The sequence below is a fragment of the Pseudomonas sp. BN505 genome, from assembly GCF_029873175.1.
Classification (GTDB): domain Bacteria; phylum Pseudomonadota; class Gammaproteobacteria; order Pseudomonadales; family Pseudomonadaceae; genus Aquipseudomonas; species Aquipseudomonas putida.
This window is the reverse complement of the sequence record NZ_SSOI01000067.1, coordinates 622,287-679,957: the sequence shown is the minus strand read 5'-3', so window position 1 is coordinate 679,957 and position 57,671 is coordinate 622,287. Positions and strand designations below refer to the sequence as shown.

Sequence of the window (57,671 nt, the reverse complement as noted above, 5' to 3'; positions counted from 1 at the left end):
TGCACGGGGCCAGACAGGTCGAAGACCAGCCGCGTGTTGTCTGGCGCGCGCCACAGGCGCACGCTCTTGACTTGAGTGACGGCCAGAGCCTCAACGGTCACCGTTGTCAGCAGCAGCCCAACGATGGCGACCAGTGCGCGTATGCGCATACCTACCCCACTTACTGTTTATAGTGTTTGGCCAGTGCCATGCACCAGGCCTCGCCGCGAGCCCCCTGCGGCGAAAGGATCAGCGAGCGTCCGCCCGCTTGGGGGCTTATGGTAATGGTCAGGTCAGGCTTTGGCAAAACGCCCGCACCCTTTTGTGGCCACTCGAACAGGCACAGCGGGTCGCCCTCGAAATAGTCACGAATACCCATGAACTCCAACTCCTCCGGATCGACCAGGCGATACAGGTCGAAATGGAAGGCTCGAACCTCACCGATTTCGTAGGGTTCGACCACGGTGAAGGTCGGGCTTTTCACTGCACCTGTATGGCCCAGGCCACGGATCAGCCCTCGGGAAAGCGTAGTCTTGCCCGCACCCAGGTCGCCCTCGAGAAAGATCACGCCGCGACCGCCGGTCACCTCGGCCAGTACTGCGCCAAACTTGACCGTGGCGTCTTCATCGGCCAGAAACAGGGTTATGCCAGACACGCAGAATGCTCCTCCAGTAACTCACGAATGACCGGCGCCAGATCACTGGCCGCCAGGCCTCTACCTTTTACACCCAGCCGCTCGCCTGCACAGGCATGCAACCACACCCCCAGGCCAGCGGCCTGCCAGGCATCCAGCCCTTGGGCCAACAACGCCGCCAACACACCGGTGAGCACATCGCCAAAGCCGGCGCCCGCCATGGCCGGGTGGCCTCGCTCGCACAGCATCAGTTGCCCGGCCGGGTCGGCCACCAAGGTGCCGGCGCCCTTGAGCACGCAAACGCTGTTGTAACGGCGCGCGAGCTTGCGGGCAGCGCCCTGGCGGTCGGCCTGTACCGCTTCGGTGGAAATACCCAGCAGCCGCGCCGCCTCCCCCGGATGCGGGGTGAGGATGCTGCCACTGGGCAGGGCCAGGGGGGTACGCGCCAGCAAATTCAGGGCATCGGCGTCCCACACCTGCGGCTGTTCGGCGTTGGCCACTGCCGAGAGCAGGCTACGCCCCCACGCCGCCTGCCCCAACCCCGGGCCCACCACCAGCACGGAGGCGCGCTCCAGCACGCCCATCAACTGGTTGGCCGAGCTGACGCCCAGGCACATGGTTTCGGGCAGACGCGCCAGGCTCGCGCTCACATGCTCAGGGCGCGTCGCCACGCTGACCAGCCCGGCGCCGCAGCGCAGGGCGGCTTCAGCACTCAACAGCACAGCGCCGCCTGTGCCCAGGTCGCCACCGACCACCAGCACATGGCCGAAGTCGCCTTTATGGGCATTCACAGGTCGCGCCGGCAGGTGCGCGACGGTCACGCTGCTGAGCAGTTGCGGGGCATGGCTGGGGTGTTTGGTCTGCGGCATGGGGTCAAAGGCTCCAATGTCTGGCAGAATTATACGCACCTGAGCCCGTATTGCCTTGCCCATCCATGTCCAGCTGCACACCTGACCTCGCCCAACTGGCCCAATCGATCAAGATTTGGGGCCAGGAACTCGGTTTTGCCCATGTCGGCATCGCCGGGGTCGACCTTGGCGAACACGAACACCACCTGCAGCGCTGGCTCGATGCCGGCTACCAGGGCGAAATGGAGTACCTGGGCGCGCACGGCAGCAAGCGTTCGCACCCCGACCAACTGATTCCCGGCACGGTGCGGGTGGTCTCGCTGCGCATGGACTACCTGTCCGGCGACACACAGATGGCGCAGCGCCTGGCACAGCCGGAAAAGGCCTACATATCGCGCTATGCACTGGGCCGGGACTACCACAAGCTGGTGCGCAAGCGCGTGCAATTCCTGGCCGATCGCATCCAGGAAGCCATCGGCCCGTTCGGCTACCGCGCATTCGTCGACAGCGCGCCGGTACTGGAGAAGGCCCTGGCCGAACAGGCCGGGTTGGGCTGGATCGGCAAGAACACCCTTCTGCTCAACCGCAAGGCGGGCAGTTACTTCTTCCTTGCCGAGCTGTTTGTCGATTTGCCGCTACCGGTGGACGAAGCGACTACCAGCGAGCACTGCGGGCGCTGCCAGGCCTGCCTGGACATCTGCCCGACCCAGGCGTTTGTCGGGCCCTATGTGCTGGATGCGCGGCGTTGCATCTCGTACCTGACCATCGAGCTGAGAGGCGCGATCCCTGTCGAGCTGCGCGCAAAGATGGGCAACCGGGTGTTCGGCTGCGATGACTGCCAGATCGTCTGCCCGTGGAACCGCTTTGCCAAGCACAGCCAGGAACAGGACTTCCAGCCGCGGCACGGGCTGGAGAATGCCGAGTTGGCGCAGATGTTCCTGTGGGATGAGCGCACCTTCCTGCGCAAGACCGAGGGCGGGCCGTTGCGGCGGGCGGGGTATGAGCGATTCTTGCGCAACCTGGCGGTGGGGTTGGGCAATGCGCCTTCCACCATTCCTGTGATCGAGGCGCTGAAGGCCCGGCGCGAGGATGAATCAGAACTGGTGCGCGAGCATGTGGAGTGGGCATTGGCCCGGCACGAAGCTCAATAGCGACTAGCCACAGCACTTGCGCCCGCTCCCACAGGGGCGGTGTCGCGCCCACAGCTGTGTCACTGCTGGTCGTTGTAGTGGAACTTGGGCATTTCCCAGTGGAAGCGGATCGCCAGCAACCGCACCAGGAACCCGCCAAACAAGGTCAGCAGCATCGCCTGCTCTGCCGGCACCTTGAAATACACGCACCCTAGGTAGAACCATGCCGCCGCAAACGACACGCTGGCATACAGCTCGCGGCGGAACACCAGTGGAATGTCGTTGCAGAAGATATCCCGCAAGATCCCGCCAAATACCCCAGTGATCACCCCACTGATCGACGCCACCAGCATGCCCTGCCCCATCTCCAGCGCGGTCATGCAGCCGATCAGGGTAAAGGCCACCAGCCCCAGGGCATCGAGCACCAGGAACAGCGAGCGCAGGCGGCGCATCATCGGGGCAATGAAAATGGTCAGCAACGCCGCAAAGCTGGTCAGCACCAGGTACTCCGGGTGCTTCACCCAGGTCAGCGGGTAATGCCCGAGCAGCACGTCACGCACCGAGCCGCCACCCAGCGCGGTGACGCAGGCGATCAGCACCACGCCAAACCAGTCCATGCCGCGGCGCCCGGCAGACAACGCGCCGGTCATGGCTTCGGCGGTGATAGCGATGAGGTAGAGCATCAACAACATGGCGCGGGTCCGTGCGAGAAAGGCGCGCAGTCTAACCAGTTGCCCAGGGCACCAAAAGGGGGCGCAGATACAATATCTGCGCCTTTTCGGCTCACACCTTGATGAAATGCTCGCGGTAGTGGCGCAGTTCGGCGATCGATTCGCGGATATCGTCCAGCGCCAGGTGGGTGTTGCCCTTCTTGAAGCTGTCACGCACGTCCGGCGCCCAGCGCGCGGCCAGCTCTTTCAGGGTGGAAACATCCAGGTTGCGGTAGTGGAAGTAGTTTTCCAGGTTGCGCATGTGGCGATAGAGGAAGCGGCGGTCCTGGCAGATGCTGTTGCCGCAGATTGGCGACTTGCCTTTCGGCACCCACTGCTCGAGGAAGGCGATGGTCTGCGCCTCGGCTTCAGCCATGCTGACCTTACTCTCGCGCACGCGCTGGGTCAGGCCCGAGGCACCGTGGGTGCGGGTGTTCCATTCGTCCATGCGCGCCAGCACTTCGTCACTGTGGTGGATGGCGATCACCGGCCCTTCCGCCAGGGTGTTCAGCTGGCTGTCGGTGACGATGGTGGCCATCTCGATGATGACATCGCTGTCCGGATCCAGGCCGGTCATTTCCAGGTCGATCCAGATCAGGTTCTGTGGGTTTTGCATGCAGGGCTCCTCATATAGGCCGTCATATTAGCCTAGTGGCCAAAAGCACGCCCATTCGCCGCTTCAAAGGTAAGCGCAATGGTCCAGCGCCTGGCGTGCTAAACTGCCAGCCGTTTTCAATGCCCTGCCCGGGCCTTTCACACGGTAACTTCATGGCCAAACGCCAGCTCAATCGCCGCCAGAACTGGCGGATCGAAAAAATCCAGGGCGAGCGCGCCGCTCGCGCCGCCAAACGCGAGCAGCATGCGCTACAGGAACTGGAAGGCGGCGACCTGGGGCCAGAGCAACTGGGCCTGGTGATCGCGCACTTTGGCGTGCAGGTAGAAGTTGAAGCCCAGGATGGCGAAACCGCAGGCCAGGTGTTCCGCTGCCATTTGCGCGCCAACTTGCCGGCGCTGGTCACTGGCGACCGTGTCGTGTGGCGTGCGGGTAACCAGGGCATCGGCGTAATCGTGGCGCAGATGCCGCGCAGCACCGAGCTGTGCCGGCCGAACAACCACGGTCAACTCAAGCCGGTGGCCGCCAACGTCGACCTGATCGTGATTGTGTTCGCCCCTGCTCCCGAGCCGCACCCGAACCTGATCGACCGCTACCTGGTAGCTGCCGAGCACGCTGGCCTACGTCCGCTGCTGCTGCTGAACAAGGCCGACCTGATCAACGACGAGAATGGCCCCGGCCTGCATGCGCTGCTGGAAGTCTACCGTGAACTTGGCTACCCGCTGCTGGAAGTATCGGCACATCAGGGTGACGGCATGCAGCGCCTGCAACAGCAACTCGACGGCCACATCAGTGTGTTCGTCGGCCAGTCAGGGGTGGGCAAGTCGTCGCTGGTCAACAGCCTGTTGCCGGACGCTGGCACCCGTGTCGGCGACCTGTCGGAATGGTCGGGCCAAGGTACTCACACCACCACCACGGCGCGGCTGTACCACTTCCCTAACGGCGGCGACCTGATCGACTCGCCGGGCATCCGCGAGTTCGGCCTCGGCCATGTCAGCCGCGACGACGTGGAAGATGGCTTCATCGAGTTCCGCGACCTGTTCGGCACCTGCCGCTTCCGCGACTGCAAGCATGACCGCGAACCGGGCTGCGCGCTGCTCAAGGCACTGGACGAGGGGCGCATCAAGCCGCAACGCATGAACAGCTACCGCTCGATCATCGCCAGCCTGACTGAAGACAGCTACTGAAACGCTTGAAATGAAATTTGCCGCGATCCCCTGTGGGAGCGGCTTTAGCCGCGAACACCGGCAACGCCGGTGCCATCCACCGCGCTGGATGCTTCGCGGGTAAACCCGCTCCCACAGTGATCGCGCCAGCGTTCAGGTTTTGTGTAGAACAGTCGCCCGCACAAAAAAGCCGTTTACTGCTCCTTGGCCTCATCCATCTTCAGCGTGCCATCTTCAAAGATGTTCAGCTTCTGGCGCAGCTCACGCGGTTGCATCGGTGCTCGCTCCGTTGCCCCTGGGGCTTGCGGTGCGGCAGCCCCCGGCACAGGGCCACTAGCCGGCGGTGCAGCAGGCTCGGCGGCCGGCGCTTCCGGCGCCCCCTGCTCACCCTCGATATTGCGCTGGGCCTTCTTGGTCAGCACGATGATATCGATACGGCGGTTGACCGGGTTGAACGGGTCCTTGCGGTCGAACAGCGACGACGAGGCGTAACCCACCACCCGCGCCACCTGCCCGTCCGGGTAACCACCGGCCACCAGCGCACGGCGCGCCGCGTTGGCACGGTTGGCCGACAGTTCCCAGTTGCCGAACTCGCCACTGCCGGCATACGGCTTGGCATCGGTGTGGCCGCTGATGCTGATCTTGTTCGGCACCGCCTTGATGGTGTCGGCCATGGCCAGCAGGATGTCTTCAAAGTAGGGCTGCAAGCGGGCACTGCCGATGTCGAACATCGGCCGGTTCTCGGCATCCATTATCTGGATGCGCAGCCCGTCCTGGGTAATTTCGAACAGGATCTGGTCCTTGAACTTCTGCAGCTGCGGGTTCTCTTCCACCTTGTTCTGCAGTTCCTGCAGCAGCAACTCCAGGCGCTCGCGCTCGACCTGCTCGGCCATGGTCTCGACCTGGTCCTTGCTCAACTGGGTCGTGCTCTCGGGCATCGGCTCGGATTTCACTTCCGGGTTGATGGTTTTCTCCGGCGCCAGTTCAGGCGAGCCGCCCAGGTCGATGACATAAGGCGTACCGCTTTCCGAGAAGCCGATCGGGTCCTTGAAGTAGCCAGCAATGGCAATCTTCTGCTCCGGCGTGGCCGTGGACATCAGCCACAGCACCAGGAAGAACGCCATCATTGCCGTAGCAAAGTCGGCAAACGCGATTTTCCAGGCGCCGCCGTGGTGGCCGCCGCCAAAGCGCTTGACGCGCTTTACGATGATGGGCTGATTGTTTTCCATGACTCAGCGACCGCGAACCGCTTGTTCCAGCTCGGCGAAACTTGGGCGATGCATGGGGTACAGCACCTTGCGCCCGAACTCCACGGCCAGCGAAGGTGGCATGCCCGAGGCCGAGGCAACCAGCGAAGCCTTGATCGATTCGTAGAGGTTCAGCTCTTCCTTGGCATCGTGCTCCAGGCACTTGGCCAACGGGCCGAAGAAGCCGTAGGCAGCGAGAATACCGAAGAAGGTACCCACCAGCGCCGCACCCACGTGCATGCCGATGGCCGCCTGGTCACCCTCGCCCAGCGAGGCCATGGTCACCACGATCCCCAGTACCGCCGCGACGATACCGAAACCAGGCATGCCGTCAGCGATGCCGGTCACTGCATGGGACGGGTGCTCCAGCTCTTCCTTCATGCTCAGCAGCTCCATGTCGAACAGGCCCTCGAGTTCGTGCGGGGCCATGTTGCCGGTGGACATGATGCGCAGGTAGTCGCAGACAAACGCGGTCATGCGCTCATCGGCCAGTACCGTCGGGTACTTGGCGAAGATCGGGCTGGCGGCGGCGTCTTCGATGTCAGCCTCGATGGCCATCATGCCTTCGCGACGGCTCTTGTTGAGGATCTCGTACACCAGGCCCAGTACCTCCAGGTAGTAGGCATGGGTGAAGCGCGAGCCGAACATCTTCATCGACTTCTTGATGACGTGCATGGTCATGTGGCCAGGGTTGGCCTGCAGGAATGCACCAAAGGCTGCACCGCCGATGATCAGTACTTCGAACGGCTGGATCAGCGCTGCGATCTTGCCGTGGGAGAGCACGTAGCCGCCGAGCACGCTCGCGAATACGACGATGATGCCGATAATTTTAGCCATAGGTTCAAAGCACTTGCTGTCGTGGTCAGGGGAAGAGACGGGAGCTTTAAAACTCTTCTTCTACTTATCGGCAGAACTGCGCCAGACTATAGCCACTCAATGCGAAAAGCCAGTTCGGACTGATGTCAAAATGCCAATTGAAACCAAGGTGCCCGCTCAGGCTCCGCGTACGCTAGAAGCCTGGGTAAAGCTGCTGGAGAGTGTTCGCATCCCCGTGCCGAAGCACAGCTACGACCGGGTCATGGCTGCCATCCACGATAGCCGCCGCTCGCTGCGCGACATCGCCGAACTGATGCAGGATAGCCCGGCACTGGTGCTATCGGTGATGCGCGAAGCCAATCACCCCACCAACGCCAGCCAGGCCGAGCCAGCCGAAAGCCTGGAGGTCGCCCTCAACCGCCTGGGCCTGGAGCGCAGTGAGCAACTGCTCAAGCGCCTGCCCTCGCTGCCGGTCGAAGAAATCCCGCCCGTGCTCAGCCAGTTCCAGCTGATCAGCCAGCACGCCTCGCAGCAGGCCAGCGGCCTGTTCGCCAGCCGCCTGGCGCGGCTGTGGCAGGAAATCCACTGGGGCAGCCTGCTGTTCCTGTCACCACTGTGGCCGCTGGCACTGGCCTACCCCAAGCTGCTCGACACCTGGGAGCTGCGGGTTATCCACAAGGGCGAGGACGCCGCCCAGGTAGAGGAAGAGCTGTTTGGCGTGCGCATCATGGCGCTGTGCCAGACCATGGCGGAGTACTGGCGCCTGCCGCAGTGGGTAACCCAGGGTTACCGCCTGCTGCTGGAAGAACGCGAACAACTGGCCCAGGTGCTGAGCATCGCCCGCGACGAAGACCTGCTCAGCCAGCAACACCGCCTGGATGCCGAGCCCGGCCTGCGCCGCTGGTTCAACCAGCCGGCCAACACCGTGCTGCTGGCCAACAACCTTGCGCTGGCGGCGCAGGTGGGCTGGGACAACCCGCACCTGCTGCGCTGGCAACTGCTGACAGCGCTGTACCTGCAGACCTCGCTGGAAGACGTGCAGCAGCAAGTGCACCAACAAGCTGCCGCCAGTGCCCGCCGCCACGCCAGGCATGCCCTGTTCCACCCGGCTGAAGCACTGATCTGGCCCTGGCACCAGCGCCGTCCGCACCCGGACATGCTGGCCCCGCCACCGCCCAGCAGCGACGACCTGGCGCGTTGGCGCAAGCTGTGCCAGGACCTGCTGGCCCAGCCCAGCCCGTTCACCAACACCGTGCACCTGGCCACCCAGGCCCGCGAAGCCCTGCTGGCCTGCGGCATGCACCGCCTTATGCTGCTGAGCCTGGACAAGGCCAGCGACTACCTGCGCGTGCAGCAGACCGCCGGCTTGCCCAAAGAGGCCGCGGCCCTGGCCCTGCAGGTGTCGCAAAACAAGCTGCTGCAAAAGCTGATGGCCCAGGCCGGGCAACTGCGCATTACCCCGGAAAACCACGCCCAGTTTTCGGCCCTGCTGCCTGCCCCGCTGCGTGCGCTGTTCCGCAGCGAGCACGTGCTGCTGCGCTCGCTGGCGGTGAACGATCAAGTGCTGATGCTGATGGTGGCCGACCAGGGCTGCCGGCCCTTGGCCGATATCAGCGTGCAGGCCTTCGGCAAGACCGCGCAATGCACCGAGCGGGCACTGTCGGTGTTTGCCAACCGCAAGGGCTGAGCCTTGCGCTACAATCGCCCCTCTTTCCACACTGGAGACCGTGGATGACTGACTTTTCCGGCCTGCCCCTGGTGATCGAAGCCGCGGACCTGCTGCCACGCCTGGGTTCGCCACAGTTGATCCTGGTCGACCTGAGCAGTGCCAACCGCTATGTCAGCGGGCATATCCCCGGCGCACGCTTTGTCGAAGGCAAGCGTACCCAGCTTGGCCAGCCTCCAGCGCCCGGCCTGCTGCCGTCCCTGGGCGAGCTGGAAAAACTGTTCAGCGAACTCGGCCACCGCGACGACGCCGTCTATGTGGTGTATGACGATGAAGGCGGGGGCTGGGCCGGGCGCTTCATCTGGCTGCTCGACGTGATTGGTCACAAGGCCTATCACTACCTCAATGGCGGTATCCAGGCCTGGCCGGCTGACACGCTGTCCACCGACGTGCCCGCCAGCGTCAACAGCCCGGTGCACCTGCGTATCGACAACGCCCCCACCGCCACCCGCGAGTACCTGCAAAGCCGCCTGGGCGCCGATGACCTGGTCATCTGGGACGCCCGCGGCCCGCAGGAATTCAGCGGCGAGAAGGTATTGGCTGCCAAGGGCGGGCACATCCCCGGCGCGATCAACTTCGAGTGGACCGCCGGAATGGACCTCAACGACCACTTGCGCATTCGCCAAGACATCCAAAATGTCCTCGAGCAACTGGGCATCACCCCTGATAAGGAAGTGATCACCCACTGCCAGACCCACCGCCGCTCCGGCTTCACTTATCTGGTGGCCAAGGCCCTCGGCTACCCACGCGTCAAGGCTTACGCCGGCTCGTGGAGCGAATGGGGCAACCACCCGGACACGCCTGTAGAAGTTTAAGGAACCTGCATGAAATCCCGTTTGTTCATCATCAGCCAGTACCTGCTGCCGCACCACCTGCTGTCGCGGCTGGCCGGCTGCATCGCCGAGTGCCGCGCGCGCTGGTTCAAGAATGCCTTCACCGCCTGGTTTGCCAAGCGCTACCAGGTCAACATGTCCGAAGCGCTGGTCGAGGACTTGAGCGCCTACGAGCACTTCAATGCGTTCTTCACCCGCGCCCTGAAGCCGGGTGCCCGCCCGCTGGACGAAACCCCGGGCGCCATCCTGTGCCCGGCCGACGGCGCCGTCAGCCAGCTCGGCCCGATCGAGCACGGCCGCATCTTCCAGGCCAAGGGCCACGGCTTCAGCGCGCAAGAGCTGCTGGGCGGTGACCCGGCCATGGCAGCGCCGTTCATGGGCGGCGAGTTTGCCACCATCTACCTGTCGCCCAAGGACTACCACCGCGTGCACATGCCGCTGGCCGGCACCCTGCGCGAAATGGTCTATGTGCCGGGGCGTCTGTTCTCGGTCAACCAGACCACCGCAGAGAACGTTCCCGAGCTGTTCGCCCGCAACGAGCGCGTGGTCTGCCTGTTCGACACCGAGCGTGGGCCGATGGCCGTGGTGCTGGTGGGTGCGATGATCGTCGCCTCGATCGAAACCGTGTGGGCCGGGCTGGTGACGCCACCCAAGCGTGAGCTGAAAACCTTCCGTTACGACGAAGCCAGCCGCGCGCCGATTCACCTGGAGAAAGGTGCCGAGCTGGGCCGCTTCAAGCTGGGTTCGACCGCCATCGTGCTGTTCGGGCCGGAGCAGGTGAAGTGGGCTGAAAACCTGGGCGCTGGCTCCGCTGTAAGCATGGGGCAATTGTTGGCAGAACCCGCCCAGGCTTGATTCAAGCTGGATGAAAAAGGCCCTGCTCATGCGGGGCCTTTTCATTGGGGCCGCTTCGCAGCCCCAGGTTCCCGGGTCAGCCGCGAGCGTCGCGGTCGCGCAGGCCCAACAGGTACAGCACGCCATCCAGCCCCAGGGTGGAAATGGCTTGCTTGGCCGACTGGCGCACCAGCGGCTTGGCGCGGAACGCTACGCCCAGGCCGGCCAGCGACAGCATCGGCAGGTCGTTGGCGCCATCACCTACGGCGATGGTCTGCTCCAGCTGCAAGCCTTCTTCACTGGCCAACTGTTGCAGCAGCTCGGCCTTGCGCTGGGCATCGACGATCGGCTCGACAGCCACACCAGTCACCTTGCCGTCGACCACTTCCAGCTCGTTGGCGAACACATAGTCGATACCCAGGCGCGCCTGCACCTGGCGGGCAAAGTAGGTAAAGCCACCGGACAGGATCGCGGTCTTGTAACCCAGGCGCTTGAGCTCGGCGAACAGGTTTTCGGCACCCTCGGTCAGGCGCAGCGAGGCACCGATTTCGTCCAGCACACCCACATCCAGGCCCTTGAGCAGCGCCATGCGCTCCTTGAAGCTGGCGCGGAAGTCCAGCTCACCGCGCATGGCGCGCTCGGTGATGGCCGCCACCTGCTCACCCACGCCGGCCGCCTTGGCCAGTTCGTCGATGACTTCGGCTTCGATCAGCGTCGAGTCCATGTCGAACACCGCCAGGCGGCGGTTGCGGCGGAACAGGTCGTCCTTCTGGAAGGCGATGTCGATGCTCAGCGCTTCGGCCAGGGCAAAGAAGTCGGCACGCAGGGCCTGGGCATCGCTCGGCGCGCCGCGCACGGAGATTTCGATGGCCGCTTTGCCCTTGTCGGTTTCGGCATCCAGCGCTACACGCGCCGACAGACGCTCGATACGCTCGATGGTCAGGCCGTACTGGCTTATCACCGCACTCACCCGCTGCAGTTGCTCGGGGGTGATCTTGCGGCTGAGCAGGGTGACGATGTGGCGCGCCTCGCCCTGGCCGTCAGCCCAGTGCTGGTAGTCCGCCTCGGAAATCGGTGTGTAGCGGGCCTGCAGGTTCAGTTCATGGGCCTTGGCCTGCACGCTTTGCAGCAGGGCGGTAGCCACTTCGTTGTCCGGGATGTCGACCAGGATACCGAACGACAAAGTGCCGTGCATGACCGCCAGGCCGATGTCGAGGATGCTCACACCGCCCTGCAGCAGGACGCCGGTGATAGCCGCAGTGAGACCGGGACGGTCCTCACCGGTGATGTTGATCAGGACGATTTCGCGCACAACCTGGCTCCGACTTCGATGAAAAATGCGCATTCTACCGATTTTCCGTGACCATCGGGCGCCAACGATACTTTGCCGACAAAACCCGGGTCGCTATACTGCCCCACACTTTCTGCCATTAAGAGCCGAGCTCAGTGAACCGGCCCACGCCCGTCAAACCAGACAATTTCTTCCTGATGATCTATCGTGCCCTGAGTCAACGTCGCGTGCCGCTGGCATTGCGCATCGCTTGCACCAACATCTTCCTGGTCGCGCTGGCGCTGGTGATCTATGCCTGCGTGATGGGCCTGCAGTTCAAGCAGGCCATGCACGAGCAGGCTGATGCCCTTGGCCAGAGCCTGACTACCCAGACTGCCACCTCGGCGACCGAGCTGCTGGTGTCTAACGACATCCTCAGTCTCAACGTGCTGCTGGGCAACCTGGTGAAAAACCCGCTGGTGGCCCACGCGGCCATCTACAGCGTGGACAACCGCATCCTCGCCGAGGCCGGCCAGCGCCCGCGCAACAGCCTGCTGGGCGAGGCAGAGGGCCTGTACCAGACCAAGATCACCTTCCAGGACGTGACGGCCGGGCAACTGCGCATCAGCCTGGACATGAGCCAGTTCCAGCAGCCGATGCTCATCAGCCTGCAGAGCATGAGCATCATGGCGGCCATCCTGCTGGCCCTGGCCCTCAGCCTGAGCCTGCGACAGGGCCGCTATATCACCCTGCCGCTGCTGCAGTTGCGGGTGTGGCTGCGAGACCCGCAGCCCTATACCCCGGCCACCGACCGCCAGGACGAAATCGGCGACATCGCCCGCCAGCTGCACGCGCGCCTGGCCCCGCCGCCGCCACCGGAGCCAGAGCTGGAGGAAGAGGACGACGAGCATTTCGACGACTTCCACGACGCAGCGCCGGCCCCCAAGGCAGCCCCGCGCTCCAAGGTTGCTGCATTGGCCGAGGACGATGACGACGCAGCCTTTGCCGGCCTGCTGGACGACGACAGTGCGCCCAAAGCCGCCCCGGTCGAATCTGACGAGCCGCAGTACAGCGCCGTGCTTGCCGTGCAACTGGGTTCACAGGAACAACTGCGCCGCCTGCCGCGTACACGCCTGACCGAGCTGACTGACCGCTACCGCGATTGCCTGGAGCATGCTGCCTCGCTCTACGACGGTGAAACCCACACGCTCAACGACGGCAGTACCCTGGTGCTGTTCCACAGCCGCGACTGTGGCGAGGACTACCTGACCAACGCCATCTGCTGCGGCGAGCTGCTGCGCGCGCTGGGCCATGCCCTGCAGATCGAAGTGGCCGACAGCGGCATCACCCTTCAGCTGCAACTGGGCCTGGTCCTGGGCAACGACCTGCAAGGGCTGGAGCTGGTGGACCTGCTGATGGCCGAAAAGGCCCAGGATGCCCTGGCGCTGTCGCAGCACAGCCGCAACCTGTTACTTGTGGAGCGGCAGATCAGCGATGACGCGCTGATTCGCCAGCGTGCCCGCATTCGCCCGATTGCCAGCCCTGAGGGTGCCTGCTGTGTGGAGCGCTTGATGGAGCCTTACCCGTCGATGCTGGAGCGCCAGCTGGCCCGCATGCACGAGCGCCGCGCCTGATAGTTTCCCCCTGTGGGAGCGGGCGCGCCCGCGAATGAGGCGCCGCGGTGCATGGCACCGGCTGCGCCGGTGTTCGCGGGCACGCCCGCTCCCACAAAGGCCGCATCTATCCTTCAGGTACAAAAAAGCCCGCAACAAATGCGGGCTTTTTTATGGGTGGCAGTTCGATCAGAAACGATAGACTTCCATATCGGTGCGAATCGGCGAGGCCATAGGGATCCTGGATTTCTCCGGCCCCTTCTTGACCTGCACCGGTGCAGCGGGCTTTTTCGGTGCGTCTTCGGCAATCGCCGGCTGGTTGGCCAGCGGCTTGACCGCAGTGCTCAGCTGTTCGGCCAGCTTCTGAAGCAGTTGACCCTGGGCCTGAACCTGCGACGACTCGCTGCCCTCGTGCGGCTGCTCGAGGTGAACGATACGGTTGTCACGCACATGGCCACGGCGATCCAGCAGACGCCACTGGGCATCCAGGATGGCCGGCTGGTTTTTGCCTGAGTCAAGGCGTGTGATCGACAACAGCACCTGCACGTCCGGGCTGAAGCCAGCGGTCGCCGGCGCCAGCACAACGCGCTGGCTGTCGAGGCGCCAGGCAAGTTGACGCACCAGCAGCTGGTCGATATCCGACGAAAGGCTACCCGCCCAGCGGCCGTCAGTCGCCGCGCTCAGGCTGCCGTCGGCTTGACGCTGCAGGAACGTTTCACGCTGAAGGTAATCGGCTACCGACACCGGGCCGAGTACCACGGCCATGCCCGCACTCTGCGACGGCTGGCCAGGATCACCACTGTCGAGCTGATACAGGGCAACCGGCTGATGCATGGTGCACCCGCCAAGGCCCAGCAGGCCAGTCATCAACAGCGCAAATGGAAGGCGCAGAAATTTCATCATCCCATCCAGGCGGCCGCCATAAGGCACACCGCAGTGATACATGTAGATTCAAACGGGCACACGACCACGCCGGCACCGCAAGGGCCATATCATCCGCGAAATAACCGTCCGACTCCAGCATTTCTGCCCGGAACGGCGCTGAAATTGCCGTTCCAGACATTTCTGCCCGTTACGCCGGCACTTCCACCTGCAACCCATCGACGCGCTGGAAGCCGCGAGGCAGCTTGCTGCCTCGCCGTCCGCGCTCGCCCTTGTAGTGCTCAAGATCGTCCGCTTTCAGAGACAGGGTACGCTTGCCTGCTTGCAATACAAGGGTCGCACCGTCGGGAATCACGGCCAGATCGGTGACAAATTCTTCACGGCTGGCTACCCGGTCGCCCGGCACGCCAATGATCTTGTTGCCCTTGCCCTTGCCCAGCTGCGGCAAATCGCTGACCTTGAACACCAGCAGGCGGCCTTCGGTGGTCACCGCTGCCAGCCAGTCCTGCTCGCGATTGGCCACCGGGCGTGGGGTCATGACCTTGGCACCGTTGGGAAGGCTGAGCAAACCCTTGCCGGCCTTGTTCTTGGCCTGCAAGTCTTCACCCTTGACCACGAAGCCGTAGCCCGCATCCGAGGCGACCACGTAAAGCGCGTCGTCCTCCGGCAACAGCACACACTCGAAGGTGGCCCCTGGCGGTGGCGTCAGGCGGCCGGTCAGCGGCTCGCCCTGACCGCGTGCCGAAGGCAAGCTGTGAGCCGCCACCGAATAGCTGCGCCCCGTAGAGTCGATGAGCACGGCAAACTGGTTGGAACGCCCGGCTGCAGCGGCCTTGAAGCCATCGCCGGCCTTGTACGACAAGCCGGTGGCGTCGATGTCGTGGCCTTTGGCGCAACGCACCCAGCCCTTCTCCGACAGCACCACGGTGACCGGCTCGGTCGGCATCAGCTCGTTTTCAGACAGGGCCTTGGCTTCGACGCGCTCGACGATTGGCGAACGGCGCGCGTCGCCGTAGGTTTCGGCATCCTTGATCAGTTCGCTGCGCACCAGCTTGCGCAGCTTGGCCTCGCTGCCCAGCAGCGCCTGCAGCTTGGCCTGTTCCTTGAGCAGTTCGTCCTGCTCGCCGCGGATTTTCATCTCTTCCAGGCGCGCCAGCTGACGCAGACGGGTCTCGAGGATGTACTCGGCCTGGATTTCGCTCAGTTCGAACCGGGCAATCAGGGCCTGCTTGGGGTGCTCCTCGGTACGGATGATGTGGATCACTTCATCCAGGTTGAGGAATGCGGTGAGCAAACCATCCAGCAGGTGCAGGCGCCGCTCCACCTTGTCCAGGCGATGCTGCAGCCGGCGGCGAACAGTGTTGGTGCGAAACTCCAACCACTCCACCAAGATCGCACGCAGGTTCTTCAACTGCGGGCGGCCGTCCAGGCCAATGATATTGACGTTGACCCGGTAGCTGCTCTCCAGGTCGGTGGTGGCGAACAGGTGCTGCATCAGTTCGTCGGCATCCACACGGTTGGAGCGCGGGATGATGACGATGCGGCACGGGTTCTCATGGTCGGATTCGTCACGCAGGTCGGCAACCATCGGCAGCTTCTTGGCCTGCATCTGTGCGGCAATCTGCTCCAGCACCTTGGCACCGGAGACCTGATGCGGCAGCGCAGTCACTACGATGTCGCCATCCTCGACGCGGTAAACGGCACGCATGCGGATCGAGCCGCGGCCGCTTTCGTACATCTTGAGGATTTCTGCCCGTGGCGTGATGATTTCCGCCTCGGTCGGGTAATCCGGCCCCTGGATGTGCTCGCACAATTGCTCGATGGTGGCCTTGGGCTCGTCGAGCAGGCGCACGCAGGCGCTGGCCACTTCACGCAGGTTGTGCGGCGGCACGTCGGTCGCCATGCCCACGGCGATACCGGTGGTCCCGTTGAGCAGGATGTTGGGCAGGCGCGCCGGCAGTACGGCCGGCTCCTGCAGGGTACCGTCAAAGTTCGGTACCCAGTCCACGGTGCCTTGGCCAACTTCGCTGAGCAGCACTTCGGCGTAGCGCGACAAACGCGCCTCGGTATAACGCATGGCGGCGAACGACTTCGGATCGTCCGGCGCACCCCAGTTACCCTGGCCGTCGACGAGGGTATAGCGGTAGCTGAACGGCTGCGCCATCAGCACCATGGCCTCGTAGCAGGCCGAGTCGCCATGGGGATGGAACTTGCCGAGCACGTCACCGACGGTACGCGCCGACTTCTTGTGCTTGGCATCGGCATCGAGCCCCAACTCGCTCATGGCATAGACGATGCGTCGCTGCACCGGCTTCAGGCCGTCGCCGATGTGCGGCAAGGCGCGGTCCATGATCACGTACATGGAATAGTTGAGGTAGGCCTGTTCGGTGAAGTCAGCCAGCGAGCGGCGTTCGACGCCGTCCAGGCTGAGTTCCAGTGAGTCGCTCATGCGGGCCTCGTCATTTCAGGTTCTGGCGCAACAGCATGGTGCCGCCGCGCTGGGTAAATTCAAGTTGTTTCAGGGCACTCATGCCCAGCAGTACGATGGGCCCGTCCAGGCCCGGCACCACGGTGGCGCGTACGTCCTGCAGCCGGATATCGCCCAGTTGCAGGCTGGCCAGGCGCGTGCGGTAGCCTTCGGCGCGGCCATTGGCGGTGCTGAGCAGCACCGGGCTGCCGCGCTCAAGGTTCAGGTCATGGGCCAACGCCTCGGGGATCGCCACATCGGTGGCGCCGGTGTCGAGCATGAAATGCACCGCCTGGCCGTTGATGGCGCCATCCACCATGAAGTGGCCCTGGCCGTTGCCCAGCAGGCGCACTTCGACAAAGCCCTCGCCGTGTTCGGATTGCACCTGGGCATTGGGGTTGCGCTTGCTGTCTTCCCACTGGCCGAAAAAGCGCGTGGCAAGGAACATCGCGGCCGCCCACGCGAGGACCATCAGCACCCTGCCCGCCCGTTTGCCCGGCGCCTGGCTCATGACTTGGCGCTCCAGCCACCTTCCGGTGCATCAAAGCGCCAGACGATCGGGCGCGTTTCGCCATCGTCGCGGGCGCCGTTGTTGTTGTCCAGGCCGATCCAGGCGCCCTTGGCATCGATCACAAGGGCTTCGGCCAGGCCGAACGGTTGCGGGTAACGGCGGGCCTCGACCAAGGCGTCGGCAGCAAACGACCAGCAGCGTTCTACCTTGCCGCTGTCGGTATCACGCCGGCAGACCCGGTAGGCATTGCGTTCGAGTGTGAACAGCTTGCCCTCGAACCAGGCCAGGTCGGCAAAATCGCGCGACAGTGCCCGGGCACTGGGCATTTGCGCCGGCTGCATCTCCACCCCGGCCTCGCTCAGCAGCACACAGCTGCGCCCGCAAGTCCACACCGATTGCTGGCGCTCGATGGCCACCAGGCCACGGCGCTCGCGTTCTGCGGCCAGCCACAGGCGATCGCCCGCCGGGTTGATCGCCAAGCCCTCGAACAGCGCATTGAAGTTCAGCAGCATGCCGCTGGCACGGGCCTGGCGCACCATGGCCGGGTCGATCTTCAGCCAGTCCGGCTCGCCTTCCAGCGGTAACTGCAACACGGCGGCATGGGCTTCGCTGGCCAAGTACAGGTTACCCGCCTGGTCACAGGTGATGCCTTCGAAATCCAGCTCGCCCCCGCGAATGTACGACGCCGCCCAATTGCGCGACTTGAGGCCCCAAGGCAGGCCGCTTTCTGGCGGCGGTGGCGGGGTAAAGGTCAGCGGTTGCGCGCGCCAGGTCGGCTTTTGCTGGTCGAAGCGGTAGATGAGGTCATCGTCGCGATCGGACACGCCCCAAAGCCCGCCCCGGCACTCCACCAGGCCAGACAGGTTGCCACCACGCATGCCGTCGATCGGGTGCTCGGCACTGAGCTTCAGCTCCGGCCAGTTACCCGCCAGGGCAGGCAAGGTAACCAGCGCAAGGCAAACGGCAAGTACTTGCCGAATCAAACCATGACCTCGGCCAGGTTGCCTTTGGTCTCCAGCCAGCTCTTGCGGTCACCGGCGCGCTTCTTGGCCAGCAGCTTGTCCATCAGCTCGCAGGTGGCCTCAACGTCGTCCAGGGTCAGCTGCACCAGGCGCCGGGTGTTCGGGTCCATGGTGGTTTCACGCAGCTGTGGCGGGTTCATCTCGCCCAAACCCTTGAAGCGGGTGACCTGTGGCTTGCCGCGCTTCTTCTCGGCCACCAGGCGGTCGAGGATACCGTCACGTTCGGCTTCGTCGAGGGCGTAGTAGATTTCCTTGCCAAGGTCGATGCGGTACAGCGGCGGCATGGCCACGTACACATGCCCGGCCTCGACCAGCGCCCGGAAGTGCTGGACGAACAGCGCGCACAGCAACGTGGCAATGTGCAGGCCGTCGGAGTCGGCGTCGGCGAGGATGCAGACTTTGCCGTAGCGCAGTTGCGCCAGGTCTGTGGCGCCCGGGTCGACGCCGATGGCCACGGCGATGTTGTGCACTTCCTGGCTGGCCAGGACTTCGCCACCGTCCACTTCCCAGGTGTTGAGGATCTTGCCGCGCAGCGGCAGGATCGCCTGGTACTCCTTGTCCCGTGCCTGCTTGGCCGAGCCACCTGCCGAGTCACCCTCGACCAGGAACAGCTCGGCGCGCATCGGGTCCTGGCCGGCGCAATCGGCCAGCTTGCCAGGCAGCGCCGGGCCTTGGGTAATGCGCTTGCGCTCGACCTTCTTGCTGGCCTTGAGGCGGCGCCCGGCGTTGCTGATAGCCAGCTCGGCCAGTTGCATGCCCAGCTCGGGGTGGGCGTTCAGCCACAGGCTGAAGGCGTCCTTGACCACGCCGGAAACAAAGGCAGCCGCCTCGCGCGAGGACAGGCGCTCTTTGGTCTGCCCGGAGAACTGCGGCTCCTGCATTTTCATCGAGAGCACGAAAGAGATGCGCTCCCAGATGTCCTCAGGCGCCAGCTTCACGCCGCGCGGCAGCAGATTGCGGAACTCGCAGAACTCGCGCATGGCATCCAGCAGGCCCTGACGCAGGCCGTTGACATGGGTGCCGCCCTGAGCGGTGGGGATCAGGTTGACGTAGCTTTCCTGGACGCTGTCGCCACCTTCTGGCAACCACAGCAAGGCCCAGTCTGCGGCTTCCTTGTTGCCCGCCAGGCTGCCGCAGAACGGCTCGTCAGGCAGGCGCTGGAACTCGCTGACCGCATCGACCAGGTAGGAACGCAGGCCGTCTTCGTAGTGCCACTCGACCTTCTCGCCACTGGCCTTGTCCTCGAAGCTGACCAGCAGGCCCGGGCACAGCACGGCCTTGGCCTTGAGCACATGCTTGAGGCGGCTGATGGAGAACTTGGGCGAGTCGAAGTACTTGGGGTCGGGGCTGAAGTACACGCTGGTGCCGGTGTTGCGCTTGCCGACCGAGCCGACCACTTCCAGCTCGCTGGCCTTGAAGCCATCGGCGAAGGTCATCTGGTATTCGTTGCCGTCACGCTTGACGCGCACGCGCACCTGGGTCGACAGGGCGTTGACCACCGAGATACCCACACCGTGCAAACCACCGGAGAACTGGTAGTTCTTGTTGGAGAACTTGCCGCCGGCGTGCAGCTTGGTAAGGATCAGCTCGACCCCGGACACGCCTTCTTCCGGGTGGATGTCCACTGGCATGCCACGGCCATCGTCGCTGACTTCCAGCGAGTGGTCGGCATGCAGGATGACCTGCACCGAACGGGCGTGGCCGGCCAGGGCTTCGTCGACACTGTTGTCGATGACTTCCTGGGCCAGGTGGTTGGGGCGGCTGGTATCGGTGTACATGCCCGGCCGCTTGCGGACCGGGTCAAGGCCCGAGAGGACTTCGATGGCGTCTGCGTTATAGGCGCTAGCGCTGGGATTGGCCATAGGGTCTCGTCGTCAGTCTGGTGAGTGCAAAAAAGTCAAAATACAGAAAAATCGAGCGCCGCATACTGCCCGCGAGCAATGCCGGCAAAAGCCAGCAGAGCCGGCAGGCGCTCGGCGAAGCCCTGGAAACCGTGGTCGCCGCCAGCCTGTATACGCAGGGCACATGCACGGTAATAGCGCTCGGCGTGGCGATAGTCCAGGGTTTCATCGGCCGTCTGCAGCCACACTTGATAGCGGCTGGCATCTACCGGGGCCGGCACTTCCAGCTCGGCCAGGGCCTGTACGTGATCGTGGGTCAGTTCCCAGGTTTCACCGCTGTAGTGATTGCGCTGAGTGCCCAGGTACCCGTCAAAATGCTTGTATGGCGTTACCGCCGGGTTCACCAGCAGGGCCTTGAGGCCATGGCGCTCGGCCAGATGGGTGGCATAGTAGCCGCCGAGCGAACTGCCCACCAGCAATGGCGCGCCCAGGTCGGCGATGGCGGCTTCAAGCTGGGCGATAGCCTGCCGCGGGTGGTGATGCAAGGCGGGCACACGTAGCTGGGCCGACCGGCCCAGTTGCTGCATCACGGCTTCGAGCTGGCGCGCCTTGGTCGAAAGCGGCGAGCTGTTGAAGCCATGGATATAGAGGATGGAACCCGACATGCTGCCCCCGGAATCTGTGGCTTCGCGCCTGATGATGCGGGCGCAGGGACGCGCAGTGTAGCGCGTTCGCCGGGTTTTGGCGTAGCAGGACAGACTTGGCCACAAATTCGCACCTCCGGCAAGACTCCAGCTCATTTCGCTTGCTGACATCATCGACATTGAAAAAGGGCAATAACAACCTGGCCTATAGGCGCCTGGCATTTCTAACAGTTGCAGGATCCGGATTTAATAGCATGATTATCCCGAACCAAGAGAGAGGACATTCTAGTGAAAAATCTACTCCCTGCGCATGCGCCTAAAAACAGGCATTACTGCCCTTATGGCTATTCTGCCCCTCCCTCAACCAAAGTTGCACAACTGGGTTATCACGGTGAATATCTGCTGCCAGGCTTCAACCTGTATCTGCTGGGCAATGGGTATCGCTGCTACAGCCCGGCCCTGAGAAGATTTTTCAGTAGCGACAACGCGTCACCCTTTGGCAGAGGCGGATTGAATAGCTACGCAGCCCTGGCGGGCGATCCGATAAATTTCAAGGACCCCGACGGGCATGCTCCCGTCCCGATGAGCCTGGCTCATACAAAAAACCGGCTAAATATCTATGCCTCCACATTCGTTGAACGCAGACGAGCCTTTGTCTTGAAGGAAGGGCTACAGCATCATCGTGTCCTGCAGAGTCAGTTGCCTGAGAGACCTGGCCGAAGTCTCTTGGCCTTACAGGCTAAACAAGATGTCAGTGCGGCAAACTTCAGTATTGTCGGCAGTGCGCATGACCTACAAAACGTAAACAAAAGGGCGCAAAAATTCATTTTTACCAGTGAGGCAGAATTTATCATTGGAGAAACCAGTAAAGCGGTAGATTTCGCTCACCCCCACCTTAATTACTTGGCAACTGGTAACAAAGAAGTCATCTCCGCCGGAATGATCATGAAGGATCAGTCAGGTTATAGCCTGAGCAATGACACAGGGCATTATCATGAAAGCGCGGCGGGACTCGATACAATGGCTGCACCCTTAAAATTCCTGCAGTCAATAGGCGTGAATGCAAAACGCCATACACTGCGGCAATAAATCTATATTGACGTACACCATGAGAGACTACAGCCCGCTCAATATCCTGGACTATCAAAGTCCAGCGCTACGACGAAGTCCTGCGCTCGCTCTACTCCGGTATCGATCCCCCCGTCTGCGTGCAGGCGCAACCAACGGTAACCAGGCTGCTCCAGACTTACCTGAAAGTCCTCGCTGCGCGCCGCGAACTGAATACAGGTCGAGGGGGTGGCCAGCAGGCGACGGCCACCACGCCATTCATCCCACTCCTGGTGCACGTGGCCCCACAGCAAGGCGCGAACCTGTGGATAACGCTCCACGACCGAGAATAGGGCCAGGGCATTGCGTAGGCCGATCGGCGCGATCCAGGCGCAACCGATGTCCACCGGCTGATGGTGCAAGCACACCAGGCAATGTCGCCCACCAGCCTCCTCCAAGGCTGTTTCCAGCAGGGCCAACTGACCATCTTCCAGAAACCCATGGGTGGCCCCTTGCACGGCGGTGTTGAGCATGACTACCCGCCATGCGCCAATATCCGTCACCGCCTGCACCAACTGCGGCGCCACCTGTGCCATGACCCGGGCCTCGTCGTGGTTGCCCGGCAACCAGCGGGTGGGCACGGCAAACGGCGCAGTCAGATCCCGGAACGCTTCATAAGAGGCAACGCTGGCGTCCTGGGACAGATCACCCGTGCACAACAGCAAGTCGACAAGCGGTTGCTCGCGCCGCACCTGGGCCACCACATGGCGCAGGCTGTCACGGGTATTGAGGCCCAGCATGCTGCCGGCCGGGTCGGCGAAAAGATGTGCGTCGGTCAGTTGCACCACATGAACAGGGCGCGTGTTGTCTGGGTACATGTCAGCGAACGCTTGCCAGTTCGTGGCCACAAGCCAGGCAGTGGCTCAGCCATTCACCGAGGAACAGGTTGAGCTGGGCCTTTTCGTCCGGCTGGTGCATGGCCTCATTCGGATACGGGTAAATACTGCGCAGGCGCCGGGTATGTTCGGCGCTGACCACTTCGGCCATGCGTGCATCATGGTACACCTGCACTTCCAGGTGCGGCACCGGCAGCCACGGCAGGCTGTGCTCCTGGCGCACATGCAGGGTGGTGGTGTACGGGCAGGCCAGCACCACGTCCAGTACCAGCACGCCGAGCATCTGGTCGCCCTGGGTCATGCCGATGCGGCGCGAGCTCTGGGTGGTACGCATGTCGGGCAACAGGCGCATCAGCCGGGCGTAGTTGGCCTCGCAGGCAGCCTGCAGCCCGACCAGGTCGACTCGATAGCGCTCGCGCAGCAGGTTCACTTCCACATACCTCGTACTTCGTCACGGTTCAGCGCCAGCCATTGCAAGCCGATGATAGTCGCCGCGTTGCAGATGCGCCCGTCGCGCACCGCCTGCAAGGCATCCTCGAACGACCACACGCGCACGCGGATGTCTTCGCCCTCTTCTTCCAGGCCATGCAGCCCGCCCGCGCCCTCGCTGCTGCAACGGCCAAGGAACAGGTGAACGTACTCGTCACTGCCGCCCGGCGACGGGAAGTAGCGGGTCATCGGCCACAAGGCGCTGAACGTCAGGCCGGCTTCTTCCTCGGCTTCGCGGTGGGCGACTTCCTCGGGTTGCTCATCCTTGTCGATCAGCCCGGCAACCATCTCGATCAGCCAGGGGTTGGCGACCTTGTCCAGTGCGCCGACGCGGAACTGCTCGATCAGCACCACTTCGTCGCGCAACGGGTCGTAAGGCAGCACACACACCGCATCATGGCGCACAAACAGTTCGCGGCTGATCTCGCGGCCCATACCCCCGGCAAACAGCTCGTGGCGCAGGTGCACCTTGTCGAGCTTGTAGAACCCCTGGAAGCAGTTGGCCCGCTTGACGATCTCGACCGCCTTGGGCACCGAATTCAACGTGTCTGACATGGAAATCCTCATTACCTCAATTACCGCATCGCGCCATCCTACTCTGCACGCTTTCGCGTTTCACCCCTTTCCGGCAACCGTTCGCACACTCGGGACAGCGCGTCTTCACTCTGTTAGCTTAGTGGCGAACTGAAGGCCGCGCAGACGGTCAAAGGCCGACTTTTCCCTGTTCTGCAAGGATCATCATGACACTTGTCAAACTGACTTCCGTGGCCGTGCTGGCACTCGCTCTGGGCGCCTGCCAGAGCCTGTTCACGCCCAACTACCGGGCCCCGCTCGAGGTCAAGCGCGACGCCTGGGAGCATGTCAAACCCGGCTGCAGCGAAACCGACTGCCCGCTGGTGAACATCGACATGGTCCACTTCCCGGCCCTGCCCGCGCTCGACGGCATCGTCGAAAAACGCCTGCTGCAACTGACCGAAGACAATCAGCATGGCACCGCGCCAAGCACCTTGCAGGCCTACGAACAGCAATACCTGGCCAGTGCCGACAAACGTAACAGCAGTTATCTACAAGCCAAGGTACGTGAGCAGCATGACGGGCTGGTGATCATCGAGTTGTCCAGCTACCTGGACAGCGGTGGCGCCCACGGCATGCCTGGGCGCGGCTTCATCAACTATTCGCGCAAGCTGGACAAGGTGCTGACCCTGCAGGACATGCTGGTGCCAGGCCAGGAGGACACCTTCTGGAAAACCGTCGAGGAGTCGCACCGCGCCTGGCTTATGAGCGTGGGCATGGACAAGGACGCCGAGTTCGTCAAAACCTGGCCGTTCAAGAAGTCGCCGCACATCGCCCTGACGTACGGCGCAGTAGTGGTCAAGTACGAGGTCTATGCCATCGCGCCCTATTCCATGGGCCACGTGGAACTGAAGATCCCCTACCCACGCCTGAATGGCGTACTCAAGCCTGAACTGTTTCCCGGCCGCGGCTAAGGCTCAGTAACCCATGCAGCACACCTGCCAGCAGCAATGCTGGCAGGGTAGCCCCCAGTTCCGGTGCCTGCGCGGCAATCAGGTGGTAGACCGCCACCCCCGCAAACCAGGCCACCAGCGCCTGCCAGTGCAAGCCGCCGACCTGTGCCGGCAAGCGGCGACGACGAACCACGTAGTGGTCCATCAACACCACGCCGAACAGCGGCGCGAACACCGAACCGATCAGCAGCAGGAAGTTCTCGTACTGGGCCAGTGGCGCCAGCAGGGCGATCAGGGTGCACAGCACGCCGATGGCCAGCGCCAGGTGCTCGACCTTCACAGGCACCAGCACGCCGGTGGAAACCGCTGCCGAGTGGATGTCGGCGAAGGCCTTTTCCGACTCGTCCAGCAGAATGAGCAGCAACGGAATGCCCATGCCGGCGCCGGCCAGGGCCAGCAGCAGGGCATTGACCTCGCCACTGGCAGCGAAGGCCAGGGTGTAGGCCACGCCCAGGCTCATCAGCCAGGTGTTGCCGATGAAATAGCCAATGACCGTGCCGCCGAACACGTGCTTGCCGTTGCGGGCGAAGCGCGAGTAGTCGGCGATCAGCGGCAGCCAGGACAGCGGCATGGCGATGACGATGTCGAAGCCCACGGCCAGCGACATCGAACCGTCACCGGCGCGGCCCCACAGTTCGGCCAGGTCGGCCTTGGCGAACAGATTCCAGGTCAGCCACAGGCAAGCCCCCAGCAGCACCCAGATACCCCAGGCGCGCAGCACCTTGCGTACGAAGGCCAGCGGCCCGCTGACGGCCAGCAAGGTAGCCAGGGCTCCAAAACACAGGGTCCAGAGCATCGGGCTGTTCCAGGCACTGTCTTCGCCGAACGCGCGCGCGCCCAGCAGGCTGGCGGCATCGCGCATGACGATGATCTCGAATGCGCCCCAACCTACCAGTTGCAGCAGGTTGAGCACAGCCGGCAAGCGCGCACCATGGCTGCCCAGGCTGAGCTTCAGGGTGCCCATGGCCGAAAGACCGGTGTCGCTGCCGATGACACCGGCGGCGCCCAGCAACAGCACACCCACGCCGGTGCCCAAGGCGATGGCCAGCACCGCGCCGGCAAGGCCAAGGCCTGGGGCGAGCATGGCGCCGACTTGCAGCACCATCAGGCCGATGCCGAGGGAGAACCACAGCGAGAACAGGTCGCGGGCGCCGAAGATGCGCTGGTGGGTGGGGACCGGGTGGTCGGGGGAGAACTGGCTGGGTGATGTCATGGTTGGCGCTCGCCGGCAATGTTGTTGGTGTTCTTGGCGAGGACTTCGTCCTCGAATCGCGACGCAAGGCCGCTCCCACAAGGGCCGCGCAGGCCTTGAACCTTGTGCGGTCCCTGTGGGAGCGGCCTTGTGTCGCGAAGGGGCCGCACAGCGGCCCCAGCGTTCTTACACTTTCTGGTACAGCTGGCTGCCTTCCTGGCGGAAACGCTCGGCCTGCTCACGCATGCCTTGCTCGACCGTCACATCCACGGCCTCGATCTTGGCAGCGTACTCACGCACTTCCTGGGTGATTTTCATCGAGCAGAACTTCGGCCCGCACATCGAGCAGAAGTGCGCAACCTTTGCCGACTCCTTCGGCAGGGTCTCGTCGTGGAAGGCACGGGCGGTGTCCGGGTCCAGGCCGAGGTTGAACTGGTCTTCCCAGCGGAACTCGAAGCGTGCCTTGGACAGGGCGTTGTCGCGAATCTGCGCGCCTGGGTGGCCCTTTGCAAGGTCGGCGGCGTGGGCGGCGATCTTGTAAGTGATGATGCCGGTCTTGACGTCGTCCTTGTTCGGCAGGCCCAGGTGCTCCTTGGGCGTGACGTAGCAGAGCATGGCGCAACCGAACCAGCCGATCATCGCCGCACCAATGCCCGAGGTGATGTGGTCGTAGCCCGGTGCAATGTCGGTGGTCAGCGGGCCGAGGGTGTAGAACGGCGCCTCGTCGCAGCACTCCAGCTGCTTGTCCATGTTCTCCTTGATCAACTGCATCGGCACGTGGCCCGGGCCTTCGATCATGCACTGCACGTCGTGCTTCCAGGCAATCTTGGTCAGCTCGCCGAGGGTTTCCAGCTCACCGAACTGCGCAGCGTCGTTGGCGTCGGCGATCGAGCCGGGGCGCAGGCCGTCACCCAGCGAGAAGCTGACGTCGTAGGCCTTCATGATTTCGCAGATCTCGTCGAAGTGCGTGTACAGGAAGTTTTCCTTGTGGTGCGCCAGGCACCACTTGGCCATGATCGAGCCACCGCGGCTGACGATGCCGGTGACGCGCTTGGCGGTCAGCGGCACATAGCGCAGCAGCACACCGGCGTGGATGGTGAAGTAGTCCACGCCCTGCTCGGCCTGCTCGATCAGGGTGTCGCGGAACAGCTCCCAGGTCAGGTCTTCGGCCACGCCGTTGACCTTTTCCAGGGCCTGGTAGATCGGCACGGTACCAATCGGCACCGGCGAGTTGCGGATGATCCACTCGCGGGTTTCGTGAATGTGCTTGCCGGTGGACAGGTCCATGACCGTGTCCGAGCCCCAGCGGATGCCCCAGGTCAGCTTGGCCACTTCTTCCTCGATCGAGGACCCCAGGGCACTGTTGCCGATGTTGCCGTTGATCTTCACCAGGAAGTTGCGGCCGATGATCATCGGCTCCACTTCCGGGTGGTTGATGTTGGCCGGAATGATCGCGCGGCCACGGGCGATTTCCTGGCGGACGAATTCGGGGGTGATTTCTTTCGGGATGTTGGCACCGAAGCTGTGGCCGGCGTGCTGCTCGTTCAGCAGGCCAGCAGCGCGGGCTTCTTGCAGCTTCATGTTCTCGCGGATGGCGACGTATTCCATCTCGGCGGTGATGATGCCCTGACGGGCATAGTGCATCTGCGAGACGTTGGCGCCAGCCTTGGCACGGCGCGGGTTGCGCACGTGGGCGAAACGCAGCTTGGCCAGTTCGGCGTCGTTCAGGCGCTGCTGGCCGAAGTCGGAACTGAGCCCGCCCAGGCGCTCGGTGTCACCGCGCGCCTCGATCCACGCCGAACGCACGTCGGCCAGGCCCTTGCGCACATCAATGATCACGTCGGGGTCGGTGTACGGGCCGGACGTGTCGTAGACCAGTACCGGCGCGTTGGTCTCGCCGCCGAAATCGGTCGGGGTATCGTCCAGGCTGATTTCACGCATGGGCACGCGGATGTCCGGGCGCGAGCCTTCGACATAGATCTTGCGCGAGCGCGGGAACGGTTGCACGGACTGCTGATCGACTTGTGCCGATTCGCTGAGGTTGATCGCTTTTTCTTGCTTGGTCATCACAGGCTCTCCAGACGGCTTCCTAGCAGTGGAATGTCGGGGAGAACCTGAAAAGCGCGGACGCACCCATGGACGAGTGCAGTGCCGGATATGGGGGTGCCTGAAGCTGCATGCAGCTGCGACATTCCCGGACCTGGCACAAGAGGCTCCCCGGGAAGGCGAGCAATCTTGTTCCCTACGCAGGCGCTAACCTGATCAGGTTCAACGGGATCCGCACCTCTGCGATCTCAGCCTTTGCTTCAAGGCACCCCGACAAGAACATGCGCAGTCTAGACTGGAGTGGTCGGCAAAGCCAAGCGGGTAAATGCGCGGTTGATGAAAGGCATACCGGGCGATTGTTGCCAGGGGCGCATGGCACTACACTGGCCCGTCACTCGATACTCAACAGTTCAGTAATTAAATTTCGTACAAGGATTGCCTCTATGCTGCGCAAACTCTCACTGGCGATTGCCGTGTCTTGTGCGTCCAACGGAGTGGCCTGGGCAGTGGACGTGCCCTCGACAGTCAAAACCGACCTGGTCAGCGTTTATCAGGAAGCGGTAGACAACAACGCCGACCTGGCTGCGGCACGCGCCGACTATGGCGCCCGCCGCGAAGTGGTACCGCAGGCCCGCGCCGGGCTGCTGCCAAACCTCTCGGCCGATGCCGAAATGCTGAACACCCGCACCAAGCTGGACGAGCCTTCCATCACCTCCAACCGCAGCGGCAACTCATGGAGCGCGACCTTGGCCCAGCCAATCTTCCGCGCTGATCGCTGGTTCCAGTTGCAGGCGGCCGAAGCAGTCAACGAACAGGCCGCGCTGGAGCTGTCGGCCACTGAACAGAACCTGATCCTGCAAACCGCGCAAAACTACTTCGCCGTGCTGCGCGCGCAGGACAACCTGGCCGCCACCAAGGCCGAGGAATCCGCGTTCAAGCGCCAGCTGGACCAGTCCAACGAACGCTTCGATGTGGGCCTGTCGGACAAGACCGACGTGCTGCAATCCCAGGCCAGCTATGACACGGCCCGTGCCAACCGGATCATCGCCGAGCGCCAGGTGCAGGATGCCTTTGAAGCGCTGGTCACCCTGACCAACCGTGAATACACCTCGATTCAAGGCGTGGTGCATACCCTGCCGGTGCAGGTACCAACGCCAAACGACGCCAAGGCCTGGGTCGAAACCGCCGGCCGCCAGAACCTCAACCTGTTGGCCACCAACTATGCGGTTTCCGCCGCCGAAGAGACCCTGCGCCAGCGCAAGGCCGGCCATGCGCCGACCCTGGATGCAGTGGCCAAGTACCAGAAGGGTGACAACGACAACCTCGGCTTTACCAACCCTTCGCAGTTGGGCGTGCGCTACAGCGGCGACGTGGAACAGACCAGTGTTGGCCTGCAGTTGAACATCCCGATCTACAGCGGTGGCCTGACCAGCTCGCAGGTACGCGAGGCCTACCAGCGGCTGAGCCAGAGCGAACAGCAACGTGAAAGCCTGCGCCGCCAAGTGGTGGAAAACACCCGCAACCTGCACCGCGCGGTGAACACCGATGTGGAACAGGTGCAAGCACGCAAGCAGTCGATCATCTCCAACCAGAGCGCGCTGGAAGCCACCGAAATCGGCTACCAGGTGGGTACCCGCAACATCGTCGACGTGCTCGATGCCCAGCGCCAGCTGTACACCTCGGTGCGCGACTACAACAACAGCCGCTATGACTACATCCTCGACAACCTGAGCCTGAAGCAGGCGGCCGGCACCCTCAGCCCGCAAGACCTGCAGGACCTCAAGCGCTACCTGAAACCGGACTACAACCCGGACAAGGACTTCCTGCCGCCAGACCTGGCTGCAGCAGCGGCCAAGAACTTTGAGCGCCGCCCTTGAGTTAGGTGATGATTTCTTCGCGGGCTCGCCCGCTCCCACAGGGTTTGCACAGCCCTCGAACCCTGCATCAGGCCTGTGGGAGCGGGCGAGCCCGCGAAGAAGCCAGTGCAAAAGTCAGCGGATAAGCGCATCCAGGCCATCGAGCAAGCGCTGCAACGCGCCCTGATTGGCCCGCATCACCGCCCTGCCCGCCTCGCCCATGCGCTGGGCGTCCTGCGGCAGTTCCACCAGACGGCGCACCGCACCGGCCAGCCCGTCAGCATCATCAACCTGCTGCAACCCACCCGCCTCGCGCAGCATCGCGCTGATTTCGAGGAAGTTGAACACATGTGGCCCCATGAGCACCGGCAAGGCCAGCGCCGCAGGCTCCAACGGATTGTGCCCACCGGTCGGCACCAGGCTGCCACCGACGAAGGCAATGTCGACCAGGGCATACAGGAACAGCAGTTCGCCCATGGTGTCGCCCAGCAACACGCGGGTTTGCGCATCGACCGGCGCTGCCGAAGAACGGCGCACAGTGGTGAATTGCTCGCTGCACAGCGCATGCACCGCATTGAATCGCTCGGGATGGCGCGGCACCAGGATCAGCAAGGCATCGCCATGCACCTGCAACAACTGCCGATGCGCCTGCAAAATCAGCGCATCCTCGCCGTCATGGGTACTGGCGGCAATCCACACCGGGCGCTGTTCGGCCCCCCAATGCTTACGCAATGCCCTGGCACGCGGTAGGAGTTGCTCATCGATCTTCAGGTCGAACTTGATCGAGCCCGTGACCTGCACGCACTCAGGGCGCGCCCCCAGGGCACGGAAGCGTTGTGCCTCGGTTTCGGTCTGCACGGCGATCAGGCTCATTTCCGCCAGCATCGGCCGAGTCAGTTTGGCAAAGCGCCCGTAGCCGCGTGCCGAACGCTCGGACAATCGCGCGTTGGCCAGCGCTACCGGAATCCCGCGTTTGGCGCACTGGTGGATATGGTTGGGCCACAGCTCGGTTTCCATGATGATGCCAAGCTTCGGCTGCACATGGTCGAGAAATCGTCCGGCCGCCCACGGCAGATCGTAGGGCAGGTAGCAATGCTGTACGCGTGGTTCGTCGGCGAACATGGCGCGAATACGCTCGGAACCGGTCGGTGTCATGCAGGTAAGCGTGATCGGCAATTCCGGGTAGGCCTTGAGCAAGGCACGCACCATGGGCGCGGCGGCAATGCTCTCGCCAACCGACACAGCATGTACCCAGATGCCGCCCTGGCGCATTGCCGGCAGCTTGCAAGCAAAGCGCTCGCCGATACGTTGCCCATAGGCAGGCGCCTTGCGTGCGCGCAGGTACAGGCGCAGCGCAACCAGCGGCAGGCCCAGGTGAAACAGCAAGGTATAGAGTGTTCTGTTCATGGCGCCGGAGTTTACCCGATCGCGCGCAGGTGCACCGCAAAGCGCTCGGCCAGCCACTGGGCGGCCGGCCCCAGGGGCGCATCACGGCGCCAGGCCAGTTCCGCCACCAGCGCCGGCGGGCGCCACTCGCTATCGAGCTCGACCATGTGCGCCTGGTAGGTCGGGTACTGCACCACGTGCCGCGGCAACCAGGCCCAGCCCAGGCCGCGCATCAGCAGTTCGGCCATGGCGTAGAAGCTGTCGGCACGCCATACCTGCGGGCTGATCGCCTCGCCGCCTGGGTAACCGCTTTGTTGTGGCGTGATCAGCAACTGCCGGTGGCGCGCCAGTTGCTGGCGGGTGACCCGGCCTTCGCCCGCCAGCGGGTGGCCGACTGCGCAAACCGTGACCATCTCCACACTGCCCAGCGCCCGCCGCTCCAGCGATGCCGGGATGCTTTCGTGGTGGAAGAACAGGCCCAGGTCGGCGCGCCGCTCCACCAGCTTGCGCGCCACATCGCCCTGGGCACCGCTGGCCAGTTGCACCTCCAGGAACGGGTAGCGGCTGGCCAGCTCGTCCAGGCTGTCGATCACCGGCTGGTAAGGCATGGCTTCGTCCTGGGCAACCCGCAGCAAGGCCTCCTGCCCGCGCATCAGGGCCAGGGCACGGCCATCCAGGTGCTCGCACTGACGCAACAGTTCGCGGGCATCTTCCAACAACGCGCTGCCATTTTCGGTCAGCTTCGGTTGCCGGCCGCTGCTGCGCTCGAACAACGTGACACCCAGGTCTGCTTCCAGCAGGGCGATGGCATTGCTGATCGCCGATTGAGCCTTGCGTTGTTCGCGGGCAACGGCAGAAAAGGAGCGCAACTCGGCGACGCGCAGAAAAATTCGCAGCTGCTCCAGGTTCCATTGCTCAGCCATCAACCTATCCCCATATCTGATAGGTAATGACTTTACCGCATCTGGGCAAGGTCTAGAATGCCCGACCAGTTACCAGAGGACCCCGCCATGAATGCCTATACCTATCTCGCCATCGCCATCTGCGCCGAAGTCATCGCCACTGCCTCCATGAAAGCAGTGAAAGGCCTGAGCACGCCACTGCCCCTGCTGCTGATGGTGGTTGGCTACGGCATTGCGTTCTGGATGCTGACCCTGGTGGTGCGCAGCATTCCGGTGGGAATCGCCTACGCCATCTGGTCGGGGCTGGGGATTGTGCTGATCAGTGTGGCGGCGCTGGTGATCTATGGGCAGAAGCTGGATGTGCCGGCGATGCTGGGCATGGCCATGATTGTGGGTGGGGTGGTGGTGATTCAGCTGTTTTCCAAGACAGCCGGGCATTGAGACAACCTGTGCGCGCCTCATCGCCGGCAAGCCAGCTCCCACAGGGATAGTGGAAGTTGCAGACTCTGCACTATCCCTGTGGGAGCTGGCTTGCCGGCGATAGGGCCCTCACAGGTATAGCCTGTATACTTGCCAGCTGTCCCAGTCTTCGAGGTACCGCCATGCCATCTGCCATTTCCACTGACGTGCTGATCGTCGGCGCCGGGGTCGCAGGCCTCTGGCTCAATGCCCGCCTGCGCCGTCAGGGCTACTCGACAGTGCTGGTGGAACGCGCCAGCCTTGGCGGTGAGCAGACGATAAAGTCGCAGGGCATTATCCACGGCGGCACCAAGTACGCCCTGCACGGTGCCCTTACCGGCGCTTCGGAAGCCATCGCCGACATGCCGCGCCGCTGGCGTGAGGCCTTGGCTGGCGACGGCGAACTCGACCTCGGCCGTACCCGTCTGCTCTCCGATGCCCACTACCTGTGGTCACCCGGCACCCTGGCCGGCAACCTCACCAGTTTCTTCGCCAGCAAGGCCGTACGCGGCCGGGTCGACCAGGTCAAGGGCGACCAGCTGCCGCCCGCGCTGCAGGACCGCGCCTTCAAGGGTAAGGTCTATCGCTTGGCAGAACTGGTGATTGATGTCCCGAGCCTGCTGGCCAACCTGGCCGAGCTGGCCGGCGACTCCTTGCTTGCAGGTGAGCGCATCGAACCATTGCGTGAAGGTGATGCCTTGGTCGGCCTGCGCGTGGTTGACCGGGAAATCCGTGCCCAGCGCATCGTGTTGAGCGCCGGAGCCGGCACCGAAGGTTTGCTGCAGGCGCTGGGCCTGGACCAGCCCGCCATGCAAACACGCCCGCTGCACATGGTCATGGCCAAGGGCCCGAACCTCAAACCTTTGTACGCCCACTGCCTCGGTGGCGGGCCCAAGCCACGGGTGACGGTAACCACCCACCCGGCAGCCGATGGCCAGTGGGTGTGGTACCTCGGCGGCGACCTGGCGGAAGCCGATGGCGTAGCGCGCGAGCCTGCAGCGCAGATTGCTGCGGCACAGAAGGAAATCGCCAACCTGTTGCCATGGGTTGACCAGAGCCTGGTGCGCTGGGCCACCCTGCGCGTCGACCGCGCCGAACCTGCGCAATCCGGCCTGGTACGCCCGGACAACGCCTTCCTTGCCGACCAGCAGCGCCTGCTGGTGGGCTGGCCGACCAAGCTGGCCCTGGCACCGGACTTCAGTGACCGGGTCATCGCCCATCTGGAGCGCGACGGCATCCGCCCGCAGGCACAAGCCGACCTGGCCGACCTGCCACGCCCCCCTCTGGGCGTGCCGGCCTGGGAGCAACTGCTGCCATGAGCCTGCCCACCCTGCACGACTTCCAACGCCCGCTGGGCAGCACCGGTTTCCAGGTTTCGCCACTGGGCCTGGGCACGGTCAAGCTGGGCCGCGACCAAGGTGTGAAGTACCCCACCGGTTTCACCATCCCCGACGATGGCGAAGCCCGCATGCTGCTGGCCCAGGCCCGCCAGCTGGGTATCAACCTGATCGACACCGCCCCCGCCTATGGCCGCAGTGAAGAACGCCTGGGCCCGCTGCTGCGCGGCCAACGCGATGAGTGGGTGATCGTCAGCAAGGTCGGCGAAGAATTCGACAACGGCCAGTCGCACTTCGACTTCAGTGCCGCCCACACCCGTCTTTCGGTAGAGCGCAGCCTGCGCCGCCTGGAAACCGACCGCATCGAACTGGTGCTGGTGCATTCCGACGGCAACGACCTGGCGATCCTCGAACAGCAGGAGGTCTACCAGACCCTGGCGGAGCTCAAGCAAGAGGGCAAGATCCTCGGCTTCGGCCTGTCCGGCAAGACCGTGGCCGGTGGCCTGAAAGCACTGGAACAAGGCGACTGCGCCATGGTTACCTACAACCTCAACGAGCAGGCAGAACGCCCGGTGCTGGACTACGCTGCCGAACACGGCAAGGCCATCCTGGTAAAGAAGGCCCTGGCCAGCGGGCATGTCTGCCTGGCCCCGGGCGTTGACCCGGTGCAGGCGAGCTTCGAGCTGCTGTTCGCCCACCCGGGCGTCAGCAGTGCTATCGTCGGCACCATCAATCCGCTGCACCTGGCCCACAACGTGGCCACCGTCGCCCGCATCCTGGGCCAGCACTGAGTTGCCCCTGGCCCACCAAGGGCCAGGAGAATGACCCGACGCAAGGAGGAGCCTCGTGGCGCGAACGCTGATCCGCAAGAACCCGAGCAACTTCAAGACACTGCCACTGCATGTCGAAGCCACACCCGAAGGCCTGATCTACCAGAGCATCGGCATGCCGCTGAACTTTGCCCAGACCCAACAGCGGCGCAAGGCCATCCAGCTGCCCGACACGCAGCGCTTCGTGGTCGAACTGGCCAACCTGGGTGTGTCGGTGCGCCTTACCCTGCATTGGCAAAACCGAGATTACTGGGTGTTGGTGCGCCAGCGTCGGCAAGACCGTGGCGATGTGGTGCTGAAACTGATTTCTGGGTATGTACCGGCGCAGGAGCTGAACCTGCCGTTGCACACGGCTGTTCAGGAAGTGGCTGAGGAATGCCTGCTGGAAACCCCGGAAGGCTGGTTAGGCGGGCGCTTCAACGATACCTGGCTGCCCGTCCCATACGCCGCTGCCCTGCACTACCGCGAAACACCGCACTTCCTGCTGGCCCCCGAGTCCGGTGCCGCCCGGCCCGTGCACTGCGGCAACCTGATGCTGCTGGAGCGGCCAAGGGCCTATGTGCACTTGCCCACCGCCTCGCTGCAACTGATCTACGACATGCGCCTGCAGGTGCCTCGTGAAGCCAAGAAACTCAGCCTGTTCCACGTCGATGAGCGGCTGGAGGACGGCCAGCTGGTAGCGCGGCTCAACCGCAAACGGCCAGACCTGTACCTGATGCCGTTGAAGGACGGTCACCCGCTGGCGGAGTTGTATACGCTGAAGAAGGATGAGCTGGTGCCGGCGAGCACACGCGGACTGTACCTGGCCGAGAGTTTTGCCCGGCAGGAAGGCTGGGTAGTGACGGACGAGCGGGTGCGCTGGAAGGACTGGGTGAAGCAGCAGGGGCTGGTGGAGAGCAAGCCGGCGCGGGCATCGCACCTGCAGCGGTTTGGCGACAAGGCCCGGGCATTGCTGGAGCGGGCCCGCACCTCACTTCACAAGTGAATCCCTGGGGCTGCTTCGCAGCCAATCGCCGGCAAGCCAGCTCCCACAAGGCCTGCGCAATTCTCAAGGCTTGCGCTGTACCTGTGGGAGCTGGCTTGCCGGCGATTGGGCTGCAAAGCGGCCCCGGCTGTATCAGTTCTTGCGAATCTTCTCGACAATCGCGGTAGTCGAGCTGTTCTCGACCAGGCCCAGCACCTTCACAGTGCCGCCATACGCCTTGACGATATCAGCGCCCACTACCTGATCAATGCCATAGTCGCCACCCTTGACCAGCACATCCGGCTTGACCTGGCTCAGCAGGTTTTCCGGGGTGCCTTCAGGGAAGCTGATCACCCAGTCCACCGCGCCCAAACCGGCCAGCACGGCCATGCGCCGGTCTACGCTGTTGATCGGTCGGCCCGGACCTTTCAAACGGCTGACCGAAGCGTCGTCGTTGACCGCGACGATCAGCCGATCACCCTGGGCCCGCGCCTGTTCCAGGTAGGTGACGTGCCCGGCATGCAGGATGTCGAAGCAGCCATTGGTGAAGACGATCTTCTCGTTGTGCGCCCGCGCGTCATCGATGGCCAGCAGCAGTTGCTCCAGGCCCAGCACGCCGCGCTCGGAACCTTCTTCACGCTGGATCGCCCGGCGCAGTTCCGGGGCACTGATCGCAGCCGTACCCAGCTTGCCGACCACGATGCCGGCCGCCAGGTTGGCCAGGGCCACCGCGTGGGGCAGGTCCTCGCCAGCCGCAATGGCCGCCGCGAGGGTGGAAATGACGGTATCACCGGCACCGGTCACATCGAACACTTCACGCGCCCGCGCCGGCAGGTGCAGCGCCGGCTGGCCAACGCGCAGCAGGGTCATACCGTGCTCGCCACGGGTTACCAGCACGGCGCCCAGGTCCAGGTCCTGCAGCAGCTGCAAGCCCTTGGCGACCAGCTCGGCCTCATCGGCGCAACGGCCAACGATGGTCTCGAACTCGCTGAGGTTCGGGGTGATCAGGCTGGCGCCGCGGTAGATGGAGAAATCCTTGCCCTTGGGGTCGGCCAGCACCGGAATGCCCTTGGCCCGCGCTGCCTGGATCAGGCTTTGGTGATTCTTCAATGCGCCCTTGCCGTAGTCCGACAAGACCAGCACCTTGACGCCTTCGAGCAGGCTGTCGACTTCGGCACCCAGCGACAGCGGGTCGGTGGCGAACGGCTCTTCGAAATCGATACGCAGCAGCTGCTGGTGACGGCTCATGACCCGCAGCTTGACGATGGTCGGCTGGTGCGCGATGCGCTGGAACACCGAACGCACGCCCGCAGCCTGAAGGCTGTTGGCCAGGCTGTCGGCGGCCTCGTCCTGGCCGGTAACGCCGATCAGCGACGCCGGTGCGCCCAGGGCGGCGATGTTCAAGGCAACGTTGGCCGCGCCGCCGGGGCGATCCTCGATCTGATCGACCTTGACCACCGGCACTGGCGCTTCAGGCGAAATACGCGAAGTACCGCCATGCCAGTAGCGGTCGAGCATGACATCGCCGACCACCAGAACCGGGGCTTGATCGAAACGCGGCATGGACAACTTCATGGGCAACCCATATGGAAATAATGAACAGGGGCAGGATATTAGCACAGGGTAGACGACGGCTTTATGGCCAGATCGCCCCCAGAAAATTCCCGTGACAATCGGGGCCGTTACGGCCCCGATCAGGGAGGACTCAGGTGATATCGGCCTTGACCGGCTCATCCAGGCCCATGGCGTGCAGGCGGGCATAATGGCCATTGGCCGCGAGCAGTTCGGCGTGGGTGCCACGCTCCACCAGACGCCCCTGGTCCATGACCAGGATCTGGTCAGCCTTCTCGATGGTCGACAGGCGGTGGGCGATCACCAGCGTGGTGCGCCCTTGCATCACGTGGTCCAGGGCAGCCTGGATGTGCCGCTCGGATTCGGTATCCAGGGCCGAGGTGGCCTCGTCGAGAATCAGCAGTGGCGCGTTTTTCAGCAATGCCCGGGCAATGGCCAGGCGCTGGCGCTGGCCGCCGGAGAGCAGCACGCCGTTCTCACCTACGTCGGTGTCGAAGCCCTTCGGCAAGCGGTCGACGAACTCCTTGGCATAGGCATCGGCCGCAGCGGCTTCGATGTCTGCGCGCGGGGCACCCGCCAGATCGCCATAGGCAATATTGTTGGCCACAGTGTCGTTGAACAGGGTGACGTGCTGGGTCACCTGCGAAACGTGGCGGCGCAGGTTGCGCAGGCGGTAATCCTCGATCTCCACGCCATCGAGCAGGATCTGCCCCTGGTCATGGTGATAGAAGCGCGGGATCAGCGACGCCAGGGTCGACTTGCCGCTGCCAGAGCGGCCGACCAGGGCGATCATCTGCCCAGGCTCGGCAACAAAGCTGATGTCGCTCAGCACTTCACGCTCGGTACCCGGGTAGGTGAAGCTCAGGTTGCGCACTTCCAGGCGCCCTTCCACGCGGTCTTTCTCGACAGTACCAGTGTCCAGTTCAGGCTCTTCGTCCAGTTGCTCGAAGATGCTTTCTGCACCCGCCAGGCCCTTCTGAATGGTCGAGCTGACTTCTGACAACTGGCGAATCGGCTTGGGCAGCAAGCCGGCAGCGGTAATGTAGGCCACCAGGTCACCGGCGGTAGACTCACCGCGCAGGAACAGCACCAGGAACATCAGCGCGGCCATGGCACTGTAGATCACCAGCTGCAGCATCGGCGTATACAGCGAGCCGGTCTTGGTCATGCGCAGCTGCTTGTCGGTGTTGCTCTGGCTGGCCTTGCTGAAACGCCGCTGTTCGTAGGCCTCGCCGCCGAAGCTGCGCACCACGCGGTAACCCTGGATGGTTTCCGACGCGACGTGGGTGACGTCGCCCATGGCCACCTGAATCTTCTTGCTCTGTTTGCGGAATTTTTTGCTGGCGATGCTGACCATAACCGCGATCACCGGCAGGATGGCGACCATGACCAAGGTCAGGTGCCAGTTCATCCACAGCAGGTAGGCAAACAGGAACACCACGGTCAGGCCTTCACGGATGACAACCTTGATTGCATCGGTGGCGGCACCTGTGACCATGGTCACGTTGAAGGTGATACGCGAAATGAGGTGCCCGGAGTTGTGGTTGTCGAAGTAGCGGTTGGGCAGTACCAGCAGCTTGTTGAACAACTCCACGCGCAGGTCGTGCACCAGGCACAGGGAAACCTTGGCCAGGAAATAGTTACCAAGGAACGACCCCAGGCCCTGCCACGCAGCGATCAGGATGATCAGCAACGGCACAGCCTGCAGCAATTGCAGGTCGCGCAGGTAGGGGACATTGGGGAACAACACCGCTTCAGGGTTGCTCAGCCCGTCAACAAAGTACTTCAGGATGCCGGCCAGCATCGGCTGGGTCGAGGCAAAGATCACGAAACCGACAATGCTCAGCAGGAAAATACCGACATAGGGTTTCACATAGCCCAACAGCCGGAAGTAGATCTTCAGGCTGGAGGTGTGCTCCGCCGGTCGCGGGGTTTCGGCCATTATCGAGCTCGCTGTTCAGGTTGAACCGGAAATTTTACCACAGGCGTCATTTTCGGCACGCCCCCATGGCAGCATCATGGCAAGGCCGACAGGCAGCCAGCTGATAAACCATTCGGCACGCGGCGTACCGGTGAGGCTGGCGGCATCGAACTGCATCGCCAGGGTCGAGTACACCCAGAAGCTCAGCAGGATCTTGCCGAACAAGGTGCCGCGCACGCGAATGATTTCACCCAGCGTGAACAACCACACCAAGACCCATAGCAGCATGCCAGGCAGGCCCATCTCCACGGCAACGTGGGTAAACATGTTGTGGGTGTGGTCGAAGTGCCTGCCCACCGCAGTCACGTCGTAGCCAGCACCCAGGCCCAGGCCGGTCCAGGGGTGCGCGGCAATCATGTCGACCACGGCATGGAAGATTTCCGGCCGGAAGGATGAGCCGCGCATGGCGATCAGGTCATACATCGCAGAAACAGCAAGGCCGGTTGCAATGACTGCCAGGATGGAAAACACCTGGCTGTGGCGGTCACGGAACCACAGCGGTGCCATGGTGACGGTGAGTACCAGTGCCAGGAGCGCGCCACGGCTCTGGCTGAGCATGGCAAAAGCCCCCAGGCAAGCCAGTGCAACCAGCCACAGCAGCTGTAGGCCACGCCGCTGCGGTGGCTCATAAAGCAGGAAGAGTACGGCCGAGCCAATGACATAAGCACCCAGAATGGGATGTGATATCTCGCCAATGCCGGCCAGACGGGCCAGCAAATACTTACCCTGCAAACCATAGAAGTTGACGATAGAGACCAGTGCCGCGATGGCCAGCAGGCCGCTACCAAGCAGCAACAGCTGGCGAACCTTTGCCAGGCCCAGCTGGGCCAGCAGCGGGAACGCCAGCAGGAACACCAGAATGTAGAGCAGGCGCTTGATCTCGCGCCCCGAGTCCTCTGCGGGCGACCAGGCCAGGCTCAGGCCACTCCAGGCCAACAGCAGCAGCACACTCATCCACAACGCCGGCTGACGCTTCCAGGCTTGCACCAGTACCGCGCGGGCCGACCATGCCAGCACCAACGTAGGCAGCCACAGGAACAACACCAGGCCTTGCTGATAAATCTTGTTGCTCGGCGCCAAGGCAATCGCCCCCAGGAACCAGACCAGGCCCAACCCCAACCAGGCCCGCGCCCAGTTTTTTTGATACAGCATCCATTTCCCCCGATGAATCAAAGGCACCTTCCATGGTGCTACAGCATTATTTTCGGCATTATTACCGGTCATTTTGCTCGCCAGACTACAAGGCTCTATTCATGCAATGCTCCCGGCTCACCCAGGTCGACTTCGATCAGCTGACACAAGGCGCACAGGTGCTTGAGGCAGACAGCCATGGCGCCAAAGTCTACCTGCTCGCGGATGGTAATTTCCTCAAGGTTTTTCGCAGGAAGCGGCTGATTTCATCTGCACTGCTGCGCCCCTACTCACAGCGCTTCGTCGATAACGCCGCGCGCCTGGCGCAACTGGGTATCCCCACCCTCGAGGTGATCAGCCAGCACAAGCTCGACCAGCCAGGCCGCACTGCTGTGCTGTATCGGCCGCTACCCGGGCGCACCTTGCTGCAATTGTCGCGCGATGAAGGCTTCAGCTGGGACACGTATCTGCCGCAGCTGATCCAGCTGGTGCGCCAGCTGCACCACAGCGGCGTGTACTTTCGCTCGTTGCACCTGGGCAATGTCGTGGTTACCCCTGACCAGCACCTGGGCCTGATCGATGTGGCCGACATGCGCTTCCTGCGCCCGCCGCTGTCGGCCCGCATGATTCGTCGCAATGTGCAGCATATGGTGCGCTATATCGAGCGGGAGAACCTGGGCGACCGATTCCCCCTGGCCGCCTTCGAGGCAGCCCTGCTGGCGCGCTGAGCGTCAGTTGCGCAACAGGCTCTGCGAGCCGGTGCAGAAGGCCTGCCAGGCTTGCTCCGGCGCCAGCGCCTGACGCTGCCGCGCAGCTACCGCCGGGGCGCTGAGGGCTGTGCAACGCTCGATCGCTTCAGCCCAGGCGCTCTCGTCGGCAACGGGCAGGTAGCCACCGGTGTCACGCAACTGCTCGCGAAACACCGGCAGGTCACTGCACACCACCGGTACATCGGCCATCACCGCCTCTTGCACTACCAGCCCCAGGCCCTCGGAACGCGAAGGCACCAACAGCCAGTCGAATGCCCGATAGAGCTGCTGCAGGTCCTCGCGGTGACCGCGCAGATGAACCCGCCCAGCCAGGCCCAGCGCATCGATACGCTCCTGCAGCACGGCATGCTGCGGCCCCTCACCAATGATCGCCAGCTGCAGGCCAGGTTGCCTTGCAATGGCCTTGGCGAATGCCTCGATCAGCATTTCGAAGCCTTTGCTCTCTACCAACCGCCCGACCGCGCCCAGCGTCACCCCTTCGGCCTGAGGCAGCTGCAGCGCCTGCCTGGCCTTGTCCCGGCTCAGCAACGGTTCGACGAACGCCAGCGGGTCGAGCGCCATGCGCAGGGTCTGCACCGGCCTGCCCAGGTCATGCTCCAGCGCCTCGGCAAGCGTACGCGACACTGCTGCGATGCTCAGACGCTCGGCCGGAAGCATACTCAACAGGCGAATATCACTGCTGTTCAGGCGGGTCTTGCCATGGAACAGCACCTTGGCCCGCACCTGTGGAATGGTTTGCAGCAGCGGCAGTACCAGCCGTGCGACGCCAATACCGTCAAGCAATACGATTTCTGCCTTGGCCTCGGTCAGCGCCTTGCGCAAACGCATGCGCAACCACGGCCGCAGCAGGCGCCACAGATGCCGCCCTTTCAACGCCCGGGGTGGCATGTGCCATTCCCGTGTCGAACCGAGCCCACAGCACAGCCCGCTACCCAGCAGCAACCAGTTACTGATCCGGGCATCGGTACCGGCGTGCGAAAGCACTTGCCGATGCACCTTGTGGATGGACATGTACGGCGTTCCGCCCGCCCACATCATATTGACGATGTTCATGGGCCCTCTCCCGCTCATGTCAGGTGGGACAGCGACTTCATTGAACAAAAAGGGTGATACCCATGCCGATCAAGGCACCTGTCACCAGCGTCAATGCCAGTTTGATCCGATCACGTTGACGACGCTTGGCCTTGCGCTCCACTTCAACGGGCAAGATCACGTGATTGCCGAATCCAGTGTGCAAAACCGCATCTCCCTCCAAGGTGACCGCTGTCAGATTCAACTCAGCGTAGCGTCGGGAAAGCGCCTTCTCTCCAGCATAGGCGGCAAATGGCGCACAGCGCTGGTAATCACTCAACCGACGCAGGCCGGGATTGAGCGAAAACGCCTGCCATTCAGCCTTGTCGGATAACAGCGGATAGCACGGGACTCCGGCGATGATCTGGCGATCACCCAGGTGGATGTACGGGCTATGAATAGCCAGGTCGTGGGCATGGCTGCGCAGCCACACCTGCAACACGTCCGGGCTGGTATCCAGAATGGCCCGTGAATCTTCGACAAAGGCCTGGCGGTAGAAATGCCAGTCGTCTTCGCAGTGGAAGATATACGGCGTTTTGACGTGGCTGTAGGCCAGGTCGATAGACGGCAACTGGCCGAGCTTGGGCCGGTTGACGAACACCTTGCAGTGCGGTTTCCAGTGCTCTGGCACAGCGCCATGCACGGCATCGTCACCGGAATCTTCGGTGATGAACACTTCGCGAATGGGCGCGGTGTTGTAGCGATCGAAACTCTCAAGGGTGTCTTTGAGCAGATCGAACCGCCCACAACTGGTCACGACAAGCGTGACATCACTTTCTTCTGAAAAGCGCACCGGACTCCCTCCGCATTGCGACTATCGGCTTTCAACACCCGCTCCTGGGCGCGAAAGCTCTTGTTTAGATGCCCAGCTTCAGGCGCAGCCGCTGCCACGCAGACAATGGCGGATGGGGCCTGAGCGCCGGGCGCATATGGTCGACGATGCTACGTCCAACTGCGGCGAAACTGAAACGGGAAACCGCCAGATGGCGGCCATTTTCTGCAATCTGCCGAGCCAGCTCAGGGTCTGCACGCAAACGGCGGAGCTTTGCCTGAAGGGTCGGGATGTTGTCATAGAACACCACGTTGTGCATGTCCTGCAGGCCCAATGCGCGGTTTTCTTCCTCGCCCTGGTCGTACGCCAGCAACACGCAACCACAGGCCATGGCTTCGAAGTTCTTGATCATGTATTCGCCCATGCCAACGTCAGCACTGACGAAGAAACGGATACGGTTCAGCGTGTTGCAATAGTCTTCACCCGACTTGGTACGGGTTACCAGCAGGTTCTCGACCTGCCCCAGCTCGTCCAGCAGCGCCTTGCGCCCGCTGTAGGCCACGCTGTTGACACTGCCGACGAAGGCCAGTTCGATGTCGCGCTCACGCCTTTGGTCGGTCAGCAATTGCTCGTCGTAGCCCTTGGGCACGAACACCGCATCGAAACCTTCCTGGCGCAAGCGCTCGCTGACCATGTAGCCAGAGCTGATCACCCGTGCCCATGGCAATTGGCGGTAATGAGCGCTGAATTTGCCGGTGTACTTGCACGGAATGTAGTTCTGGTAGGCGTCGTGCTCGAGGATCACCAGGTTCGGTACGGTGCGGATGAAGGCCACTTGGCGGATTTCCTGCTTGAAGCGCAGGAAGAACACGATGCGGTCATAGCGCTCGACCTGAACTTCGCGCTTGAAATAGCGACGCAGGTTGCGCTGGTCTTCGCTGGTCAGCCAACGCAGGTCGCACTCGCAGTTGGCCGCGACGCCATCGTACAGGCGGTCGAGAATCGCCCGCTGTTCCTTCTGCACCAGAAATAGGACTTTCATTGCTTTCCTTGGGCGCTCTGCGCCATCGCGGTCAACCATGGGGCGTGCTTACAGCTCGCGCCGCCAGAACAGCTCGTGTCGGCGCACGGCCTTGCGGAAGAACTCGTTCTCCCCGTAAGGCGACGGCCGCCGCCCGGCCAGCCAGCGTTGCAGCAAGCGGCGCAGGCGGCGCTTGAACAGCGCGGGCGGCTGCAGGTCGTGCATCATGCCCAGGGCCATGGCTTTGTCATGCTGGGTAGCCAGCCTCAGCACCAGGCTGCAAGGTGCCCAGGCCTGCGCAGCACTCAACTGCGGAGGCAAGGCCACGCCATCGCCGCTGTCGCCCATGGGCCAGCGGTCGTTATCATGCAGGTGGTTGGCGTAGCACAGCAGGGTTTGTGGCTGCCAGGCCAGGCCTTGCAAGGCTTCAAGCACTGCTGCTTGTGCACAGATGTGATCAGGGTGCGGGTCGAGCTGCGGGTGCGGCATCACCAGTACTTCTGGCTTGGCCATTTCCAACAGGGCACGCAGGTCGGCCAGCAGGTTGTGCCAGGTTGGCGCGCCATCGCGATCGGCCGGCAGCGGGAACGGGTTGAACTGGCGGAACACGCGGATATCGGCGAGGTCGGCCTCACGGGAGGCTGCCGGCTGGTCGGGCGCTGCCTGCATGGCAGGCAGTTGCAGGCAGAAGTAACCCAGTTGCACGCAACGCGACTCCGGCACACCGGCCCAGCGCGGCACCGCGATGCTGTCCCAGGCGCGCAGGCGACCCTTCAGGCGCGCTGCCTCGGCCTTGGCCAGGCCCATCTGCTGGTAGTGCTCGGCCTCGATTTCACCGGCGGTCAGCGTCACTACCCAGGTTTCATCCGCCTGGCTGTAAAGGCCATAGGCAGCCAGCTCGGCGTCGTCGGCATGCGGCGCAATCACCATCACCCGGCGCCGCTGCAGTTCGACCGCCGGGGTCATCCACAGACGCGGCTCGCCCAGCAGCCGGCAATGACGACCACGCAGGCGCAACGTGCCGGCTTGCAGTGGCGCAGCCAGGCCGGTCAGGTTGAGGAATCGCACGCCATCGACGCCACGCTCGAAGGTTTGCCGGTCGGCCTGCTCAGCCGCCACCAGCACAACCTGCGGGTCGAAGAACCGCCCGAGCCAGCTGCCTTTTACCCGCAGCTCCAGCACAAGGGTTTCATCGCCCTGCAATGCGCAGTCAGCCTTGAGCAGCCCATCGTGCAGGCTGACAGGAACTGCCCGCACCTGTTCACCGAAATCGTAGGTGTAGTCCTCGCCTGGCGCATAGAACAGGTGGTCGGCAAACCAGGCCTCGTGGGCGGCCCAGAGCAGCGGCAACAGCAACAACGGCAGCCACCACCAGGCCAATACACCGAGGGCGATCAGCGCGACCAGGCCGGTCAGCAAGCCCAGGCGCTTGTTGCGCCGATGGCGCTTGAGCAACTGCTGCTTGCGGCTCACGCCTGATACACCGGCACAGGGTTGCACCAACGGTCCTTGTATTCGCGGTCGGCACGGCCAAACGAGAAGCGCAATGGCTTGTTGCGCGCCCGGGCATCTTCCCAGGCGGCCTGGGTATTGAGGAAGCTCAATACGCTGCCTGGGCTGAAGGCCTTGGTTTCCGGGTCTACACCGCCATTGATGTACTCGACACTGACCCATCCCGGCGCTTCGACGCGGTACACCAGCTGAATGGCAATCGGCTTGCCGTCCAGCATCAGCACCGAGCCGATCAGCAGCTCGCGCAGGCGCTCCAGCACCTCGGCCATGCGCTCGGCACCGGTGGCCGGGAAGCCCCAGCGGCGCTGGAACAGGTCGCAGTACATGCTGGCGATTTCCTGCGCACTGAAGTCGCTTATCGGGCGTACCATGCCACCCGCCTCTTCCAGCAGGCGCAACTCGCGGCGCTGGTTGTAGCGGAATTTCTTCGACAGGTCTTCGTGCGCCCGCGCCATCGCCAGCTGTTCCTTCTGCGCCTTGAGGCCGCTGAAACGGCCCTGGCACAGTTCGGACAGGTAGCGTGCGGTATGGCGCAACGGTGCGGCGGCATCAACCGCCGCTGGCAGGATGATTTCGGCATTGCCCAGGTCGAACAGGGCTTTTTTGCCGGCACGTTTGAGCACGTCCTTGGCCAGCGCCAGGTGGCGCCCCCAGGTCGGGATGGCGGCTTTCAGTTCGCCGGCCTGGTACCAGCCCAGGTAACGCACCGGGATCTGCGCCAGGTCAGCCAGTTGCTCGACCACCAGCGGATGGGTGGCGACACTGCCGCCAAAACGCGCCCACGCCTCGGCATAGGCCTGGGCGTCGATGGTTTGCCAACCGCGCTCGCGGAAGGCCTGGATACGATTGAGCATCAGGCCTGCCCCACCAGCGCACGTACTTGCGGCAGCTGCCAGAAGGCCTCGCGTACCGCTTGATCGGAGAAGCGTTCATGCAGGCGCTGCAGCATGTGCCCGGCACAGGCCTGACGCTGCTCAGCGTCCAGCGTGGCCATATGCTTCAGCCCGTGGGCCAACTGTGCGGCATCGCCTAGCGGGAACAGCACCCCCACACCCTCGACCACTTCGCGGGCCCCGCCACAGGCCGTGGCCAGCACCGGCACGCCGGCAACCATGGCTTCGAGCAGGACCATGCCGAACGGCTCATGGTCGGAGCTCAGGGCGAACACGTCGAAGGCCTGGAAGTAGCGGCGTGCATCCGGCACCTGGCCCAGGAAATCCACCTGCCCGGCAATGCCCAGCTCGGCGGCCAGGGCCTTGAGTTCCGCTTCCAGCCGGCCTTTGCCGAGGATCGCCAGACGCGCACCGGCCGGCAGCGCGGGCAGCGCCTGGGCAAAACCACGCAACAGCGTGGCCTGGTCCTTGTCCGGGTGCAGGCGCCCGACGTTGCCGACGACCCACGCCTGGGCATCCAGGCCCAGGGCCTGGCGTGCCTCGACGCGCGGCACCAGGGCTGTTTGCAGGGCGTCGATGTCGATGCGGTTGTACAGGGTCTGGATGCGCTCGGCCGGCCACTGTGGCAGGCAGCGGCGCATGTCGTCACGCACCGCGTCCGACACGCCCAGCAGGCTCAGGCGCTTGCTGAACAGGTTGGCGAACAGCCGACGGCCTTTGCGCTCATAGTCGCCAAAGGCATGGTGCACGCCAATGACCGGCAGGCCGGTACCCAGCAAGGCCACGTAGATGGGCTTGAAGCGGTGGGCAATGCAGAAGGCGAAGTTGCGCTCGGCCGCGATGCGCCGCAAGGCACGGATTGCACCGAGCTTCAGGCCACGCACAGCCTTGGAGCTGAACTCCAGAAACAGCACCTCGTCCGATGCGCAGCCGGCCGCTACCTGCGGGTCGGCTGCACCGGTGAGGAACACCGTGGTGACCTGGTAGCCACGCCCCTGGAACAGGCTGGCGTACTGACGGGCACAGTCGAGGAACGGCCCGTCATAGCCATGGCAGAACTGCAGGATGCGCGATTCAGAGCGGCTGGTCATACGCGGCCGCGCCGTCCTTCACAACCAGGATGTCTTCCATGATGAGGTACTGCAGGTCCGAGCCGAAGAACATGTTCAGGGCGTCGGTCGGCGAGCAGATCATCGGTTCACCGCGGCGGTTCAGCGAGGTGTTCAGCGACACGCCATTGCCGGTCAGGTCTTCCAGCGCCTTCATCATGTCGTAGTAGCGCGGGTTGTACTCGCGCTTGAGTACCTGGGCACGCGAAGTACCGTCCTCGTGCACCACTTCCGGTACGCGGGTCTTCCACTCTTCAGCCACTTCGAAGGTGAAGGTCATGAACGGTGCCGGGTGGTCGACCTTGATCATCTGCGGGGCAACGGTGTCGAGCATCGACGGGCAGAAAGGTCTCCAGCGCTCGCGGAACTTGATCTGGTGGTTGATGCGGTCAGCCACGCCTTCGACGCTTGGGCAGCCAATGATCGAGCGGCCACCCAGGGCACGCGGGCCAAACTCCATGCGGCCCTGGAACCAGGCCACCGGGTTGCCATCGACCATGATCTGGGCGATCTGCTGCGGCATGTTGTCGAGCTTGCGCCACTTCGGCTGGTCCGGGTGACGGGCGCAGGCGGCGATGACGTCTTCGTTGGAGTACGACGGGCCGAGGTAGACGTGTTCCATTTTCTCGACCGGTACGCCACGGGCGTGGGAAACATAGGCGGCCGCGCCGACAGCAGTACCGGCGTCGCCAGAGGCCGGCTGCACAAACAGCTCTTTCACGTCCGGGCGGGCGATGATCTTCTGGTTGAGCTTGACGTTCAGCGCACAGCCGCCGGCGAAGGCCAGCTTGCCGGTTTCACGCAGGGTGTCGCCCAGGTAGTGGTCGATCATCTGCAGCGCCAGCTTCTCGAACAGCGCCTGCATGCTGGCCGCGTAGTGAATGTAAGGCTCGTCGGCGATATCGCCTTCGCGCTTGGGGCCCAGCCATTCGATCAGCTTTGGCGAGAAGTAGAACCCCTTGCCCTTCTCTTTATAGCGGCGCAGGCCGATGACGTTGGCGTACTCGGTGTTGATCACCAGCTCGCCGTTTTCGAAGCTGGCAAGGCGCGAGAAGTCGTACTTGCTGGCGTCGCCATACGGCGCCATGCCCATGACCTTGAACTCGCCGTCAAGCATCTCGAAACCGAGGAACTCGGTGATTGCGCCATACAAGCCGCCCAGGGAGTCCGGGTCGAAGAATTCCTTGATCTTGTGGATCTTGCCGTTTTCGCCGTAGCCAAAGAAGGTGGTGGCGTATTCGCCTTTACCGTCAATGCCGAGGATCGCGGTTTTTTCCTTGAAGCCCGAGCAGTGGTAGGCACTGGAGGCGTGGGCCAAGTGGTGCTCGACTGGCTCGATCTTGACTTTTTTCGGGTCGAAGCCCAGCTGCTCCAGGCACCAGACGATCTTCTTGCGGTAGCGCTTGTAGCGACGGTTGCCCATCAGGATGGCGTCGAGGGCGCGATCCGGGGCGTACCAGTAACGCTTGGCATAGTGCCAGCGCGCCTTGCCGAACAGGCTGATCGGGGCGAACGGGATGGCTACCACGTCGACGTCGGACGGCTTGATGCCTGCCTGCTCCAGGCAGAACTTCGCCGACTCGTAGGGCATGCGGTTCTTCGCATGCTTGTCACGCACGAAGCGCTCTTCTTCGGCGGCGGCAATCAGCTTGCCGTCAATGTACAGGGCCGCGGAAGGGTCATGGCTAAGGGCGCCGGACAGGCCAAGAATCGTCAATGCCAAGGGATTAGCCTCTTCATTCGGTAAAAATGCGCCAGCGGCCTCTTGGGCGGGTGGCGGCTAAAGGGCGGGATTATAACGCAAACATGCGCGCAACGCGGCAACCTGTACTGGCCTCATCGCCGGCAAGCCAGCTCCCACAAGTACTGCATCTCCCTTGAGGGCAGTGGTGTTCCTGTGGGAGCTGGCTTGCCGGCGATGAGGCCGTTACAGGCAAGCAAAACTATTCGGCGATGAGCCAGTCCATGCGGTAGCTACCGTCCGTCTGGGCCAGCTCTTTGGCGAGCCACGGCAGCAGCTCCTTGAGCTCTTCTTCCAGGCCCCACGGCGGGTTGGCAATGGCTAGGCCCGAACCATTGAGGCCCTGTGGGCTGTCCTGGTGATGCACATACAGCTCGACCCGCAGCAGCTTCGGCGCGCCGGTGCTGGTCAGGTCCTGGTAGTAACGCGTCAGCGAGCGCTGGTCCTTGATCGGGTACCAGATGGCCGCGACAGTCTGGCGCATGCGGCTGATCGCCTCTTTCATGGAATTGGTGCAGCGCTTGAGCTCATCGGCCTGCTCGAACGGCGGGTCGATCAGCATGATCGCGCGCTTTTCCTGCACCGGCAGCAGGGCCCTGGGCACATGCCAGCCTTCGCCCAGGTGCACGACCACACGCGGGTCTTTTTTCATGTTCTCTTTGAGCAGCGGCCCGTCTTCAGGGTGCTTCTCGTTGAGCAGCGCGCGATCTTGCTGACGCATCAGGCGGCGCGCCAGTTCGGGCGAACCGGGGTAATAACGCAGCTCACCGTCGGCGTTCAGGCGCTTGATGACACGCAGGTAATCGGCAGCCATGGCCGGCACATCATCGCGGCCCCACAGGCGGGCGACCCCTTCCAGGTACTCGCCGGTGCGGGTTGCCTGGTCGCCTTGCAGGTCGTACAGACCGAGCCCTGCGTGGGTATCGATGTAGGCGAACGGCTGCTCCTTGCGCGACATCAAGGCGATGAGGCGGGTCAGCACGATGTGTTTGAGGACGTCGGCGTGGTTGCCGGCGTGGAAGGCGTGACGATAGTTCATGGCAACTCCTGCGAAGGCGGCAAGTTTACCTTGCCTTGCAGGCGGAGTCAGGCCTGGCTGCTGATCGGCGGCGCCTGCCTGGCGGGTAAACCCGCCCCCACAGGGCCTGCACAGTTCTCAGGACCCTGCGCAGTACCTGTGGGAGCGGGCAAGCCCGCGAAGAAGGCAACGCCGATTCAACGGGTATTACTTGTCAGCGTGATACGCCGCATCGGCAGTCTCGAAGCGCTGCACCATCGCTTTCGACGGGCTGCCCAGCTTGCTCACCAGAACAATGGCGATGCTCGCCAGCAGGAAGCCCGGAATGATTTCGTACAGGCCCCAGGTATCGATCTGCTTCCACAGGATCACGGTCAGTGCACCAACCACGATACCGGCCAGCGCGCCGTTACGGGTCATGCCTTTCCACAGCACCGAAATCAGCACCACCGGGCCGAAGGCCGCACCGAAGCCGGCCCAGGCATAAGCCACCAGGCCCAGCACGCGGTTTTCCGGATTGGCAGCCATGGCGATGGCAATCAGTGCCACGGCCAGTACCATCAGGCGACCGACCCACACCAGCTCGACCTGCGAAGCGTTCTTGCGCAGGAAGGCCTTGTAGAAGTCTTCGGTCAATGCACTGGAACACACCAGCAGCTGGCAGCTCAGGGTGCTCATCACCGCCGCAAGAATGGCCGACAGCAGCACACCGGCGACCCATGGGTTGAACAGGATCTTGGCCAGTTCGATGAAGACACGCTCATGGTTCTCGGTGACCGGGCCTGCCAAGTCAGGGTTGGCCGAGAAGTAGGCGATGCCGAAGAAGCCCACGGCACAGGTACCAGCCAGGCACAGGATCATCCAGGTCATGGAGATGCGGCGAGCCTTGGCGATGGATTTCACCGAATCGGCGGCCATGAAGCGCGCCAGGATGTGCGGCTGGCCGAAGTAGCCCAGGCCCCAACCCATCAGCGAGATGATGCCGATGAAGGTGGCACCTTTGAACATGTCGAAGTTCGCCGGGTTCACCGCCTCGATGGCAGCAAAGGTGGTGTCGAAGCCGCCAGTGGAAATCAGCACGATCACCGGGGTCAGGATCAGCGCAAAGATCATCAGCGAAGCCTGCACCGTATCGGTCCAGCTCACCGCCAGGAAGCCACCCACGAAGGTGTAGGCGATGGTAGCTGCGGCGCCAGCCCACAGGGCAGTCTCGTACGGCATGCCAAAGGTGCTCTCGAACAGACGGGCACCGGCAACGATGCCAGAGGCACAGTAGATGGTGAAGAACACCAGGATGACGATCGCCGAAATGATACGCAGCAGGCCGCTATTGTCTTCGAAACGGCTGGCGAAGTAGTCCGGCAGTGTCAGCGCATCACCGTTGTGCTCGGTCTGCACGCGCAGCCGGCCGGCCACGAACAGCCAGTTGAGGTAAGCACCAACGGTCAGGCCGATGGCGATCCAGGCCTCGGACAGGCCCGAGAAGTAGATGGCGCCCGGTAGGCCCATCAGCAGCCAGCCGCTCATGTCGGATGCGCCGGCGGACAGCGCGGTGACCACGCTACCCAGGCTGCGACCGCCCAGAATGTAATCGGAAAGGTTGTTGGTGGCGCGATAGGCGGCGAAGCCGATCAGCACCATTGCTGCGATGTAGATCACGAAGGTGATCGTTAGTGGATTGCCCATGCGTGTGCCCTGGCGTTTGTTTTTATCATGCGCAACCACAGCGATGGCGGTTGCACCCAGGCGGCGAATGCTATGCAACAACGCAAAGAAGGTGCAACCATTTTTCTTTTGCAAGTTGCACCCGCTTGAGCATTTTTTGTAAAAGCCAATTTTTTGCTCCTTTTTGGCGCATCAAGCCGATTTTTCAGATCAAAACGAACCGGAAACGCCCCTTTTCAGGGTGTGGAAATGTCTGTCAGACGAGTTGCACCTTTTACACAAAAAATTCGGGTTGCACCTGGTTGCACCCGAATTGTCCTACAGCTACTCTTGGCGCCAGCTTAGGCCACAGCCGTGGCAATAACGAGGATAAGAAATGGCGACGACCACCCTTGGGGTCAAACTCGATGACCCAACCCGTGAGCGACTCAAGGCAGCTGCGCAGTCGATTGACCGCACGCCGCACTGGTTGATCAAGCAAGCGATCTTCAATTACCTGGAGAAGCTCGAGGGTGGTGCCACCCTGACCGAACTCAACGGCCACGCCACCAGCCTAGCTGATGATGCCGGTGATGTTCAGGCCGACCACAGCCACCAGTGCTTCCTCGAATTTGCCGAAAGCATCCTGCCACAGTCGGTACTACGTTCGGCGATCACCGCCGCCTACCGCCGCCCCGAGCAGGAAGTGGTACCAATGCTGCTGGAGCAGGCGCGCCTGAGCGCACCGCTGGCCGAGGCCACCAACAAGCTGGCCGCTGGCATCGCCGAAAAACTGCGCAACCAGAAGAGCGCTGGCGGCCGTGCCGGCATCGTCCAGGGCCTACTGCAGGAGTTCTCGCTGTCGTCCCAGGAAGGCGTGGCGCTGATGTGCCTGGCCGAAGCCCTGCTGCGCATCCCCGACAAGGGCACTCGCGATGCGCTGATCCGCGACAAGATCAGCACCGGCAACTGGCAGCCGCACCTGGGCAACAGCCCCTCGCTGTTCGTCAACGCCGCCACCTGGGGCCTGCTGCTGACCGGCAAGCTGGTCAGCACCCACAATGAATCCGGCCTTACCTCCTCGCTCACGCGCATCATCGGCAAGAGCGGCGAGCCGATGATCCGCAAGGGCGTCGACATGGCCATGCGCCTGATGGGCGAGCAGTTCGTCACTGGCGAGACCATCGCCGAAGCACTGGCCAATGCCAGCCGCTTTGAGGCCAAAGGCTTCCGCTATTCCTACGACATGCTCGGCGAAGCCGCGCTTACCGAGCACGACGCGCAGAAGTACCTGGCGTCCTACGAGCAGGCCATCCACTCGATTGGCAAGGCCTCCCATGGCCGCGGCATCTATGAAGGCCCGGGCATCTCGATCAAGCTGTCGGCACTGCACCCGCGCTACAGCCGCGCCCAGTACGAGCGCGTGATGGAAGAGCTGTACCCGCGCCTGCTGTCGCTGACCCTGCTGGCCAAGCAGTACGACATCGGCCTGAACATCGACGCCGAAGAAGCCGACCGCCTGGAGCTGTCGCTCGACCTGCTGGAGCGCCTGTGCTTCGAGCCGTCGCTGGCGGGCTGGAACGGGATCGGCTTTGTCATCCAGGCCTACCAGAAGCGCTGCCCGTACGTGATCGACTACGTCATCGACCTGGCCAAGCGCAGCCGCCACCGCCTGATGATCCGCCTGGTGAAAGGCGCCTACTGGGACAGCGAGATCAAGCGCGCCCAGGTCGAGGGCCTGGAAGGCTACCCGGTCTACACCCGCAAGGTGTACACCGACGTGTCCTACGTCGCCTGCGCCCGCAAGCTGCTGGCCGTGCCAGAAGCCATCTACCCGCAGTTCGCCACCCACAACGCCCACACCCTCTCGGCCATCTACCACATTGCCGGGCAGAACTACTACCCGGGCCAGTACGAGTTCCAGTGCCTGCACGGCATGGGCGAGCCGCTGTACGAGCAAGTGGTCGGCAAGATTGCCGATGGCAAGCTGAACCGTCCGTGCCGCGTCTATGCACCGGTCGGCACCCACGAAACGCTGCTGGCCTACCTGGTGCGTCGCCTGCTGGAAAACGGCGCCAACACCTCGTTCGTCAACCGCATCGCCGACCACTCGATTTCCATCCAGGAACTGGTCGCCGACCCGGTCGCCAGCATCGAGCGCATGGGCACCCAGGAAGGCAACATCGGCCTGCCACACCCGCGTATCCCGCTGCCGCGCGACCTGTATGGCACCGAGCGGGCCAACTCGGCCGGCATCGACATGGCCAACGAACACCGCCTGGCGTCGCTGTCCTGCGCCATGCTGGCCACCGCTCACAACGACTGGAAGGCCGCCCCGCTGCTGGCCTGCGCCGCCAGTGAAAGCGCTGCCGCGCCGGTATTGAACCCGGCGGATCATCGCGACGTGGTCGGCCATGTGCAGGAAGCCACCGTTGCCGACGTCGACAACGCCATCCAGTGCGCACTGAACGCCGCGCCGATCTGGCAGGCCACCCCGCCCGCCGAGCGTGCTGCCATTCTGGAACGCACTGCCGACCTGATGGAGGCTGAAATCCAGCCGTTGATGGGCCTGCTCATCCGCGAGGCCGGCAAGACCTTCGCCAACGCCATCGCCGAAGTGCGTGAAGCCGTGGACTTCCTGCGCTACTACGCCGTGCAGGCACGCAACGACTTCAGCAACGACGCCCACCGCCCACTGGGCCCGGTGGTGTGCATCAGCCCGTGGAACTTCCCGCTGGCGATCTTCACCGGCCAGGTAGCTGCCGCCCTGGCTGCCGGCAACCCGGTGCTGGCCAAGCCAGCCGAGCAAACCCCGCTGATCGCTGCCCAGGCCGTGCGCCTGCTGCTTGAAGCCGGCATCCCAGAAGGCGTGCTGCAACTGCTGCCAGGCCGCGGCGAAACCGTCGGTGCCGGCCTGGTCGGTGACGAACGCGTCAAAGGCGTGATGTTCACCGGCTCCACCGAGGTTGCCCGCCTGCTGCAGCGCAACGTCGCCGGTCGCCTGGACAACCAGGGCCGCCCGATCCCGCTGATCGCCGAAACCGGTGGCCAGAACGCGATGATCGTCGACTCCTCGGCACTGACCGAGCAGGTGGTGATCGACGTGGTTTCCTCGGCCTTCGACAGTGCCGGCCAGCGTTGCTCGGCCCTGCGCGTGCTGTGCCTGCAGGAAGACTCCGCCGACCGCGTGATCGAAATGCTCAAGGGCGCCATGGCCGAAAGCCGCCTGGGCTGCCCGGACCGCCTGGCCGTGGACATTGGCCCGGTGATCGACGCCGAAGCCAAGGCCGGCATCGAGAAGCACATCCAGGGCATGCGTGAGAAAGGCCGTTCGGTCTATCAGGTCGCCATTGCCGATGCTGCCGAGGTCAAGCGCGGCACCTTCGTGATGCCGACCCTGATCGAGCTGGACAGCTTCGACGAACTGAAGCGCGAAATCTTCGGCCCGGTGCTGCACGTGGTGCGATACAACCGCCGCAACCTGGACCAGCTGATCGAGCAGATCAACGCCTCCGGCTACGGTCTGACCCTCGGCGTGCACACCCGCATCGACGAGACCATCGCCAAGGTGGTGGAAAACGCCAACGCCGGCAACATGTACGTCAACCGCAACATCGTCGGTGCAGTGGTAGGCGTGCAGCCGTTCGGTGGTGAAGGCCTGTCTGGCACCGGCCCGAAAGCCGGCGGCCCGCTGTACCTGTACCGCCTGCTGTCGACCCGCCCGGCCGACGCGATTGGCCGCCACTTCCAGCAGCAAGATGGCGAAGGCAAGCCAGACCGCACCCTGCACGAACAGCTGGTCAAGCCACTGCACGGCCTGAAGGCCTGGGCCGAGAACAACCAGCTGGCCGACCTGGCCGCGCTGTGCAGCCAGTTCGCCAGCCAGTCGCAGAGCGGCATCGCCCGCCTGCTGCCTGGTCCGACCGGCGAGCGCAACAGCTACACCATCCTGCCGCGTGAGCACGTGCTGTGCCTGGCTGACAACGAGGCTGACCTGCTGGCGCAACTGGCTGCAGTACTGGCCGTTGGTAGCTCGGCGGTGTGGGCTGACAGCGAACCGGGCAAGGCCCTGCGTGCCCGCCTGCCGCGTGAGCTGCAGGCCAAGGTCAAGCTGGTGGCGGACTGGAACAAGGATGACGTGGCGTTCGACGCCGTGATTCACCATGGCGACTCGGACCAGCTGCGCAGCGTGTGCCAGCAGGTGGCCAAGCGTGCTGGTGCGATCGTCGGTGTGCACGGGCTGTCCAGCGGGGATCACCAGATTGCGCTGGAGCGGTTGGTGATTGAGCGGGCGGTGAGTGTGAACACTGCTGCTGCCGGCGGTAATGCCAGCTTGATGACCATTGGCTGAGGCTGAGGGTTGTTGAAGAAAAGGGAGGGCTTCGGCTCTCCCTTTTTTATGGGTGCTGGGCTTGGGTTTGGATTTGGGCTGACAGGTGCTCGCCACAACATTTTCTGCGCCTGTCAGATCGGGCGGCGCTCGGTCTCACAGGCGCACAAAAAATCAAGGCAAGCACCTGTATACCCCACCCGTTCTAAACCCATATCACCCAAACCTATTAACCTCCCCCCACCCCACCCGATTCCCTACACTCGCAGCATCCCGCCTCAGGACCGCCACCATGCCCGAGACCCTGCTCAGCCCCCGCAACCTGGCCTTCGAGCTCTACGAAGTGCTCGACGCCCACGCCCTCACCCAGCGCCCGCGCTTCGCCGAGCACAGCCGCGAAACCTTCGACGCGGCACTGACTACCGCCCGCACCATCGCCGAAAAGTACTTCGCCCCGCACAACCGCAAGGCCGACGAAAACGAGCCGCGCTACGTGAACGGCCGCGCGGAACTGATACCCGAGGTCAAGCCTGCCGTCGATGCCTTCCTCAAGGCCGGCTTCCTCAACGCCAATCGCGACTTCGAGGTCGGCGGCATGCAGCTGCCCAGCCTGGTCTCGCAGGCGTGCTTCGCACACTTCCAGGCCGCCAACGCCGGCACCACGGCCTACCCGTTCCTGACCATGGGCGCGGCCAACCTGATCGAGAGTTTCGGCACAGACGAACAGAAACGCCTGTTCCTCCAGCCCATGATCGAGGGCCGCTTCTTTGGCACCATGGCCCTGACCGAACCCCACGCAGGCTCGTCCCTGGCCGACCTCCGCACCCGTGCCGAACCTGCGGGCGACGGCAGCTACCGGCTCAAGGGCAACAAGATCTTCATCTCCGGTGGCGACCACGAACTGTCGGAAAACATCGTGCACATGGTGCTGGCCAAGCTGCCGGAGGCACCGCCCGGGGTGAAAGGCATCTCGCTGTTCATCGTGCCCAAGTACCACGTAAACCCCGACGGCAGCCGTGGCCCGCGCAACGATGTACTGCTGGCCGGGCTGTTCCACAAGATGGGCTGGCGCGGCACTACCTCCACTGCGCTGAACTTCGGCGACAACGGCCAGTGCGTCGGGTACCTGGTCGGCCAGCCGCACCAGGGCCTGGCCTGCATGTTCCAGATGATGAACGAGGCACGCATCGGCGTTGGCATGGGCGCGGTGATGCTCGGATACGCCGGCTACCTGTATTCGCTGGAATATGCCCGCCAACGGCCGCAAGGCCGGCTGCCGGACAACAAAGACCCGCTCAGCCCGGCGCTGCCGATCATCGGGCACACCGATGTGAAACGTATGCTGCTGACACAGAAGGCGTACGTGGAAGGCGCCTTCGACCTGGGCCTT

The 57,671-nt window shown here is 63.5% G+C and carries 49 protein-coding genes and 1 riboswitch (2 of these 50 cut by a window edge); of the genes, 16 read left to right on the top strand and 33 right to left on the bottom strand.

The window, feature by feature from the left end; all coding sequences use genetic code 11:
* The 3 genes in view from E8E78_RS25520 to E8E78_RS25510 are tightly spaced (at most 11 nt apart) and all read right to left on the bottom strand, a layout consistent with a single transcriptional unit that may run on beyond the window.
* Positions 1 to 149: the 5' portion of an N-acetylmuramoyl-L-alanine amidase gene (locus tag E8E78_RS25520; protein WP_016501885.1), read on the bottom strand. Its footprint begins 1,282 nt before the window's first position; only the first 149 of its 1,431 coding nucleotides appear in the window; the start codon lies at positions 147 to 149; its stop codon lies off the left edge, out of view.
* Between the two features lie 11 nt (positions 150 to 160).
* Positions 161 to 634, bottom strand: a complete 474-nt coding sequence (gene tsaE, locus E8E78_RS25515; RefSeq protein WP_049276265.1) for a tRNA (adenosine(37)-N6)-threonylcarbamoyltransferase complex ATPase subunit type 1 TsaE — start codon at positions 632 to 634, stop codon at positions 161 to 163.
* Positions 622 to 1,482, bottom strand: coding sequence for an NAD(P)H-hydrate dehydratase (locus E8E78_RS25510; RefSeq protein ID WP_016501887.1), 861 nt, complete (start codon positions 1,480 to 1,482; stop codon positions 622 to 624). The genes tsaE and E8E78_RS25510 overlap by 13 nt, the downstream gene beginning before the upstream one ends.
* A 65-nt stretch (positions 1,483 to 1,547) precedes the next feature.
* On the opposite strand from E8E78_RS25510, the gene queG reads away from it, so the two are divergent.
* Entirely contained in the window at positions 1,548 to 2,612 is a 1,065-nt protein-coding gene (gene queG, locus E8E78_RS25505) for a tRNA epoxyqueuosine(34) reductase QueG (RefSeq protein ID WP_041167908.1), read from the top strand.
* 59 nt (positions 2,613 to 2,671) lie between these two features.
* Here the strand turns inward: queG and E8E78_RS25500 are convergent, their stop codons facing one another.
* Positions 2,672 to 3,283 (bottom strand): trimeric intracellular cation channel family protein, encoded by a 612-nt coding sequence (locus E8E78_RS25500; RefSeq protein ID WP_003249516.1) that lies wholly within the window; start codon positions 3,281 to 3,283, stop codon positions 2,672 to 2,674.
* A gap of 91 nt (positions 3,284 to 3,374) precedes the next feature.
* On the bottom strand, positions 3,375 to 3,917 hold the full coding sequence (gene orn, locus E8E78_RS25495; RefSeq protein WP_016501890.1) for an oligoribonuclease: 543 nt from the start codon (positions 3,915 to 3,917) through the stop codon (positions 3,375 to 3,377).
* A 152-nt stretch (positions 3,918 to 4,069) separates the two neighbouring features.
* Here orn and rsgA point away from each other — a divergent pair, with 152 nt between their 5' ends.
* Positions 4,070 to 5,101, top strand: coding sequence for a small ribosomal subunit biogenesis GTPase RsgA (gene rsgA / locus E8E78_RS25490; protein WP_016501891.1), 1,032 nt, complete (start codon positions 4,070 to 4,072; stop codon positions 5,099 to 5,101).
* 173 nt (positions 5,102 to 5,274) lie between these two features.
* Here the strand turns inward: rsgA and motB are convergent, their stop codons facing one another.
* Positions 5,275 to 6,309: a flagellar motor protein MotB gene (gene motB, locus E8E78_RS25485; RefSeq protein WP_049277977.1), complete on the bottom strand. Its 1,035-nt coding sequence runs from the start codon at positions 6,307 to 6,309 to the stop codon at positions 5,275 to 5,277.
* A 3-nt stretch (positions 6,310 to 6,312) separates the two neighbouring features.
* Positions 6,313 to 7,164, bottom strand: coding sequence for a flagellar motor stator protein MotA (gene motA, locus E8E78_RS25480; RefSeq protein ID WP_016489455.1), 852 nt, complete (start codon positions 7,162 to 7,164; stop codon positions 6,313 to 6,315).
* Positions 7,165 to 7,294: 130 nt separating this feature from the next.
* Here motA and E8E78_RS25475 point away from each other — a divergent pair, with 130 nt between their 5' ends.
* From E8E78_RS25475 to asd, 3 genes are read left to right on the top strand one after another with little or no spacing between them, the layout of a single operon-like run.
* Complete coding sequence (locus tag E8E78_RS25475) at positions 7,295 to 8,830, top strand: HDOD domain-containing protein (protein WP_049277979.1); 1,536 nt, start codon at positions 7,295 to 7,297, stop codon at positions 8,828 to 8,830.
* Positions 8,831 to 8,874: 44 nt separating this feature from the next.
* Complete coding sequence (locus E8E78_RS25470; protein WP_049277980.1) at positions 8,875 to 9,684, top strand: rhodanese-like domain-containing protein; 810 nt, start codon at positions 8,875 to 8,877, stop codon at positions 9,682 to 9,684.
* A gap of 9 nt (positions 9,685 to 9,693) precedes the next feature.
* Complete coding sequence (gene asd, locus E8E78_RS25465) at positions 9,694 to 10,557, top strand: archaetidylserine decarboxylase (RefSeq protein ID WP_049277981.1); 864 nt, start codon at positions 9,694 to 9,696, stop codon at positions 10,555 to 10,557.
* A 76-nt stretch (positions 10,558 to 10,633) separates the two neighbouring features.
* On the opposite strand, the gene serB is transcribed toward asd, so the two are convergent.
* On the bottom strand, positions 10,634 to 11,848 hold the full coding sequence (serB, locus tag E8E78_RS25460; protein ID WP_016501896.1) for a phosphoserine phosphatase SerB: 1,215 nt from the start codon (positions 11,846 to 11,848) through the stop codon (positions 10,634 to 10,636).
* Positions 11,849 to 11,982: 134 nt separating this feature from the next.
* Between serB and E8E78_RS25455 the strand changes: the two genes are divergently transcribed.
* Positions 11,983 to 13,440 (top strand): AhpA/YtjB family protein, encoded by a 1,458-nt coding sequence (locus E8E78_RS25455; RefSeq protein ID WP_049277984.1) that lies wholly within the window; start codon positions 11,983 to 11,985, stop codon positions 13,438 to 13,440.
* 168 nt (positions 13,441 to 13,608) lie between these two features.
* On the opposite strand, the gene E8E78_RS25450 is transcribed toward E8E78_RS25455, so the two are convergent.
* The 6 genes from E8E78_RS25450 to E8E78_RS25425 form a co-directional block, all read right to left on the bottom strand.
* A complete protein-coding gene (locus E8E78_RS25450; protein WP_049277987.1) occupies positions 13,609 to 14,319 on the bottom strand; it encodes an ABC-type transport auxiliary lipoprotein family protein in 711 nt (236 codons plus the stop codon).
* A gap of 172 nt (positions 14,320 to 14,491) precedes the next feature.
* Entirely contained in the window at positions 14,492 to 16,750 is a 2,259-nt protein-coding gene (gene parC / locus E8E78_RS25445; protein ID WP_049277988.1) for a DNA topoisomerase IV subunit A, read from the bottom strand.
* A 10-nt stretch (positions 16,751 to 16,760) separates the two neighbouring features.
* Positions 16,761 to 17,279 (bottom strand): TIGR02281 family clan AA aspartic protease, encoded by a 519-nt coding sequence (locus tag E8E78_RS25440; protein ID WP_049277990.1) that lies wholly within the window; start codon positions 17,277 to 17,279, stop codon positions 16,761 to 16,763.
* A complete protein-coding gene (locus tag E8E78_RS25435; protein WP_280314651.1) occupies positions 17,276 to 18,262 on the bottom strand; it encodes an esterase-like activity of phytase family protein in 987 nt (328 codons plus the stop codon). The genes E8E78_RS25440 and E8E78_RS25435 overlap by 4 nt, the downstream gene beginning before the upstream one ends.
* A complete protein-coding gene (parE, locus tag E8E78_RS25430; protein WP_016501902.1) occupies positions 18,259 to 20,163 on the bottom strand; it encodes a DNA topoisomerase IV subunit B in 1,905 nt (634 codons plus the stop codon). Before parE ends, E8E78_RS25435 begins: the two co-directional genes overlap by 4 nt.
* 35 nt (positions 20,164 to 20,198) lie before the next feature.
* On the bottom strand, positions 20,199 to 20,807 hold the full coding sequence (locus E8E78_RS25425; RefSeq protein ID WP_049277992.1) for a YqiA/YcfP family alpha/beta fold hydrolase: 609 nt from the start codon (positions 20,805 to 20,807) through the stop codon (positions 20,199 to 20,201).
* Between the two features lie 267 nt (positions 20,808 to 21,074).
* On the opposite strand from E8E78_RS25425, the gene E8E78_RS25420 reads away from it, so the two are divergent.
* The gene (locus tag E8E78_RS25420; protein WP_230676091.1) at positions 21,075 to 21,875 is read left to right on the top strand and encodes an RHS repeat-associated core domain-containing protein; all 801 of its coding nucleotides are present in this window, start codon (positions 21,075 to 21,077) and stop codon (positions 21,873 to 21,875) included.
* 38 nt (positions 21,876 to 21,913) lie between these two features.
* On the opposite strand, the gene cpdA is transcribed toward E8E78_RS25420, so the two are convergent.
* The 3 genes from cpdA to E8E78_RS25405 are packed head-to-tail and all read right to left on the bottom strand — an operon-like array spanning position 21,914 to position 23,773.
* Complete coding sequence (gene cpdA, locus E8E78_RS25415) at positions 21,914 to 22,711, bottom strand: 3',5'-cyclic-AMP phosphodiesterase (protein WP_049277996.1); 798 nt, start codon at positions 22,709 to 22,711, stop codon at positions 21,914 to 21,916.
* A gap of 1 nt (position 22,712) precedes the next feature.
* Positions 22,713 to 23,165 carry a DUF1249 domain-containing protein gene (locus E8E78_RS25410; protein ID WP_016501905.1) on the bottom strand — a complete coding sequence of 151 codons (453 nt, stop codon included), beginning with the start codon at positions 23,163 to 23,165 and terminating at the stop codon, positions 22,713 to 22,715.
* Positions 23,156 to 23,773, bottom strand: coding sequence for an NUDIX domain-containing protein (locus E8E78_RS25405; protein WP_016501906.1), 618 nt, complete (start codon positions 23,771 to 23,773; stop codon positions 23,156 to 23,158). Before E8E78_RS25405 ends, E8E78_RS25410 begins: the two co-directional genes overlap by 10 nt.
* A gap of 185 nt (positions 23,774 to 23,958) precedes the next feature.
* Here E8E78_RS25405 and E8E78_RS25400 point away from each other — a divergent pair, with 185 nt between their 5' ends.
* Positions 23,959 to 24,705 carry an RsiV family protein gene (locus E8E78_RS25400; protein ID WP_049277998.1) on the top strand — a complete coding sequence of 249 codons (747 nt, stop codon included), beginning with the start codon at positions 23,959 to 23,961 and terminating at the stop codon, positions 24,703 to 24,705.
* Here E8E78_RS25400 and cytX read toward each other — a convergent pair.
* Positions 24,674 to 25,957 (bottom strand): putative hydroxymethylpyrimidine transporter CytX, encoded by a 1,284-nt coding sequence (cytX, locus tag E8E78_RS25395; RefSeq protein ID WP_016501908.1) that lies wholly within the window; start codon positions 25,955 to 25,957, stop codon positions 24,674 to 24,676. The genes E8E78_RS25400 and cytX overlap by 32 nt on opposite strands.
* Before the next feature lie 165 nt (positions 25,958 to 26,122).
* Positions 26,123 to 28,003 (bottom strand): phosphomethylpyrimidine synthase ThiC, encoded by a 1,881-nt coding sequence (gene thiC, locus E8E78_RS25390; protein WP_016501909.1) that lies wholly within the window; start codon positions 28,001 to 28,003, stop codon positions 26,123 to 26,125.
* Positions 28,004 to 28,158: 155 nt separating this feature from the next.
* Positions 28,159 to 28,265: riboswitch (TPP riboswitch) on the bottom strand.
* 160 nt (positions 28,266 to 28,425) lie between these two features.
* Here thiC and E8E78_RS25385 point away from each other — a divergent pair.
* Entirely contained in the window at positions 28,426 to 29,859 is a 1,434-nt protein-coding gene (locus E8E78_RS25385) for a TolC family outer membrane protein (protein WP_016501910.1), read from the top strand.
* 114 nt (positions 29,860 to 29,973) lie between these two features.
* Here E8E78_RS25385 and waaA read toward each other — a convergent pair whose 3' ends face one another.
* Both waaA and E8E78_RS25375 read right to left on the bottom strand, forming a co-directional pair.
* Complete coding sequence (gene waaA, locus E8E78_RS25380; protein WP_280314660.1) at positions 29,974 to 31,245, bottom strand: lipid IV(A) 3-deoxy-D-manno-octulosonic acid transferase; 1,272 nt, start codon at positions 31,243 to 31,245, stop codon at positions 29,974 to 29,976.
* 11 nt (positions 31,246 to 31,256) lie between these two features.
* The gene (locus E8E78_RS25375) at positions 31,257 to 32,147 is read right to left on the bottom strand and encodes a LysR family transcriptional regulator (protein WP_043198168.1); all 891 of its coding nucleotides are present in this window, start codon (positions 32,145 to 32,147) and stop codon (positions 31,257 to 31,259) included.
* A gap of 87 nt (positions 32,148 to 32,234) precedes the next feature.
* Here E8E78_RS25375 and E8E78_RS25370 point away from each other — a divergent pair, with 87 nt between their 5' ends.
* The 4 genes from E8E78_RS25370 (at position 32,235) to E8E78_RS25355 (ending at position 35,737) form a co-directional block, all read left to right on the top strand.
* Positions 32,235 to 32,567 carry a multidrug efflux SMR transporter gene (locus E8E78_RS25370; protein WP_008095055.1) on the top strand — a complete coding sequence of 111 codons (333 nt, stop codon included), beginning with the start codon at positions 32,235 to 32,237 and terminating at the stop codon, positions 32,565 to 32,567.
* Between the two features lie 161 nt (positions 32,568 to 32,728).
* Positions 32,729 to 33,904: an FAD-dependent oxidoreductase gene (locus tag E8E78_RS25365; protein WP_049277161.1), complete on the top strand. Its 1,176-nt coding sequence runs from the start codon at positions 32,729 to 32,731 to the stop codon at positions 33,902 to 33,904.
* Complete coding sequence (locus E8E78_RS25360) at positions 33,901 to 34,713, top strand: aldo/keto reductase (protein ID WP_049277159.1); 813 nt, start codon at positions 33,901 to 33,903, stop codon at positions 34,711 to 34,713. Before E8E78_RS25365 ends, E8E78_RS25360 begins: the two co-directional genes overlap by 4 nt.
* A 55-nt stretch (positions 34,714 to 34,768) precedes the next feature.
* Positions 34,769 to 35,737: a hypothetical protein gene (locus tag E8E78_RS25355; RefSeq protein WP_049277158.1), complete on the top strand. Its 969-nt coding sequence runs from the start codon at positions 34,769 to 34,771 to the stop codon at positions 35,735 to 35,737.
* 132 nt (positions 35,738 to 35,869) lie between these two features.
* Here the strand turns inward: E8E78_RS25355 and hldE are convergent, their stop codons facing one another.
* The 3 genes from hldE to E8E78_RS25340 form a co-directional block, all read right to left on the bottom strand.
* A complete protein-coding gene (gene hldE / locus E8E78_RS25350) occupies positions 35,870 to 37,291 on the bottom strand; it encodes a bifunctional D-glycero-beta-D-manno-heptose-7-phosphate kinase/D-glycero-beta-D-manno-heptose 1-phosphate adenylyltransferase HldE (RefSeq protein ID WP_016489480.1) in 1,422 nt (473 codons plus the stop codon).
* Between the two features lie 130 nt (positions 37,292 to 37,421).
* Positions 37,422 to 39,230, bottom strand: a complete 1,809-nt coding sequence (msbA, locus tag E8E78_RS25345) for a lipid A export permease/ATP-binding protein MsbA (RefSeq protein WP_049277155.1) — start codon at positions 39,228 to 39,230, stop codon at positions 37,422 to 37,424.
* A 15-nt stretch (positions 39,231 to 39,245) separates the two neighbouring features.
* A complete protein-coding gene (locus tag E8E78_RS25340; protein WP_049277153.1) occupies positions 39,246 to 40,421 on the bottom strand; it encodes an O-antigen ligase family protein in 1,176 nt (391 codons plus the stop codon).
* A 101-nt stretch (positions 40,422 to 40,522) separates the two neighbouring features.
* Here E8E78_RS25340 and E8E78_RS25335 point away from each other — a divergent pair, with 101 nt between their 5' ends.
* Positions 40,523 to 41,128, top strand: a complete 606-nt coding sequence (locus E8E78_RS25335; RefSeq protein ID WP_049277151.1) for a toluene tolerance protein — start codon at positions 40,523 to 40,525, stop codon at positions 41,126 to 41,128.
* Positions 41,129 to 41,131: 3 nt separating this feature from the next.
* On the opposite strand, the gene E8E78_RS25330 is transcribed toward E8E78_RS25335, so the two are convergent.
* The 9 genes from E8E78_RS25330 to putP form a co-directional block, all read right to left on the bottom strand.
* Entirely contained in the window at positions 41,132 to 42,223 is a 1,092-nt protein-coding gene (locus E8E78_RS25330; protein ID WP_049277149.1) for a glycosyltransferase, read from the bottom strand.
* A 37-nt stretch (positions 42,224 to 42,260) separates the two neighbouring features.
* Complete coding sequence (locus E8E78_RS25325) at positions 42,261 to 43,034, bottom strand: hypothetical protein (protein WP_049277147.1); 774 nt, start codon at positions 43,032 to 43,034, stop codon at positions 42,261 to 42,263.
* A 64-nt stretch (positions 43,035 to 43,098) separates the two neighbouring features.
* Positions 43,099 to 44,055, bottom strand: coding sequence for a glycosyltransferase (locus E8E78_RS25320; RefSeq protein WP_049277145.1), 957 nt, complete (start codon positions 44,053 to 44,055; stop codon positions 43,099 to 43,101).
* 48 nt (positions 44,056 to 44,103) lie between these two features.
* The gene (locus E8E78_RS25315; RefSeq protein ID WP_280314705.1) at positions 44,104 to 45,507 is read right to left on the bottom strand and encodes a PIG-L family deacetylase; all 1,404 of its coding nucleotides are present in this window, start codon (positions 45,505 to 45,507) and stop codon (positions 44,104 to 44,106) included.
* On the bottom strand, positions 45,504 to 46,400 hold the full coding sequence (locus tag E8E78_RS25310) for an antimicrobial resistance protein Mig-14 (RefSeq protein WP_049277143.1): 897 nt from the start codon (positions 46,398 to 46,400) through the stop codon (positions 45,504 to 45,506). Before E8E78_RS25310 ends, E8E78_RS25315 begins: the two co-directional genes overlap by 4 nt.
* Complete coding sequence (locus E8E78_RS25305; RefSeq protein WP_280314708.1) at positions 46,400 to 47,530, bottom strand: glycosyltransferase; 1,131 nt, start codon at positions 47,528 to 47,530, stop codon at positions 46,400 to 46,402. The genes E8E78_RS25310 and E8E78_RS25305 overlap by 1 nt, the downstream gene beginning before the upstream one ends.
* Positions 47,514 to 49,271 carry a carbamoyltransferase gene (locus E8E78_RS25300; RefSeq protein WP_016501928.1) on the bottom strand — a complete coding sequence of 586 codons (1,758 nt, stop codon included), beginning with the start codon at positions 49,269 to 49,271 and terminating at the stop codon, positions 47,514 to 47,516. The genes E8E78_RS25305 and E8E78_RS25300 overlap by 17 nt, the downstream gene beginning before the upstream one ends.
* Before the next feature lie 220 nt (positions 49,272 to 49,491).
* Positions 49,492 to 50,328: a 23S rRNA (adenine(2030)-N(6))-methyltransferase RlmJ gene (gene rlmJ, locus E8E78_RS25295; RefSeq protein ID WP_016501929.1), complete on the bottom strand. Its 837-nt coding sequence runs from the start codon at positions 50,326 to 50,328 to the stop codon at positions 49,492 to 49,494.
* A 186-nt stretch (positions 50,329 to 50,514) separates the two neighbouring features.
* Complete coding sequence (gene putP / locus E8E78_RS25290; RefSeq protein ID WP_041168145.1) at positions 50,515 to 51,993, bottom strand: sodium/proline symporter PutP; 1,479 nt, start codon at positions 51,991 to 51,993, stop codon at positions 50,515 to 50,517.
* 355 nt (positions 51,994 to 52,348) lie between these two features.
* Between putP and putA the strand changes: the two genes are divergently transcribed.
* Complete coding sequence (putA, locus tag E8E78_RS25285; protein WP_059394447.1) at positions 52,349 to 56,302, top strand: trifunctional transcriptional regulator/proline dehydrogenase/L-glutamate gamma-semialdehyde dehydrogenase; 3,954 nt, start codon at positions 52,349 to 52,351, stop codon at positions 56,300 to 56,302.
* A 271-nt stretch (positions 56,303 to 56,573) separates the two neighbouring features.
* Positions 56,574 to 57,671 carry the 5' portion of an acyl-CoA dehydrogenase gene (locus E8E78_RS25280; protein ID WP_049277137.1) on the top strand. The gene runs 705 nt beyond the window's last position, so only the first 1,098 of its 1,803 coding nucleotides appear in the window; its start codon is at positions 56,574 to 56,576; its stop codon lies beyond the right edge, outside the window.

Coding starts and splice junctions, on each gene's coding strand:
- E8E78_RS25375 (WP_043198168.1), bottom strand. CDS start 32,147: ATGGCTGAGCAATGGAACCTGGAGCAGCTGCGAATTTTTCTGCGCGTC.
- putA (WP_059394447.1), top strand. CDS start 52,349: ATGGCGACGACCACCCTTGGGGTCAAACTCGATGACCCAACCCGTGAG.
- E8E78_RS25440 (WP_049277990.1), bottom strand. CDS start 17,279: ATGAGCCAGGCGCCGGGCAAACGGGCGGGCAGGGTGCTGATGGTCCTC.
- orn (WP_016501890.1), bottom strand. CDS start 3,917: ATGCAAAACCCACAGAACCTGATCTGGATCGACCTGGAAATGACCGGC.
- E8E78_RS25500 (WP_003249516.1), bottom strand. CDS start 3,283: ATGTTGTTGATGCTCTACCTCATCGCTATCACCGCCGAAGCCATGACC.
- E8E78_RS25340 (WP_049277153.1), bottom strand. CDS start 40,421: ATGCTGTATCAAAAAAACTGGGCGCGGGCCTGGTTGGGGTTGGGCCTG.
- cpdA (WP_049277996.1), bottom strand. CDS start 22,711: ATGTACCCAGACAACACGCGCCCTGTTCATGTGGTGCAACTGACCGAC.
- queG (WP_041167908.1), top strand. CDS start 1,548: ATGTCCAGCTGCACACCTGACCTCGCCCAACTGGCCCAATCGATCAAG.
- E8E78_RS25370 (WP_008095055.1), top strand. CDS start 32,235: ATGAATGCCTATACCTATCTCGCCATCGCCATCTGCGCCGAAGTCATC.
- E8E78_RS25450 (WP_049277987.1), bottom strand. CDS start 14,319: ATGAAATTTCTGCGCCTTCCATTTGCGCTGTTGATGACTGGCCTGCTG.
- E8E78_RS25400 (WP_049277998.1), top strand. CDS start 23,959: ATGACACTTGTCAAACTGACTTCCGTGGCCGTGCTGGCACTCGCTCTG.
- E8E78_RS25335 (WP_049277151.1), top strand. CDS start 40,523: ATGCAATGCTCCCGGCTCACCCAGGTCGACTTCGATCAGCTGACACAA.
- asd (WP_049277981.1), top strand. CDS start 9,694: ATGAAATCCCGTTTGTTCATCATCAGCCAGTACCTGCTGCCGCACCAC.
- E8E78_RS25320 (WP_049277145.1), bottom strand. CDS start 44,055: ATGAAAGTCCTATTTCTGGTGCAGAAGGAACAGCGGGCGATTCTCGAC.
- parC (WP_049277988.1), bottom strand. CDS start 16,750: ATGAGCGACTCACTGGAACTCAGCCTGGACGGCGTCGAACGCCGCTCG.
- E8E78_RS25305 (WP_280314708.1), bottom strand. CDS start 47,530: ATGACCAGCCGCTCTGAATCGCGCATCCTGCAGTTCTGCCATGGCTAT.
- E8E78_RS25360 (WP_049277159.1), top strand. CDS start 33,901: ATGAGCCTGCCCACCCTGCACGACTTCCAACGCCCGCTGGGCAGCACC.
- rlmJ (WP_016501929.1), bottom strand. CDS start 50,328: ATGAACTATCGTCACGCCTTCCACGCCGGCAACCACGCCGACGTCCTC.
- thiC (WP_016501909.1), bottom strand. CDS start 28,003: ATGACCAAGCAAGAAAAAGCGATCAACCTCAGCGAATCGGCACAAGTC.
- E8E78_RS25385 (WP_016501910.1), top strand. CDS start 28,426: ATGCTGCGCAAACTCTCACTGGCGATTGCCGTGTCTTGTGCGTCCAAC.
- E8E78_RS25475 (WP_049277979.1), top strand. CDS start 7,295: ATGCCAATTGAAACCAAGGTGCCCGCTCAGGCTCCGCGTACGCTAGAA.
- hldE (WP_016489480.1), bottom strand. CDS start 37,291: ATGAAGTTGTCCATGCCGCGTTTCGATCAAGCCCCGGTTCTGGTGGTC.
- motA (WP_016489455.1), bottom strand. CDS start 7,164: ATGGCTAAAATTATCGGCATCATCGTCGTATTCGCGAGCGTGCTCGGC.
- E8E78_RS25365 (WP_049277161.1), top strand. CDS start 32,729: ATGCCATCTGCCATTTCCACTGACGTGCTGATCGTCGGCGCCGGGGTC.
- E8E78_RS25405 (WP_016501906.1), bottom strand. CDS start 23,773: ATGTCAGACACGTTGAATTCGGTGCCCAAGGCGGTCGAGATCGTCAAG.
- E8E78_RS25330 (WP_049277149.1), bottom strand. CDS start 42,223: ATGAACATCGTCAATATGATGTGGGCGGGCGGAACGCCGTACATGTCC.
- waaA (WP_280314660.1), bottom strand. CDS start 31,245: ATGAACAGAACACTCTATACCTTGCTGTTTCACCTGGGCCTGCCGCTG.
- E8E78_RS25310 (WP_049277143.1), bottom strand. CDS start 46,400: ATGCTCAATCGTATCCAGGCCTTCCGCGAGCGCGGTTGGCAAACCATC.
- rsgA (WP_016501891.1), top strand. CDS start 4,070: ATGGCCAAACGCCAGCTCAATCGCCGCCAGAACTGGCGGATCGAAAAA.
- putP (WP_041168145.1), bottom strand. CDS start 51,993: ATGGGCAATCCACTAACGATCACCTTCGTGATCTACATCGCAGCAATG.
- cytX (WP_016501908.1), bottom strand. CDS start 25,957: ATGACATCACCCAGCCAGTTCTCCCCCGACCACCCGGTCCCCACCCAC.
- E8E78_RS25510 (WP_016501887.1), bottom strand. CDS start 1,482: ATGCCGCAGACCAAACACCCCAGCCATGCCCCGCAACTGCTCAGCAGC.
- motB (WP_049277977.1), bottom strand. CDS start 6,309: ATGGAAAACAATCAGCCCATCATCGTAAAGCGCGTCAAGCGCTTTGGC.
- msbA (WP_049277155.1), bottom strand. CDS start 39,230: ATGGCCGAAACCCCGCGACCGGCGGAGCACACCTCCAGCCTGAAGATC.
- E8E78_RS25470 (WP_049277980.1), top strand. CDS start 8,875: ATGACTGACTTTTCCGGCCTGCCCCTGGTGATCGAAGCCGCGGACCTG.
- parE (WP_016501902.1), bottom strand. CDS start 20,163: ATGGCCAATCCCAGCGCTAGCGCCTATAACGCAGACGCCATCGAAGTC.
- E8E78_RS25425 (WP_049277992.1), bottom strand. CDS start 20,807: ATGTCGGGTTCCATCCTCTATATCCATGGCTTCAACAGCTCGCCGCTT.